This is a genomic window from Xenophilus azovorans DSM 13620 (assembly GCF_000745855.1).
GTDB classification, from domain to species: Bacteria; Pseudomonadota; Gammaproteobacteria; order Burkholderiales; family Burkholderiaceae_C; genus Xenophilus; species Xenophilus azovorans.
Map to the genome: position 1 here is coordinate 1 of NZ_JQKD01000021.1, position 55,844 is coordinate 55,844.

Sequence of the window (55,844 nt, forward strand, 5' to 3'; positions counted from 1 at the left end):
TGCCACCAAAAGCAGCAGGTTAGGGTTCTTACGTGGGTCAGATTTGGATGGAAATTACCGGGCCAAGTGGGTCAGTTCTGGATGGAAATCAACAAGCTATCACCTTCGACAGTTGAGAGGGCGGATTTCTCATGGTCAATGAAGGCGCCATCAAGAGCAAGCAATCCAGGAAGGAGCGGACAGTCGACGATGGTAGCTATGACCTTCACACCCCTGTAGCGGAATGGGCGGCGCTCAAGCCCTGGCTGCCGTTTTTCCTGTAAGAAGAAGCCAGTCCTTATAGATGGCTGGGTTCCACTACGGACGCTCCGGCGCTCAGGGTCATGCCGTGCGAGGACGAAGTCCCAAGTATAAGGAAACAGCCCGAATTGAGGGCTTGGAGCAGTCAAAAACATTGTTCTTTCACCGCAGGTGTAAGGTGTCCCGCGTCGGCAATTTGTCAGGCTATGTGCATGGTTGCTCAGGCAACTTCTGCGACCCGCCTACTTGATCATCATTGCCGCCAGCACCGCCTGAATCCGCTCAAGCGGCACCCGGATGGACTACCATCTGCGCCCCGCACTGGAGGGCGTTGAAAATGTCGAAGACTTGGATGATTCGAGGGGAGCGTGGCCGTCTCTATGACACCTTTCGCGATCGCTCTATCGTCGCCATTGGGTGGGGCGAGATCGCAGGTGAGGTTTCGCCCGGGATGACGAAGGCTGAAATCAAGACTCTGTATGCGCAAAGACACCCGGAGCTAAAGCGGGGCACCGTAATTGCAGGTGCTGCGCAAATCTGGCGCTTCTTGAATGAAATTCAGGTCGGCGATGAAGTCGTCACCTACTCGCCAGATAATCGCACCTATCTTTTGGGGACAGTGCAAAGTGGCGCGACATACCAACAGGCCACAGCCGTTGATGGTCTGGCGCTGGTTCGGACAGTTCAGTGGCTGCCCGTCGAGATCGAGCGGGATCGCCTACCGACAAAGACCAAGAATTCCCTCGGCTCCACCTTGACCGTCTTCGTCGTCCCGGAAGAGGCGGCCGCAGAAATCCGGGTGGCAGCTCAATCCTCCGAGGGCGCTTCGGGGGGGATTCTTGTCTCGGACGATGACGATGCAGAGTTGGAAGAGGCCGCAGGTGCCGGCGCCCCTGCGGCGCTAGCTGTTGACCCCCTCTCGGGCATCGAGTCGGTCGCTCTAGAGCGCATCAAAGACATTGTGGCCAAGCTTGATTGGGATGACATGCAAGACCTTGTCGCCGGAATTCTCCGGGCGATGGGCTACAAGACCCTCGTCTCACCGCCGGGTCCTGATCGCGGTAAGGACATCGTCGCGTCACCAGATGGGTTCGGATTCGAGCACCCACGCATAGTTGTTGAGGTGAAGCATCGTAGTGGTCAGATGGATAGCAGGGCCATTCGTAGCTTTCTAGGGGGCAGGCACCAGGACGATCGCGGTCTCTATGTCAGCACTGGCGGTTTTAGCCGAGACGCGTTTTATGAAGCTGACCGTGCGGCGGTTCCGCTCACCTTGTGGACCATGGATACCGTAGTCAGGGCCCTGATAGAGCACTACGACAACACTGACGCCGAGACGAAGCGTCTAGTGCCGCTGAAGCGGATGTACATACCTGCGTAAGACAACGCTCCCCGGGAGCGGCCGCTGATGGATGATTCGTCGTCAGAGCGCAATTCACCTATTCCCGGTCGCGCTCAGCAAGCGCTGCAAATGGTCTTGAACGAGTTGCAGCTTCGGGCGCACGTCCTCGACGGTCAGCTCCACATAGTGTCGGTGCAGCACGTCGCCCTTGGGCGGGGTGTGATTCAGAATCCGACGCAGCACTGCATCGCCCACCCCCAGGCGCTCGCCCACAGTCGCCATCAGCTTCCGGAGGTCGTGCAGCATGAACGCTGGTGAGCCCACCCGAGCCATCATCTTCGACAGGTGCCCAGCCGCGACCCCGGCGAACAGTTCGCCGTCTGCTTCCAGTCCCCTGCAGCGCCGTTCCAGCACCTCGCGCATCGCCGGGGTGATGGGCAGGGTGTGCCCCTTCCCGTTCTTGGTTTCAGGGACGCTCAGAACGCCGCCAGCGAGGTCAATTTGAGCTCGACGTAGCCCCCTAGCTTCGTCGCGTCGGAGCCCCGTGTAGAGCACCAGGAGGAGAAAGTCGCGTTGACGCTCCCCGAGCTGGTCGAGGGCGCGCTTCCATGCGGGCAGATCGGCCTCCTGCAGCACCCGGGCGCGAGGCTGAGCCCGATCTGGCAGCAGCCCCACTGCTGCGAGCTTGACAAAGGGTGAGTGCAGCTCCAGGCCGTGCATTGCGCTCGCGTACTTCAGCACTGCGCCGAGGACGCCTCGGCCCATCTCGACCAACGCCGCGCCGCGGGTGCTGGCGAAGGCCTGGCAGTGCGCAGTGAACTCCGGCAGTGCAAGATCCGACACCGGGCGCTCCTGCCAATGTGCAAAGTGCGTGCGGAACAGCGAGTCATAGCGTTGCCGGCTGGATGCCTTGATCCCCTTGGCATCGCAGTAGGCTGCGACCACTTCACGCAGCGGCGGCAGCACCTTGGGCGCCATCGCACGTGCGGGTTGCTCCCCGCGCCGACACTGAGCCAGCACCTCCATTGCCCGCGCCCGTGCCTCGTCAGCACTCATCAAGGGCCAATACCCCAGGTTCATGCGGAACTGTTTGCCCGCGATGCTGGTGGCGACTCGGAAGGTGCGCTTCCTGGCATTCATGCGCACGCAGAAGCCGCTGAGCTGCCGGTCGCGCAGGATGGTGCCGTCCGAGAGAGCGCTGCGACGCAGCAGGGAATCGCTGATCAGTACAACAGGCATCGGCCTTCCTTGGTCAAGGGCCATCCTATGACGCCTCGTTCGACCAGGCGATTGTTCGGCGGTGAGCGCCGCTTCGTTTGGCTGCTACTTGGAGGCAGCTTGAATCGCGCTATGAATACGAAGCACCTCGTCGACAAAGGGTAGGCATCGATCCGAGAAGAACTCTCGAGCGCTGTGGATGCGGAACGGGTCGAGCAGATTGTGGAGTGCCTTCTCTAACTCAGAATAGTTTCCGGTTTCCTGCTGAAGAATTACGCGAAAAGGTAGGGCCGCGCTGGTGTTGAACAGCTGCTTGATGCGTTGCTCAACTGAGCCTGCCGTGATCCCGATCTTGACGATCTCGAACCCTTCATTGGTATATGTCTGGGTGCCCAGGACATACAGCGTTCCGACGCCCGCTTCGAGCTTTGCGATGGTCTCGGCGCTCATGAGTGGGACTTCTGCCTCTTCCTCTGCTATCAAAGCTGGAGCAGGGCCTGACGTAGGGCCCGGTGTGTCCGCTTTTGCCCAGAAGAGGCGCATTGGCTTCACCGTTTTGTCGGCCTCAACTCCCTCCACCCTCGGGTACAAGAAGTAGATATCCGCCTTCAAGGCGTGGTCCAAACTCGTGACGGTCTTCTTGGCCAGTGATTCGCGGTGCCGCGGCGTGTTGTAGAGGTGCGGCATCTCGCGCTTCATCACCTCCACCATCTGTGCTGGAGACAGGCCCGTGGGATGCTGCTGGAGCACACGTCGGATTGCTTCGGTCAAGGTCACTTGAAATCTCCTGGGGCGTCGCTACAGGCAGAGCCTGTGTCTGCGCGGGGCGGGATGGTGATAGGTTGCTCGACGAACGTCAACGCTCTGGGCGGCCCTGGTGGTCAATACAATCGGCATCAGTTTCCCCCAGGCAAAACGAGGACCAACGCCTCGCAGGATCGCCGGCACGAAGCGCTCAGGCTGGCAGATTTCGGCCAGCTGCGCCAGGCGCGGATCGGGCACCTCGACCACGCCCACGTTGGGCTCGATGGTGCATAAGGGGTTGTTTTCAAAGGAATTTCCATGAGCCTCAAGTGCGGCATCGTCGGCCTGCCCAACGTGGGCAAGTCCACCCTCTTCAACGCGCTGACCAAGGCCGGCATCGCGGCCGAGAACTACCCCTTCTGCACCATCGAGCCCAACGTGGGTGTGGTCGAGGTGCCCGATCCGCGCCTGGCGCAGCTGGCCGAGATCGTGAAGCCCGAGCGCATCCTGCCGGCCATCGTCGAGTTCGTCGACATCGCCGGCCTGGTGGCGGGCGCGAGCAAGGGCGAGGGGCTGGGCAACCAGTTCCTGGCGCACATCCGCGAGACCGACGCCATCGTCAACGTGGTGCGCTGCTTCGAGGACCCGAACGTCATCCACGTCGCCGGCAAGGTGGACCCGATCGCCGACATCGAGGTGATCCAGACCGAGCTGTGCCTGGCCGACCTGGGCACGGTCGAGAAGGCGCTGCAGCGCTACACCAAGGCGGCCAAGAGTGGCAACGACAAGGAGGCCGCGGCGATGGTCAAGCTGCTCGGCCCGGTGCAGGCGGCGCTCAACGAAGGCAAGCCCGCGCGCGCGCTGCAGCTGAGCAAGGATGAACAACTGCTGCTCAAGCCGCTGTGCCTGATCACCGCCAAGCCGGCGATGTTCGTCGGCAACGTGAGCGAGGACGGCTTCGAGAACAACCCGCTGCTCGACCGCCTGAAGGAGTACGCCGCCGGCCAGAACGCCCCGGTGGTCGCCATCTGCGCCAAGATCGAGGCCGAGATGGCCGACATGGACGACGAGGACAAGAAGATGTTCCTCGAGGAGATCGGCCAGGACGAGCCGGGCTTGAACCGCCTGATCCGCGCCGCCTTCCGGCTGCTGGGCCTGCAGACCTACTTCACCGCCGGCGTGAAGGAGGTGCGCGCCTGGACCATCCATGTCGGCGACACCGCGCCGCAGGCGGCCGGCGTGATCCACGGCGACTTCGAGCGCGGCTTCATCCGCGCGCAGACCATCGGCTTCGACGACTACATCGCCCACAAGGGCGAGCAGGGCGCCAAGGATGCCGGCCGGATGCGCAGCGAGGGCAAGGAGTACGTCGTCAAGGATGGCGACGTGATGAACTTCCTGTTCAACGTGTAGCTTCCGCCGCCCGGCGGGCGCATGTCGCTGCCGGCGCGGCTGCGGCGCCGCGGCCCGTCAGCGCAGCACGTGGTGCACGGCGTGATGCACCGCCAGCCCGCCGACCAGCAGCCAGCCGAACAGCAGCGACGCCAGCACCATCGGCCGCATGCCCGCGCGCCGCAGGGCCGACATGTGGGTCGTCAGCCCGAGCGCGGCCATGGCGGTCGCCAGCAGCAGGTCGTCCGCCGCGATGGCCGGGCCCTTCCAGGCCGGCGGCACGGGCAGGACGGAGTTCAGCGCGATGACGGCGATGAAGCCGAAGGCGAACCAGGGCACGGCGATGCGCGCGCGGCCTCCCGCCGGCGCGCCCGGCGACGGCCGGCTGCGGGCCAGCAGGAAGGCCACCAGCATCAGCACCGGCGCCAGCATCATCACGCGCACCATCTTCGTGATGACGGCCGCGTCCGCGGCCTCCGGCCCCAGCGCGCGGCCGGCGACCACCACCTGTGCCACCTCGTGCACGGTCGAGCCGACGAAGACGCCGTAGTCCTGCGCGCTCCACTGCAGCAGCCCGTGCTCGGCGCCGATGCGGTAGACCGCGGGCCACGCGAACATGGCGAGCGTGCCGAAGACCACGACCGTCGCCACCGCGATCGTCGCGTGCTCGGCGCGTGCCTTCACCAGCGGCTGCGCGGCCATCACGGCTGCCGCGCCGCAGATGGAACTGCCGGCGCCGATCAGCAGCGCGGCCTCCCGGTCGAGGCGCAGCACCCGCGTGCCGAGCCAGTAGGCGGCCAGGTAGGTGCTCCCCAGCATCAGCGCGTCGATGAGCAGTCCGGGCAGGCCGATCGAGGCCACGTCCGCGAACGTGAGGCGGATGCCATACAGCACGATTCCGGCGCGCAGCAGCGTCGTCTTGGAGAACGCGATGCCGTCGTCGACGCGGGCCTGCAGCCGCGGATAGACGGTGTTGCCGATCAGCATGCCGATCACGATGGCCAGGGTGAGCGCGCTCAGGCCCCTGTCCTGGAACCAGGGCAGCGCGCCGAGGCGCAGCGCCGCGAAAGCGATGGCGCCCGCGAGCGCCAGGCCGGGCAGCAGGGAGGGCGAGACCGGAAGGATCGCGCGGCGCAGCGAAGGGGCTGCGCTGCCGCCGGATGCAGGCATGAGGCTCTCTTTCTTCTTTTCCTGAAAGGAGCCCGATCTTGGCGGCGCGGCGCTCTAATGAAAAACGAGTTATATGAATATGATCAACTCATCTTATGAATAAAGCGACCCCATGAGGCTGACGCTCAGACAGCTTCAGATCTTTTCCGCGATCGCGGAGTCGGGCAGCACCACCGCGGCCGCCGCCAGCATCCCCCTGTCGCAGTCGGCCACCAGCGCCGCGCTGGCGGAACTGGAATCCCTGCTGGGCGCGCCGCTGTTCGACCGCGCAGGCAAGCGCCTGCTGCTCAACGAGACGGGGCGCGCGCTCCACTCGCGCGCACGCGCGGTGCTGAGCGCGGCGATGGAGATCGAGCGTGATTTCGGTGTGGACGGCGCCGCCGGCCGGCATGGCGCCCTGCCCGCGCACATCCGGCTGGGCGCGAGCACCACCATCGGCAACTACGTCATGCCGGCCCGCATCGCGCAGTTCCAGCGCGAGCGGCCGCGTGTGACGGTGGAGATGCGCATCGGCAACACGCAGGACATCGTCGCCGCCGTGCTGCGCACGGATGTCGACGTGGGCCTGATCGAAGGGCCCTGCCATTCCGACGAGCTGGATGTGCAGGCCTGGGGCACCGACGAGCTGGCCATCGTGTCCGCGGCCGGGCATCCGCTGGCGGTGCGTGCCGCGGCGGCGAGCTTGGACGAGCTTCGCGCAGAGCGCTGGCTGCTGCGCGAGGCCGGCTCCGGCACGCGCGAACTGCTCGACCAGCTGCTGCTGCCGCATCTGGGCGGGTTCGAGTCCACCACCCAACTGGGTGACACGGAGGCGATCAAGCAGGCGACGGCGGCGGGGCTCGGGATCACCTGCCTGTCGCTGCATGCCGTGCGGGATCAACTGGCGCTCGGGAGGCTGGCCGTCCTGCACACGGTGCTGCCGCCGCTGCACAGGCCGTTCTACCGGATCCGCCAGCGGTACAAGCGCGGCGTTGCGGCACTGGACGATCTGCTGGCCGGGCATGTGGGCGACGCGCTGGAGGCGGATGCGCCGGCCGTGTCGTGAGCGCAGGCCCTAGCTGTCGGGCCAGATGTACAGCAGCGCCACCGTCATCACCACGTAGCGCCCGAACTTGCCGATGGCCATGTAGAGCACGCAGGGCCAGAACGCCAGGCGCAGCCAGCCGGCCACGGCGCACAGCGGGTCGCCCACCAGCGGCAGCCAGCTCAGCAGGCAGGCCTTCGGGCCCATGCGCTCCAGCCACGCGAGTGCGCGCAGGTGATGGCTGGAGTGTGCGTACTTGTCGGCCATCTTGTGCGCGCCGTAGCCCATCCACCAGCTCAGGGCGCCGCCCAGCGTGTTGCCGGCGGTGGCGACCAGCACCGCCGGCCAGAACATCTCGGGGTTGAGCTTGAGCAGCCCGAACAGCGCCGGCTCCGAGCCCATGGGCAGCAGCGTGGCCGAGACGAAGGCGACGACGAACAGCGTCGTGAGGCCGTACTGCGGCAGCGAGAGCAGGGCGAGAAGGGAGTCGAGCCAGACTTGCATGGAGGACGATGGCGGCGCGGCAGTATAGGAAGCACTGCCCGGCCATCGCTGTCGGAAGCCGGGCCGAAAGCAGGGGAGACGAGCGCGCGGCAGGGTGCAAATCGTTTCAGTCGCTGAAATCGCCGCTGGCTAGAATCCTTGCCTCATTTTTCAGCAACCCGGGCGCGCCCGCCCGTTCCTTCCGCCACCATGCACATCGGCCCCATCGCGCTAGAGAACCGGCTGTTCGTCGCGCCCATGGCCGGTGTGACGGACCGGCCCTTCCGCAAGCTGTGCCGCTCGCTCGGCGCGGGCTACGCGGTCAGCGAGATGGTGACCTCGCGCAAGGACCTGTGGAATTCGCTGAAGACCTCGCGCCGCGCCGACCATGCCGGCGAGCCGGGCCCCATCTCGGTGCAGATCGCCGGCACCGACGCGGCCATGATGGCCGAGGCCGCGCAGTACAACATCGACCGCGGCGCGCAGATCATCGACATCAACATGGGCTGCCCGGCCAAGAAAGTGTGCAGCCGCTGGGCCGGTTCGGCGCTGATGCGCGACGAGCCGCTGGCGCTCGCCATCGCCGAGGCAGTGGTGGCCGCCGCGGCACCGCACGGCGTGCCGGTGACGCTGAAGATGCGCACCGGCTGGAGTGCCGAATGCCGCAACGCCGAAAAGCTGGCGCGCGACTTCGAGCGCGCCGGCGTGCAGATGCTGACCGTGCACGGCCGCACGCGCGAGCAGGGCTACAAGGGCCAGGCCGAATACGACACCGTCGCCGCGGTGAAGGCGGCCGTGCGCATCCCGGTGGTGGCCAACGGCGACATCGATTCGCCCGAGAAAGCGCGCGAGGTGCTGGCCGCCACCGGCGCCGACGCGGTCATGATCGGCCGCGCGGCACAGGGACGGCCCTGGATCTTCCGCGAGGTGGGCCACTTCCTCGCGACCGGCCAGCACCTGGCGCCGCCGCTGGTGGCCGAGGTGCAGCGGCTGCTGCTGGAGCACCTGCAGGAACACCATGCGCTGTACGGCGAGCGCAGCGGCGTGCGCACCGCGCGCAAGCACATCGGGTGGTACGTGCGGGCGCTGCCGGGCGGCGAGAATTTCCGCGACCGCATGAACCGCATCGAGGATGCGCGCGAGCAGCTTCAGGCGGTCGCCGACTTCTTCGATGCGCTCGGCCGGTGCATGGACCGGCTGCCTGCGGCAGCGCCGGTGCTGCCCGACGAGCAGGACGAGCACGAGGCGCACTGCGGCAGCCTGCACTGAAGCGAGCGCCGGCGGCCTGCGTGCCGCGACGCGGCCCAAGGACGACAACACGAGAACGAGATGAGCAAGAAGCAGATCGAGGAGTGCGTACGCAGCAGCCTGGAAGGCTACTTCAAGGACCTGCGCGGCACCGAGCCGGACGGCATGTACGACATGATCGTCAACGTGGTCGAGAAGCCGCTGCTGGAGGTGGTGATGTCGCGCGCCGAAGGCAACCAGTCGCGCGCCGCCCAGTGGCTCGGCCTGAACCGCAACACGCTGCGCAAGAAGCTCGTCGAGCACAGGATCTTGAAATAGCCCCCAGTCTCCGCGGACTTCGTCCGCTCCGCCAACCCCCTTGCAGGGGGCACACCCTGCGGCCCGGCAAAGCCGGCTCCGCGGGTGTCCCCGAAACGGCTTCGCTGCGCTCGCCCCGCTTCACGAGCGTCACTTCCCACTCACCCGCAATCCAACCTCATCATGGCGCTCACGGCCCTTCTCTCCGTCTCCGACAAGACCGGCATCCTTGACTTCGCGAAGGCGCTCGACGCGCTGGGCGTGAAGCTGCTGTCCACCGGCGGCACCGCCAAACTGCTGGCCGACGCCGGCCTGCCGGTGACCGAGGTGGCCGACCACACCGGCTTTCCCGAGATGCTCGACGGCCGCGTGAAGACGCTGCACCCGAAGATCCACGGCGGCCTGCTGGCGCGGCGCGACCTGCCGGCGCACGTGGCGGCGATCGAGCAGCACGGCATCGACACCATCGACCTGCTGGTGGTCAACCTCTATCCCTTCGAGGCGACGGTCGCCAAGCCGGGCTGCACGCTGGAGGACGCGATCGAGAACATCGACATCGGCGGCCCGGCGATGGTGCGCAGCGCGGCCAAGAACTGGAAGGACGTGGCGGTGCTGACCGACGCCTCGCAGTACGCGCAGGTGCTGGCCGAGCTGAAGGAAGGCGGCAAGGTGAGCGACCGCACGCGCTTCGCCCTCTCGGTGGCCGCCTTCAACCGCATCGCCGACTACGACGGCGCCATCAGCGACTACCTGTCCGCCATCGACTTCGAGGCCAGCACGGGCCAGGCCGCGCCGGTGCGCTCGCTGTTCCCGGCGCAGAGCAACGGCCGCTTCGTCAAGCTGCAGGACCTGCGCTACGGCGAGAACCCGCACCAGCAGGCGGCCTTCTACCGCGACCTGTACCCGGCGCCTGGCTCGCTGGTGACGGCGAAGCAGCTGCAGGGCAAGGAGCTGAGCTACAACAACATCGCCGACGCCGACGCCGCCTGGGAATGCGTCAAGAGCTTCGACGAGCCGGCCTGCGTGATCGTCAAGCACGCCAACCCCTGCGGCGTGGCCGTCGGCAAGGACGCGCTGGAGACCTACGCCAAGGCCTTCAAGACCGATCCGACCTCCGCCTTCGGCGGCATCATCGCCTTCAACCGGCCGGTGGATCTGGCCGCCGCGCAGGAGATCAACAAGCAGTTCGTCGAGGTGCTGATGGCGCCCGGCTACAGCCCGGAGGCGCTGGCCGTGTTCCAGGCCACCAAGGCCAAGCAGAACGTGCGCATCCTGCAGATCGACCTGCCGCCGGGCGGCGCCACCGACTGGGACAACGGCCGCAACGCGATGGACGTCAAGCGCGTCGGCTCGGGCCTCTTGATCCAGACCGCCGACAACCACGTGCTGAAGGCGGCCGACCTCAAGGTGGTGACGAAGAAGCAGCCGACGCCCGAACAGCTTCAGGACCTGCTCTTCGCCTGGCAGGTGGCGCAATACGTCAAGAGCAACGCCATCGTGTTCTGCGCCGGCGGCATGACGCTGGGCGTGGGCGCCGGCCAGATGAGCCGGCTCGACTCGGCGCGCATCGCCAGCATCAAGGCCGAGCATGCCGGCCTGTCGCTGGCGGGCTCCGCTGTGGCCAGCGACGCCTTCTTCCCCTTCCGCGACGGGCTGGACGTGGTGATCGACCACGGCGCCACCTGTGTCATCCAGCCGGGCGGCTCGATGCGCGATCAGGAGGTGATCGACGCGGCCGACGAGCGCGGCGTGGCGATGGTGTTCTCAGGCGTGCGCCACTTCCGCCACTGAAAAGTTCGCCGCTCGGCTACTGCGCGGCGCCATCTCGCGCCTGCGGTCCTCGCCGTACGTCAGTACGGCTGCGGTCCTCGGCGCGACCTGGCGCCGCTCGCTACGCCGCTCGGCGAACTTTTTTCGGCGTCGCGCGGCGCGTCAGGCCACGCGCGCCTTGCGCCGCGGCGCGGCCACCGCGGCCTGCGCGTCGTTGCTGGCATCGGGCGCCGCACCGGCCAGCGCCTCGGCCAGCGGCCGGTCGCACTGCGCGTCCTGGATGCGCGTGGGCAGGCCCATGCGGTCCATCAGCGCCAGCAGGGGCTGCGGCGGCAGCTCCTCGACGTTCGCCATGCGGTGCACGTCCCAGGTGCCGTCGGCGATGAGCAGCGCCGCCGCCACGGCCGGCACGCCGGCGGTGTACGAGATGGCCTGGCTGCCCACCTCGCGCCAGCAGGCCGCGTGGTCGCACACGTTGTAGATGAAGACCTCGCGCGACTGGCCGTCCTTGGTGCCGCGCACCTTGTCGCCGATGCACGTCAGGCCCTGGTAGGTGGGCGCCAGCGAGGCCGGGTCCGGCAGCACGGCCTTGACCACCTGCAGCGGCACCACCTCGCCGCCGCCGGGGAGCGCGACCGGCTTCTCCGACAGCAGGCCGAGCTTGTTCAGCACGGTGAAGACGTTGATGTAGTGGTCGGAGAAGCCCATCCAGAAGCGGATGCTCGGCACGTCGAGCAGGCTGGACAGCGAGTGCAGCTCGTCATGGCCCGTGAGGTAGGTGGTCTGCGTGCCGACGGCCGGCAGCGTCCATTCGCGGCGCACCTCGAACATCCTGTTGGCGGTCCACTGCCGGTCCTGCCACGACCAGACCGTGCCGGTGAACTCGCGGAAGTTGATCTCGGGGTCGAAGTTGGTGGCGAACCAGCGGCCGTGCGAGCCGGCGTTGGTGTCGATGATGTCGATCGACTCGATGCGGTCGAAGAACGCGTCCTGCGCCAGCCGGGCGTAGGCGTTGACCACGCCGGGGTCGAAGCCGATGCCCAGCACGGCCGTGACGCCGGCGGCCGCGCAGGCCTCGCGGCGCTTCCATTCATGGTTGGCGTACCAGGGCGGCGTCTCGCAGACCTTGTCCGGGTCCTCGTGGATGGCGGTGTCGATGTAGGCCGCGCCGGTGGCGATGCAGGCCGACAGCACCGCCATGTTGAGGAAGGACGAGCCGGCCTGGATCACGATGCGCGCCTTGGTCGCGCGGATCAGCGCCGCCGTGGCCTGCACGTCGAGCGCGTCCAGCGCGTGGGCCTGCAGCACGCCGGGCTGCTGCAGGCTGCGCCTGTCGAGCACCGACGCCACGATGGCCTGGCACTTGGCCACCGTGCGCGAGGCGATGTGGATGTCGCCCAGCGCGCGGTTGTTCTGCGCGCACTTGTGCGCCACCACGTGGGCCACGCCGCCGGCACCGATGATGAGGACGTTCTTTTTCATGGCTTGCTCTCCGTTCTCCTGCAAGGGGTAGGGGACGTGGGCGATCAGCCCAGGCTGTCCACGTAGTCCTGGTAGCCGAACTCGCGCACGACGCGCGTCCGGCCGTCCAGTTCCTTCACGGCGATCGCCGGCATGGCGACGCCGTTGAACCAGTTCTTCTTGACCATCGTGTAGCCGGCCGCATCGCGCAGCGAGATGCGCGAGCCCGGCACCAGCGGCTCGGGGAAGTCGTACTCGCCGAACACGTCGCCGGCCAGGCAGGTGCGGCCGCAGACCATGTAGCGGTGCGGTCCGGCATCGGGCTCCACGCGCGCGCTGAGACGGTAGATCAGCAGGTCCAGCATGTGCGCCTCGGTGGCGGCGTCGACCACGGCCAGCTGCTTGCCGTTGAGGAGCGTGTCCAGCACCGTCACCTCCAGCGAGGCGCTGTCCTGCACCAGCGCCTCGCCGGGCTCCAGGTAGACCTGCACGCCGTGGCGCTGCGCGAAGGTGCGCAGCCGCTCGCCCAGCGCCTCGAGCGGGTAGCCCGGCGCGGTGAAGTGGATGCCGCCGCCCAGGCTGACCCAGTTCGCGCGCGCCAGCAGCGGCGCGAAGCGCGCCTCCGTCTCGCCCAGCAGCTGGTTGAAGCGCGCGAAGTCGCGGTTCTCGCAGTTGTTGTGGATCATGAAGCCGTCGATGCGGTCCATGACCGCCTCGACCCGCGCCGCGTCCGACTCGCCCAGCCGGCTGAAGGGCCGGGCCGGATCGGCCAGGTCGTAGCCGGCGGCGCTGACCTGCGGGTTCAGCCGCAGCCCGCGCGGGATGGCGGCGGCGCGATCGCCCAGCCGCTGCAGCTGCGAGACGGAGTTGAAGATGATCTTGTCGGCGTGCGCCACGGCCTCGTCGATCTCGTGGTCCGACCAGGCCACGCTGTAGGCGTGCGTTTCCCCGCCGAACTTCTCGCGGCCCAGCTTCAGCTCGAACAGCGAGGAGGAGGTGCTGCCGTCCAGGTGCTCGCGCATCAGGTCGAACACCGGCCAGGTGGCGAAGCACTTGAGCGCCAGCAGGATCTTCGCGCCCGACAGTTCGCGCAGCCGGGCGGCCTGCCGCAGGTTCTCCTGCAGGGCGGCCTTGTCGATGAGGTAGTAGGGCGTCTGGATCATGAAGGGAAGCAGGCCGTGCGGCGCCCCGCGCACCCTGGCGCGGGAAACCGACGGACGAAGCAGTGATGGAAAGCGCAGCGGCCGATGCCGCGGGGAACAAGGGGCGCGTGCGGCGCCCCGGCGAACGAGCGAGCGCCCGGCGCGCCGCAGGGGGCGCGCCGCGGCGCTCAGGCCGGCGTTCGGCTATGACAGACCTGATCCTGCATCGGGTGCAGCCGCGCGGGCATGCGCTGCCGCGATGCATTCGATGACGACGATCGGATCGATGCGCAGCGCGGGGCCGCGTGCGCGCGTCGCCGTGGGCGACGGAAGTGTTCTTCCTCTTGGGAGGTGTTCAGGTCAACTGGAACGATCCCCAATTGGAAGAGGGCGTCGATGGGCATGGCGTCCTCCCCAACCAGCAGATGAAACCCCCGCGGGCGCGGGCGAACGGAGCATTTTAGCGGCGGATGCCGACGGCCAGGGTCAAAGCCCGCGAAATGCCTCGCGCGCCGCCTCCAGCGTCGCTGCGATGTCGGCATCGCCGTGCGCGGCACTGACGAAGCCGGCCTCGTACAGCGCCGGCGCGATGTACACGCCGCGCGCCAGCAGGCCGTGGAACAGGCGGTTGAAGCGGGCGCCGTCGCTTTGCATCACCTGGCCGTAGTTGACCGGCAGCGCCGGCAGCAGGAAGAAGCCGAACATGCCGCCCTCGCAGTCGGCGCTGAAGGGCACGCCTTCCGCGGCCGCGGCGGCTGCGAGGCCGTCGACCAGCGTGCGCGTCTTCGCCGCCAGCGATTCGTAGAAGCCCGGCCTGGCGATCTCCCGCAGCGTCGCCAGCCCGCAGGCGGTGGCCACCGGGTTGCCCGAGAGCGTACCGGCCTGGTAGACCGGCCCCAGCGGCGCCAGCTGCTCCATGATGGCGCGCGGCCCGCCGAAGGCGGCCAGCGGCATGCCGCCGCCGATCACCTTGCCCAGCACGGTGAGGTCGGGCGTGATGCCGAGCACGCCCTGCGCGCCGCGCGGCCCGACGCGAAAGCCCGTCATCACCTCGTCCACCACCAGCAGCGCGCCGTACTGCGTGCACAGCTCGCGGCAGCGGCGGGCGAACGCGGGCGTCGTGCGCACGAAGTTCATGTTGCCGGCGATGGCCTCGATGATCAGGCAGGCGATGTCCCTGCCGTGCAGCGCGAAGGCTTCCTCCAATTGCGCGACGTTGTTGTACTCGAGCACCAGCGTGTGCTGCACGACCTCCTCCGGCACGCCGGCCGAGGTGGTCTGCCCGAAGGTCGCCAGCCCGGAGCCGGCCTTGACCAGCAGCGCGTCGGCATGGCCGTGGTAGCAGCCCTCGAACTTGATGATGCGCTTGCGGCCGGTGGCGCCGCGCGCCAGGCGCAGCGCGCTCATCGCCGCCTCGGTGCCGGAGCTGACCAGGCGCACCATCTCCATCGAGGGCATCAGCGCCAGGATCGCCTCGGCCAGTTCGATCTCGCGCTCGGTCGGCGCGCCGAAGGACAGGCCCTCGGCCACCGCGCGCTGCACCGCCTCGATCACGGCCGGGTGGCCATGGCCCAGGATCATCGGCCCCCAGGAGCCGATGTAGTCGATGTACCGGGTGCCGGCGGCATCCCACATGTAGGGCCCCTCGGCGCGGGCGATGAAGCGCGGCGTGCCGCCCACCGCGCGGAAGGCGCGCACGGGCGAGTTCACGCCGCCGGGGATGACGGCGCGGGCGCGCTCGAAGAGCTGGTCGTTGATGTCGGTGGTCATGCGGTCAATGTCGGGTCTCGTGGGGCGGCAGGGCGAAGTCGGACGGCGCGGCCTCGTCATCGTCGCCCTCGGTATCGGGTTGCGCCCAGAACAGGCGGTCGGGCAGCACGTGGCCCATGCCGGGGCGGAAGCCCGCGTCCAGGCAGCGGTCCATGTAGGCCAGCGCCTCGGCGGTGGCGGCGGCCAGGTCGGCGCCGGTGGACAGCAGCGCCGCCAGCGCGGCCGACAGCGTCTCGCCGGCGCCGGAGAACACCGCCTCCAGCCGCTCGTACTTCTCGCTGGCGACGACGGCCTGGGGCGACGCCAGCGTGTTCTCGATGGCGCCGTCGGGGCGCACCTGGCCCGTCACCAGGGTGTAGGAGACGCCGTGCTCCCCGGCCGCCCGGGCGATGTCGCGCGCCAGCGGCGGCCGGTCGCCGCTCCAGTCGGGCAGCAGCCAGCGCCACAGCGTGCTGTGGTTGCCCACCAGCACGGCGGTCTGCGGCAGCACCAGCTCGGCGAAGGCGTCCAGGTAGCTCTCGATCTCCTCGTCGCTCCACCAGGACAGGTGCGGCATGTAGGCCACCACCGGCACGTCCGGGTGGTCCGAGGCGGCTTCCGCGATGCGGCCCAGGTTGTCCGGGCTGCCGGCGAAGCCGACCTTGATCACCTGCACCTGCACGTCCTCCAGGATGGCGCGCGCCTGTTCGGCCACCTGCTCCTCGTCCAGGGGGAAGTGATCGAACACCTCGGCCGTGTCGCGGGCGAACACACCCGTCACCACGCCCAGCATGTGAGCGCCAACCGACGCGATCGCCAGGGCGTCGCCGCTCAGGCCGCCGGCGCCGCTCGGGTCGCTGGCGTTGAACACCAGCACGCAGGGCGGGCGGCCGTCGTCGTCCGCCGCTGCGTCAAGGTCGGCCGTATCCGGCTCGTTACCATTGCCGGGTTCCGGCGGGCCTTCCGGTGGTAGTAAGTACGTATTCATTGGCTTCGGAAGGGCGCCGCCGGGTGGCGTATGTGAGACGTCTTGCACAGCTTTGCTTGAGACGTCTAGATACAATCGTTGCATTCTATGTACAAGGCTCGTAAGCTGCGATGAACACGAAAACCTGGATGTGCCTGATCTGCGGGTGGATCTACGACGAAGCGGCGGGCTGGCCGGAGGATGGTATTGCGCCTGGCACGCCGTGGGAGCAAGTGCCCATGAACTGGACCTGCCCCGAGTGCGGTGCCCGCAAGGAAGACTTCGAAATGGTCGAGATCTGATCCGCCGAGGATCGCACATCGCCAGGCGTGAGGTGCGCCCGCTGGCGCACAGGGCCCAGGGGGTACGTTCAACGAGGATGAGGTGCCGATGAGCACGAGTGGATCCGGTTACAAGGTGCTGGTCATCGACGACAGCAACACGATTCGGCGCAGCGCCGAGATCTTCCTCAAGCAGGGCGGCCACGAGGTGCTGCTGGCCGAGGACGGCTACGACGCGCTGTCCAAGGTCAACGACCACAAGCCGCAGCTGATCTTCTGCGACATCCTGATGCCCCGCCTGGATGGCTACCAGACCTGCGCCATCATCAAGCGCAACGCGCATTTCGCCAACGTCCCCGTGGTGATGCTCTCGTCCAAGGACGGCGTGTTCGACAAGGCGCGCGGCCGCATGGTCGGCTCGCAGGAATACCTCACCAAACCCTTCACCAAGGAACAGCTGCTGCAGGCCGTGCAGCAGTTCGGCGCTGCGCAACAGGAAGCCTAAATGCCCATTCGCAAAGTCCTCGTCGTCGACGACTCCAAGACGGAACTGATGTTCCTGTCCGACCTGCTCCAGAAGAACGGCTTCGCGGTCCAGACCGCCGAGAACGCCGACGATGCCATGCGCCGCCTGGAGGCCGACAAGCCCGACCTGATCCTGATGGACGTGGTCATGCCCGGGCAGAACGGCTTCCAGCTCACCCGGGCGCTGGCGCGCAATCCGCAGTTCGCCGAGGTGCCGATCATCCTGTGCACCAGCAAGAACCAGGAGACCGACCGCGTGTGGGGCATGCGCCAGGGCGCGCGCGACTACATCGTGAAGCCGGTCGAGCCCGCCGAGCTGCTGGCGAAGATCCGCGCCCTGAACTGAGCGCACGCCGTTCCCTAGCGCATGGCCGCCCGCGAAGCCCTCCGCGAATTCCAGGCCCGCCTCGCCGACCGTCTGCAGACGGCCCGCACGGCGGGCGTGTCCGCGTCCTGGCTGGCCGTCGAGGCCGGCGACGCGGGCTACCTGCTGCCCCTGGGGCAGGCAGGAGAGATCTTCCCGTGGACGCCGCCGCAGGCGGTGCCCTACACGCTGCCCTGGTTCCTGGGCGTGGCCAACCTGCGCGGCGGGCTGTATGGCGTGGTGCAGCTGTCGGCTTTCGCCGGCGGCCAGGCTGCCGCGCCGGCCGGCGAGGCCGCGCGCGGGCAGTCGCGCCTGGTGGCGCTCAACGAGGCGCTGGAGGTGAACTGCGCCCTGCTGGTCGACCGCCTGGCCGGCCTGCGCGGCGTGGAGGCCTTCGTCACCTCCGAGGCACCCGCCGGCGGGTCGCCGCCGTGGCAGGGCGATACCTACATCGACAGCGCCGGGCGGCGCTGGCAGGAGATCCAGCTCGCCGCCCTGGCACAGTTGCCTGAATTCCTGAGCATTGGCGCCTGAGCCTGGCGGCGCCGCTTTCACTCCATCGAAGGACCGACCGTGAACTCGATCGCTGACAAGTTCAAGAAGTTGTTGCCCACCCGTGAGGACGGCGTGCCCGCGAACGGCGATGCCGCGGCGCTGGCGTTCGACAACCTCGAGACGCTGCAGCCACCGGAGGACAAGACCGTCTACATCCCGCGCGAGGCCGCCGCGCCTGCACCGGCCCCCACGCCGGTGGTCGAGGCGCCGGTGGAGCTGCGGCCCAGCCGCGACGAGGCCGAGGCTGCCGCCGCGTCCGCGGAGGGCGGCTCCCCGGTCGCGCCGGTGCCGGTGCCGCCGGTGACCCGCTCCGCGCGCCAGCAGCGCCTGCTGTCGATCGTGCTGGCGGTGCTGGTGCTGCTGCTGCTGCTGACGGCCGGCTCGGCCATCCTGCACGCCGACCGCGTCGCGCAGCAGGTGGCGGCCACCGGCCAGTCGCTGATGCAGTCGCAGCGCCTGGCCAAGTCCGTGTCGCAGGCGCTGGTGGGCACGCCCGCCGCCTTCGACGAGGTCAAGGACAGCGCGGACGACCTGCTGCGCCAGGTGCGCGGCCTGGCCGGCGGCGACGAATCGCTCGGCCTGGCGCGCGTCGGCGCGCAGTACGACGGCGAGATGCAGAAGATCGAGCCGCTGGTCAACCGCGCCGAGAGCAGCGCCAAGGTGGTGCTGGACCAGAAGCAGATCCTGACCCAGGTGGGCACCGCCCTGCGCACCATCAACCGCCAGTCCTCCGACCTGCTGGAGATGGCCGAGACCGTCGCCTCGCTCAAGATGCAGCAGAACGCCACGGTGCCCGAGATCTCGGCCGCCGGCCAGCTGGTGATGCTGACGCAGCGCATCGGCAAGTCGGCCAACGAATTCCTGACGGTGGAAGGCGTGAGCCCCGATGCCGTGTTCCTGCTGGGCAAGGACCTCAACAGCTTCCAGGACATCGCCCGCGGCCTGCTCGACGGCAACGCGCAGCAGCGCCTGCCCGGCACGCGCGACGCGCAGACGCGCGAGCAGCTCGACGCCATCCTCAAGACCTACGAACAGACCCGCACGCAGGCCAGCGCCATCCTGGGCAACCTGCAGGGCTTGGTGGCCGCGCGCGAGGCGCAGTCCACCATCCTGGCCGACAGCGAGCCGCTGCGGACCTCGCTGGGCACGCTGCAGACCGAGCTGTCGGACCAGAGCGGCCTGGGCGCCGGCACGCTGCTGATGCTGGTGGTGCTGGCGGTGGCCGCGCTGGCGGTGGCGGCCGCCATCGGCTACGTGCAGGTGCGCGAGGGGCGCGAGCGCGCCGCCGAGGCCGAGCGCGAGCGGCTGGAGGCCGAGCGCGCCAGCGAGGAGGCCAACCGCATCAACGCGGCCAACCAGGCGGCCATTCTTCGCCTGATGAACGAATTGCAGACGGTGGCCGAGGGCGACCTGACGCACGAGGCGACGGTGACGGAGGACATCACCGGCGCCATCGCCGACTCGGTGAACTACACGGTGGAAGAACTGCGCCTGCTGGTGGGCAACGTGCAGAACACGGCCACCCGCGTGGCGCAGACGACGTCGCAGGTGGAAAGCACCTCTACCGAGCTGCTGGCCGCCTCCACCGAGCAGCTGCGCGAGATCCGCGAGACCGGCCAGTCGGTGCTGACGATGGCCGAGCGCATCAACGGCGTGTCCTCGCAGGCGCAGGAATCCGCCTCGGTGGCGCGCCAGTCGCTGCAGGCCGCTTCCTCGGGCCTGCAGGCGGTGCAGAACGCGATCGGCGGCATGAACTCGATCCGCGACCAGATCCAGGAGACCTCCAAGCGGATCAAGCGCCTGGGCGAATCCTCGCAGGAGATCGGCGAAATCACCGAGCTGATCTCGGACATCACGGAACAGACCAACGTGCTGGCCCTGAACGCGGCCATCCAGGCAGCGTCCGCCGGCGAAGCGGGCCGCGGCTTCTCGGTGGTGGCCGAGGAAGTGCAGCGGCTGGCCGAGCGCTCCGCCGACGCCACGCGCCAGATCTCGGCGCTGGTGAAGGCCATTCAGACCGACACGCAGGACGCGGTGGGCGCCATGGAGCGTTCGACGCAGGGCGTGGTGGAAGGGGCCAAGCTGTCCGACAACGCCGGCACGGCCCTGTCGGAGATCGACCGCGTGTCGCGCCGCCTGGCCGAGCTGATCGAGCAGATCTCGCAGTCCGCCTCGCGCGAAGCCGAATCGGCCAACGTGGTGGCCGCCAACATCCAGCACATCTTCGCCGTGACGGAGCAGACCGGCGAGGGCACGCGCGAGACGGCCAAGCAGGTGCGCGAACTCTCGCACATGGCCGAGGAGCTGCGCCAGTCGGTGGCCCGCTTCAAGATCGCCTGACGACAGACATCCTCTTATCGCGAGCAGCCACGTGTCGAATCGCCCGTCCGCCAACGCCCCGGTCGCGGGCAACGCCCCCGCTTCCGAAGACCTCGGGCCGCTGGCCTGGGTGATCGGCGAAGTCCAGAAATCGATCGAGACCGCCGGCAAGTCGCTGCGGCGCCAGGCGCGCGAAGGCGCGTCCGAGCAGGACAGCGGCCCGCTGCGCATGGCGCGCCAGCAGCTGCACCAGGCCGTCGGCGCGCTGCAGATGGTGGGCCACGCGGCGCCGGCGATGGTGCTCGGCGCCATGGAGTTCGCCGTCCAGAGCTTCGTGCTGGAGCCGGCCCGGTGCACCGACGCCGCCGTGCAGAAGGTGGAGCAGGCCGGTTTCGCGGTGGGCGACTTCCTCGCCGCCGTGCTGGCCGGCAAGGCCGTCTCGGCGGTGGCGCTGTTCCCGCAGTACCGCGAGGTGCTGGAGCTGGTGGGCAACGAGCGCGTGCACCCGGCCAACCTGTGGACCTATCCCTGGGTCTGGGCCGAGGTGCCGAAGCCGACCGGCTTCCGCACCATGATTTACGACCCGGCGGTGCGCACCCAGCTCGACCGGGACGTGCTGAAGGTGGTCAAGGGCGGCGACGAGGCGGCGGCCCGGCGCCTGTCGGTGGTATGCGCCGGCCTCGGCCGCGGCGCGGCGCAGCCGCGGGTGGCCAGCTTCTGGATGCTGGCCGGCGGCTTCTTCGAGGCGCTGTCGCTGTCGCTGCTGCCGCCGGACATCTACGTCAAGCGCGCCGCCTCGCGCGTGCTGCTGCAGTACACGACGCTGGCCCGCGGCGACACCACCGTGTCCGACCGGCTGGGCCAGGACCTGCTGTTCTTCTGCGCCCAGGCCGTGCCCACGCCGCGCGACGAGGCGCCGCTGCTGCGCGCCGTGCGCGTGGGCTGGGGCGTGTCCAACCACGAGCAGGTCGACTACGCCACGGTGCAGTTCGGCCGCTTCGATCCGAACGTGCTGGCCCAGGCCCGCAAGCGCATCGAGACCGCCAAGGAGATGTGGTCGGCCCTCTCGGGCGGCGATCTCTCGCGGCTGCGCCAGGTGGCCGACACCTTCGCGCAGCTCGGCGAGTCACTGCTGAAGGTGCATCCGGCCAGCGCGCCGATGGTGCAGGCGCTGCACAACGCGGTAGACGCCTCGCTGCGCTCGGGCCGCGCGCCCTCGACCGAACTGGCGATGGAGGTGGCGACCTCGGTGCTGTACCTGGAGGCGGCCTTCGAGGACCTCGACCCGCAGGACCGGCAGCTCACCGCCCGCACCGTGCAACTGGCCGGGCGCATCGAGCGCGCCCGCGAGGGTGGCCGCCCCGAGCCGCTGGAACCCTGGATGGAGGAGCTGTACCGCCGCGTCAGCGACCGCCAGACCATGGGCACCGTGGTCGACGAGCTGCGCGCGCACCTGTCCGAGCTGGAGAAGTCGCTCGACCAGTTCTTCCGCCGCCCCACCGAGATGGGGCTGCTGCGCACCGTGCCCAACCAGCTTCTGCAGATGCGCGGCGTGTTCTCCGTGCTCGGGCTGGAGCAGGCCGCGCGCACCGTGCAGCGCATGCGCGACAACGTCGACCACCTGATGGCCGGCGGCAGCGCGGCGGGCGGGCAGCACGTCGAGTCGCTGGGCAACAACCTCGGCGCGCTGGGCTTCCTGATCGACATGCTCGGCTACCAGCCGGCGCTGGCCAAGCGCCTGTTCGTGTTCGACGACGAGGCCGGCGAGCTCAAGCCGCTGATGGGCCGGCAGGTCGATGCCAGCGCGCCCATCCACGGCATCGGCGCCGACCTGGTGGCCGCGCCCTCGGGCACCGTGGTGCAGGCCGACACCGTGCTCAGCGTGGACGAGGTGGACGCGCAGATCGCGGCCCGCCTGGCGGCGCTGGCGGTGCCGAAGCCCGGCGCCTCGGCCGCGCCCGCGCTGGAGGAGTTCAGCCGTGCCGCCGAGAGCTGGACCGCCAAGATCACCGGCCCGGCGCCGCTGGAGGTGCTGCCCGACACCGAGGTCACCGAGCTGGAGGAGGACGACCTCCAGAACATCTTCCTGGAAGAGGCCACCGAGGTGATCCAGGGCGGCCAGGCCGCCATCGGCAACCTGCGCGACAGCGCCACCGACATGGGCGAGCTGACCGTGCTGCGCCGCGCCTTCCACACCCTCAAGGGCAGCTCGCGCATGGTCGGGCTGATGGAGTTCGGCGAAGCCGCCTGGGCCTTCGAGCAGGTGCTCAACACCTGGCTGGCCGACCAGCGCCCCGCCACGCCGGCGCTGCTGGACGGCACGGCCGCTGCGCTGGGCCAGTTCTCGCAGTGGGTGGAGGCCATCGCTTCCGGCCAGCCGCACGCCTGGCAGGCCGCGCCGATGCGCGCCGCCGCCGAGGCGCTGGCCAACGGGGACGAGGTGCCCGCGCCTGCGGCCCCGGCCCTGCCGGACGCCGAGGCGCTCGCCGTCGCGGCGCGGCAGATCGCCGCCGAGCCGCCCGTCGTGGAGCCGCCCGCCGTCGACCGCGCGGATGCGCCGACCGACCTCGCGCCGCTGCACGAGCTGCCGCCGCTCGACCTGGACTTCGACATCGAACCCCTGCCGGGCGAGCGGGAACCGGCCGCCGCGACCGAAGGCACGCCGCCCGACACCGATTGGGGGCACGACGACTTCGCCGTCACGGACATCCTGCCGTCGCGCAAGGGCCCCGCAGCGCCGGCGGCGCCGGCCGCGCTGGCGGGCGGCGAGGACATCGACTTCCTGGCTGCCGCCCCGGTGCCGGTGCCGTCCGCGGACGCGCCGCTGGACTTCGAGCTGCCGCTGGAGCCGGCCGCCGAAGCTGCCGACGAGGCCGTGCACGACGCGCCGCCGCCTGCGGAGCAGCCCGGCGTGTCGGCCGAGGCCGAAGAGGACGCCGCCGTGCCCGCGCAGCCCGAGCCGGCACAGGCCGAGGCCGAGCCGGCCGAGCCGGCCCCCGCGGAGGACCTGGCGATCGCCGAGGCCGAAGCCGCCGAGGAGCAGGTCAAGGTCATCGGCCCGCTGCGCATCGGCATTCCGCTGTACAACGTCTACCTGAACGAGGCGGACGAATGGTCCCGCCAGCTGGCCATCGACGTCGGCGAGTGGGCCGCCCAGCCGGGCCAGCCCATCGGTGAATCCAGCATCGGGCTGGCGCACTCGCTGGCCGGCAGCTCGGCCACGGTCGGCTTCCATGGCCTGTCGAACATGGCGCGCCTGGTCGAGACGGCGCTGGACCACCTGCACACGATGGGCCGCGGCACCGAGGCCCAGGGCCAGGTGCTGGTGGCCGCCGCCGAAGAGGTGCGCCGGCTGCTGCACCAGTTCGCCGCCGGCTTCCTGAAGGAGCCGCAGGCGTCCGTGCTGGACGATCTGCGCGAACTGGCGTCCTCGCCCCTGTCCGCCGCGCCTGCTGCGGAAACGGCCGAGGCGCCTGCGCCGGTCCTCGCGCCCGCTGCGCCCGCCACCCTGGCGCAGGCCATCGCGGCACCGGCAGAGCTGGACGAGGACGGCGACGACACCATCGACCTCGCCGACGCGGTCGATCCCGACCTCTTCCCCGTCTTCGAGGAAGAGGCGACCGAGCTGCTGCCGCGGCTGGGCGCCTCGCTGCGCGCCTGGAGCCACCATCCCGACGATGGCCAGCACCGCGCCGCGGCGCTGCGGGCCCTGCACACGCTCAAGGGCAGCGCGCGGCTGGCCGGCGCCATGCGCCTGGGCGAACGCGCGCACCGCATGGAGTCGGCGATCGAGGGGATCGCCGTCGACGCCGGCGAGCGCGCCGCCATCGAGGCCCTGCTGGGCCGCTTCGACATCCTGCAGAACACCTTCGACCGCCTGCGCGCGGCCGATTCCGCCGGCCAGGCCGAGCTGGTGCAGCGGGCCGCCGCCGCGGTGGCGGCCGCGCCCGCGGTGCCGGCCATCGTGGTCGAGAAGGCCGAGGCCGCCGAGCCGGCTGCCGCGGCGTCCGCGCCCGCCCGGCCCCTGCCGCGCCCGGCCCAGCCGGTGGCGCTGCCGGCCCGCGCCGGCTCGGGCCAGACCGTGCGCATCCGCGCCCAGTTGCTCGACCGCCTGGTGGCCCAGGCCGGCGAGGTGATCATCACCCGCTCGCGCCTGGAGGCCGAGCTGGCCCAGTTGCGCAGCTCGCTGGGCGACCTGACCGGCAACCTGGACCGCCTGCGCCAGCAACTGCGCGACATCGAGGTGCAGGCCGAGAGCCAGATGCAGTCGCGTCTGGCGCAGGCCAAGGACACGCAGCAGTCCTTCGACCCGCTGGAGTTCGACCGCTTCACCCGCGTGCAGGAACTCACCCGCATGATGGCCGAGTCGGTCAACGACGTGGCCACCGTGCAGCGCACGCTGCAGAAGGCGGTGCAGGCGACGGAAGACGACCTGTCGGCCCAGGCGCGCCAGACGCGCGAGCTGCAGCGCGGCCTGCTGCGCACCCGCATGGTGGAGTTCGAGGGCCTGTCCGACCGCCTCTACCGCGTGGTGCGCCAGGCGTCGAAGGACACCGGCAAGCAGGTGCGCCTGGACATCACCGGCGGCACCATCGAGATGGACCGCGGCGTGCTCGATCGCATGACGCCCGCCTTCGAGCACCTGCTGCGCAACTGCGTGGCCCACGGCATCGAGGACGCGGCCGCGCGCGAGCGCGCCGGCAAGGAGCCGGCCGGCCTGATCACCATCGACCTGCGGCAGGAAGGCAACGACGTGTCGGTCGGCTTCCGCGACGACGGCGCCGGCCTGCCGCGCGAGCGCATCCTGGCGCGCGCCCGGGCGCAGGGCCTGGTGGCGGCGGGGCAGGAGCCGAGCGACGAGGAAGTCGCCGAACTGATCTTCCGGCCCGGCTTCTCCACCGCCGCCGAGGTGTCGGAACTGGCGGGCCGCGGCATCGGCATGGACGTGGTGCGCTCCGAGGTGGCCGCGCTGGGCGGCCGCATCGAGACCCGCAGCGCCGAGGGCAAGGGCACCGAGTTCAAGCTGGTGCTGCCGCTGACCACCGCCGTCACGCACGTGGTGATGCTGCGCGCGGGCGAGGTCTCGGTGGGCGTGCCGGCCAACCTGGTCGAACTGGTGCAGCGCGCCGGCGCCGACGACCTGGCGCGCGCCTACGCGAGCGGCCACCACGTCTTCGGCGGCGAGGAGGTGCCCTTCTTCTGGGCCGGCGCGCTGCTGCAGTCCTCCGCGCGCAGCGAGCGCCCGGCAGGCCGGACCAACACCATCGTCGTGGTGCGAAGCGCCGCGCAGCGCGTCGCGCTGCACGTGGACGAAGTGCTGGGCAACCAGGAAGTGGTGGTCAAGAACCTGGGGCCGCAGCTGGTGCGCGTGCCGGGCCTGGCGGGCATCTCGGTGCTGGCCTCCGGCGCCGTGGCGCTGATCTACAACCCGGTGGCGCTGGCCGCGCTGCACGGCGACGCGGCGCGGCAACTGCAGGCCGGCGCGCTCGTGCCCCGGCCCGCTGCGGCGGAAACGGTGGCGCCCACGGCCGCGGCCGACCAGCCCCAGGGGCCGGCGGCGGCGCTGGCCCTGCCGGCGCACGCCGAGGTGCCGCTGGTGCTGGTGGTGGACGACTCCATCACCGTGCGGCGCGTCACCCAGCGCCTGCTGCAGCGCGAGGGCTACCGCGTGACGCTGGCCGCCGATGGCCTGCAGGCGCTGGAGCGGCTGCAGCAGGAACGCCCGGCCGTGGTGCTGTCCGACATCGAGATGCCGCGCATGGACGGCTTCGACCTGGCGCGCAACATCCGCGCCGACGAGAAGCTGGCCGGCCTGCCGATCGTGATGATCACCTCGCGCATCGCCGAGAAGCATCGCGAGCATGCCAAGCAGCTCGGCGTGGACCACTACCTGGGCAAGCCCTACTCGGAAGAGGAGCTGCTGCGCCTGGTGCGCCTCTTCGCGGTGGCGCAGCCGGCCGAGGTGGCCTGAGCCGAAGGCGGCGCCTTTCGAGCCGAACCGCTCCCGACGCCCGCCACTGCCGTGGCGGGCGTTATTTCTTGGGCCGCCTGCGCCGGGCGGCGGGCGCGCCGCCGTCCTGCCGGCCGCGCACGGCCGCGTAGCGCGCCAGCGTCTGCTCGCGCGCCTGCGCATGGTCGACCAGCGGGCGCGGGTAGGTCTCGCCCAGCTGCACGCCGGCCGCCTCCAGCTCCAGCGGCGAGGCCAGCCAGGGCGCATGGATCGCCGCGTCGGGCAGCCGCGCCAGCTCGGGCACGTAGCGGCGGATGAAGCGGCCCTGCGGGTCGAAGCGCTCGCTCTGCGTCACCGGGTTGAAGATGCGGAACCAGGGCTGCGCGTCGCAGCCGGTGGAGGCGGCCCACTGCCAGCCGCCGTTGTTCGACGCCAGCTCGAAGTCGTTGAGGTGGTTGGCGAAGTACGCCTCGCCGCGCCGCCAGTCCAGCCCCAGGTCCTTGCTGAGGAAGCTGGCCGCCACCATGCGCAGCCGGTTGTGCATGTAGCCCGTCTCGTTGATCTGGCGCATCGCCGCGTCGACCAGCGGGTAGCCGGTGCGCCCCTCGCACCAGGCGGCGAAGAGGCCGTCGGCGTGCTTGCCGTGGTGCCAGGCGATGCGGTCGTATTCGGGGCGGAAGCTCCTGCCCTCGGCGAGGTCGGGCCGGTGCGCCAGCACCTGCATGTAGAACTCGCGCCAGATCAGCTCCGACAGCCAGGCGGCGGCGCCCTGGTTGCCCTCCAGGCTCAGCCGGTGCGCCAGGCCCGCCGCCTCGCGGATCGACAGCGTGCCGAAGCGCAGGTGCACGCCCAGGTAGCTGGGGCCGCGCACGGCCGGGTAGTCGCGCGCCACGTGGTAGCGGTCGATGCGCTCGAAGAAGTCGGCCAGCATGCGCTGCGCGCCCTCGGTGCCGGGCGGCAGGTCCAGCGCGCCCAGGTTGGTCGGCGCGAAGCCCAGCGCGGCCAGCGAGGGCAGCGGTGTCCTGTGCGCGGCGGGCAGCGGCGCGAGCGTGTCGGCATGGTGCGCGATCGGGTAGGGCCGCAGGTAGAAGTCGTTCAGCTTCGCCAGCCAGGCCCGCTTGTAGGGCGTGAAGACCGAGAAGGGCAGGCCGGTCTGGGTCTGCACCTCGTCCTGCTCGAACACGGCCTGGTCCTTGTGCAGGTGCAGGCGGACGCCGGCGTCGGCCAGCGTGCCGAGCGCCTGCGCGTCGCGGGCCAGGGCGGCCGGCTCGTCGTCCCGGTTGGCGAACACGGCCTGCACCTCCAGCGCCCGGGCCAGCGCGGCGATCTCGTGGCCGGCCGCGCCGTGCCGCACGGCCAGGCCGCCGCCCATCGCCTCCAGCTGCTCGCCCAGCAGGCGCACCGACGCGTGGATGAACTCCACACGCCGGTCCGAGCGCAGGCCGTCGGCACGCGGCACACGGTCCTGCCCGGGCAGGGCGTCGAGGATGTCCGTGTCGAAGACGAAGGCACAGAACACCTCGCGGCAACTGCGCAGCGCGTGGTACAGCGCCGCATGGTCGTGCGCCCGCAGATCCCGCCGGAACCACACCAGCCCGCGGGGGTAGACCTTGTCCGCGGCCAGTAAAATCGGCGGCATGGCCAGCGATTCTGCCCGGATCAACCTCACGCATCACTTCCTGATCGCGATGCCGGGCCTGCAGGACCAGTCCTTCAGCCGCAGCGTCGTCTACCTGTGCGAGCACAGCGAGCGCGGCGCGCTGGGCCTGATCATCAACAAGCCGGCCGACATCAAGCTCAGCGGCCTGTTCGAGAAGGTCGAGCTGCACCTGGACCGGCCCGACCTGAGCGACGCCCCCGTCTTCCACGGCGGCCCGGTGCAGACCGAGCGCGGCTTCGTGCTGCACGAGCCGGTGCGCCCCACCCCCGTGGCAGGGGGCGACGACGTGAAGAAGAGCGATGGCGAGGACGAGCCCACGGTCTACGCCTCCACCCTCACGATCCCCGGCGGGCTGGAGATGACCACCTCCAAGGACGTGCTGGAGGCCATGGCCACCGGCGCCGGCCCGCGCAAGGTGCTGGTCACGCTGGGCTACTCGGCCTGGGACGAGGGCCAGCTCGAATCCGAGATCGCCGAGAACAGCTGGCTCACCGTGATGGCCGATCCGGCCGTCATCTTCGACACGCCGGTGGAGCAGCGCTACGACAAGGCGCTGTCGCTGCTGGGGCTGGAGGCATGGAAGCTCTCGCCGGAGGCGGGGCACGCATGAGCGGTCCGGCAGCCTCCATCGTCGACGTCCCCGCGCGCTTCCAGTCCTTTCTCGCTTTCGACTTCGGTACCAGGCGCGTCGGCACGGCCACCGGCAACCGCCTGCTCAGGAGTGCCACGCCGCAGCCCACCATCGCCGCGCAGGGTGACGCGCGCTTCGCGCAGATCGAGGCGCGCATCCGCGAATGGCAGCCCGACGCGCTGGTCGTCGGCGTGCCCTTCCACCCCGATGGCGCCGAACACGAGAACACCCGCGCCGCGCGCCGCTTCGCGCGGCAACTGCACGGCCGCTTCGGCCTGCCGGTGTACGAGGTGGACGAGCGCTACAGCACCACCGAGGCGCTGGCCGGCGGCGCGAAGGACGCCGACGCCGCCTCCGCCTGCATCATCCTTGAACAGTTCCTGAGGACCCTGCCGTGAGCAATGAAACCCCCACGCTTCCCGCTTCGCGTGGTGCGCTGCCCCCCGAGGGGGCGCTTTTTCATCTCGGGGCGGCCCGGCGATGAAAACGACCACCCTGCCCGACGCCCAGGCGCTCTATGCGGCGCTGCTCGACGGCGTGAAGGGGCTGCTGCGCCCCGCCACCCGCCTGGTGGGCATCACCTCCGGCGGCGCCTGGCTGGCCGAGCGCCTGCAGCGCGACCTGGGCCTGCCCGGCGAGGCCGGCGTCGTCTCCTCGGCCATGCACCGCGACGACTTCGCGCGGCGCGGCATGGCCGCCAGCGCGCAGACCGTGCTGCCCTTCGAGGTCGAGGGCGCCGACGTGCTGCTGCTGGACGACGTGCTCTACACCGGCCGCACCATCCGCGCCGTGCTCAACGAGCTGTTCGACTTCGGCCGCCCGGCCTGCGTGCGCCTGGCGGTGCTGGTGGACCGCGGCGGGCGCGAGCTGCCCGTGGCCGCCGACTTCGCCGCCGCGCACCTGGCGCTGCCCGAGACGCAACTGCTCGCCCTGGCGCGGGGCGACGACGGCAGCCTGCGCTTCACCCTGGAGGACCAACGCTGATGCTCGCCCGGCGCAATCCGCAGCTCAACCGCAACGGCGAGCTGATCCACCTGCTGTCCATCGAGGGCCTGCCCAAGGACATCCTCACCCACATCCTCGACACCGCCGCCAACTTCGTCAGCGTGAGCGACCGCGAGGTCAAGAAGGTGCCGCTCTTGCGCGGCAAGAGCGTGTTCAATCTCTTCTTCGAGAACAGCACGCGCACCCGCACCACCTTCGAGATCGCGGCCAAGCGCCTGTCGGCCGACGTCATCAACCTCGACATCGCGCGCTCCTCGGCCAGCAAGGGCGAGTCGCTGCTCGACACCATCGCCAACCTGAGCGCGATGGCGGCCGACCTGTTCGTGGTGCGGCACAGCGAGTCGGGCGCGCCCTACCTGATCGCGCAGCACGTGGCGCCGCACGTGCACGTCATCAACGCCGGCGACGGGCGGCATGCGCACCCCACGCAGGGGATGCTCGACATGTACACCATCCGCCACTACAAGAAGGACTTCTCCAACCTCACGGTGGCGATCGTGGGCGACGTGCTGCACTCGCGCGTCGCCCGCTCCGACATCCACGCGCTGACCACGCTCGGCGCCGCCGAGGTGCGCGTGGTGGGGCCCCGCACGCTGGTGCCGGGCGACATGGCGCCGATGGGGGTGAAGGTCTTCCACTCGCTGGAAGAGGGCATCGAGGGCTGCGACGTGGTCATCATGCTGCGCCTGCAGAACGAGCGCATGAGCGGCGCGCTGCTGCCCTCCAGCCAGGAATACTTCAAGACCTACGGCCTCACGCCCGAGAAGCTGCGGCGCGCCAAGCCGGACGCGATCGTGATGCACCCGGGCCCCATCAACCGCGGCGTGGAGATCGCCTCCGAGGTGGTCGATGGCGAGCAGAGCGTGATCCTGCCGCAGGTCACCTTCGGCATCGCCGTGCGCATGGCGGTGATGAGCATCGTGGCGGGTAACGAAGCATGAAATGGCGCCCGCTCGGCTACTGCGCGCACCGATCTCGCACCTGCGCTGCTCGGCGCAACCTCGGCGCGCTCGCTGCGCCGCTCGGCCGCCATTTGCCTGAACTGAGAAGAACATGAACCTCCTCATCTCCAACGGCCGCGTGATCGACCCGGCTTCGGGCTTCGACGGCATCGCCGCCGTCGCCGTGGCCGACGGCAAGATCGCCGCGCTCGGCGAGGCGCCCGCCGGCTTCAAGGCCGAGCGCACCCTCGACGCCACCGGCTGCCTGGTGCTGCCCGGCCTGGTGGACCTGGCCGCGCGCCTGCGCGAGCCCGGCTACGAGCACGAAGGCATGCTCGAGAGCGAGACGGCCGCCGCGGTGGCCGGCGGCGTGACCAGCCTGGTGTGCCCGCCCGACACCGACCCCGTGCTCGACGAGCCCGGCCTGGTGGAGATGCTGGCCTTCCGCACCGGCAAGCTGCAGCGCTGCCGGCTGTTCCCGCAGGGCGCGCTCACCCGCGGCCTGGCCGGCGAGGTGCTGACCGAGATGGCGGCGCTGACCGAGGCCGGCTGCATCGGCTTCGGCCAGGCCGACGTGCCGCTGCCGAGCACCGTCGTGCTGCAGCGCGCGCTGCAGTACGCCAGCACCTTCGGCCACACCGTCTGGCTGCGCCCGCAGGACCGCGACCTGGGCCGCGGCGTGGCCGCCAGCGGCCCGCTGGCCACGCGCATGGGCCTGGCCGGCGTGCCCGTGGCGGCCGAGACCATCGCCCTGTTCACCATCTTCGAGATGGTGAAGTCCACCGGCGCGCGCGTGCACCTGTGCCGCCTGTCCAGCGCCGCCGGCGTGCAGCTGGTGCGCGAGGCCAAGGCCGCCGGCCTGCCGGTGAGCTGCGACGTCAGCATCAACTCGCTGCACCTGGTCGACACCGACATCGGCTACTTCGACAGCCGCGCGCGCCTGTCGCCGCCGCTGCGCCAGCAGCGCGACCGCGACGCGCTCTCGGCCGGGCTGGCCGACGGCACCATCGACGCGCTGGTGTCCGACCACACGCCCGTCGACGCCGACGAGAAGACGCTGCCCTTCGCCGAGAGCGTGCCCGGCGCCTCCGGACTGGAACTGCTGCTGCCGCTGGCGCTGCAGTGGGGCGAGGACAGCGGCGCCGGCCTGCGGCGCGCCGTCGAGGTGGTGACCGCGGTGCCGGCGCGCCTGATCGGCCGCGCGGCCATCGGCCGCATCGAGGCCGGCGGCGAGGCCGACCTGGTGGTGGTCGACCCCACGCACGCGTGGCAGGTGCTGCCCGAGACGCTGAAGAGCCAGGGCAAGCACACGCCCTTCGGCGGCCATGCGCTGCGCGGCCGCGCGCGCGCCACGCTGGTGGGCGGGCGCCTCGTGCACGAAGCGCTGGCCGAAGAAGCGGCCTGACGCCCCGCCCGTGCGCACCCTGCGCGCCATCGCCCGGCTGCTCCACGCCATCGCGCACGCGCTGCGCGGCTGGTGGATCATCCGCACGAAGTTCCAGTGGATGGACGACGCGGCGCGCGGCCGCGAGGTCGAGCGCTGGGCCCGCCGCATGCTGCAGGTGCTGGGCATCCGCCTGGTCGTGCAGGGCACGCCGCCGGGCGAGGGGCCGCTGCTGCTGGTGTCCAACCACATCTCTTGGCTGGACATCCTGACCCTGCACGCGGCGCGGCACGTGCGCTTCGTCTCCAAGGCGGCCGTGAGGCACTGGCCGCTGATCGGCACGCTCTCCACCGGCGCCGGCACGCTGTACATCGAGCGCGAGAAGCGCCGCGACGCGATGCGCGTGGTGCACCACATGACGGAGGCGCTGCGGGGCGGCGACCGCATCGCCGTCTTCCCCGAGGGCACCACCAGCGACGGCCGCGTGCTGCTGCCCTTCCACGCCAACCTGCTGCAGGCCGCGATCTCCGCCGGCGTGCCGGTGCAGCCGGCGGCGCTGCATTTCGTCGACGCGGCCAGCGGCCAGGCCAGCCTCGCGCCCCGCTACATCGACGAGGACACGCTCGTCAGCTCGCTCTGGCGCGTGCTGCGCGCGCCGCCGCTGGCGGCCATCGTGCGCTTCGGCGAGCCGCAGGACCCGCACGGCCGCGAGCGCCGCGGCTGGGCCCTGAGCCTGCACGCCGACGTGATGGCGCTGCGCGACGCGGCGCAGTTGGAAGAAGACGCGCCGCTCAGCGGTCCAGCCCGCCCAGGCACAGGTACTTGATCTCGAGGAACTCCTCGATCCCGTACTTCGAGCCCTCGCGCCCCAGCCCCGACTGCTTGACGCCGCCGAAGGGCGCCTCGGCGGTGGAGATCAGGCCGGTGTTCGCGCCGACGATGCCCGACTCCAGCTGCTCGGCCACGCGCCAGATGCGGCCCACGTGGCGGGCGTAGAAGTAGGCGGCCAGGCCGAACTCGGTGTCGTTGGCCATCGCGATGCCCTCGGCCTCGGTGTCGAAGGCGAAGACGGGCGCCAGCGGGCCGAAGCTCTCCTCGCGCGCGAACAGCATGTCCTGCGTCGCGCCGGCCACCACCGTCGGCTCGTAGAACAGGCCGCCCAGCGCATGGCGCCTGCCGCCGGTGAGCACCCGGCCGCCCTTGGCCACCGCGTCGGCCACGTGCTCCTCGATCTTGGCCACCGCCTTGTCGTCGATCAGCGGGCCCTGCGTCACGCCGGCCTCCAGCCCGTTGCCGACCTTCAGCGCGCGCACCTTCTCGACCAGCTTCGCGGTGAAGGCCTCCAGCACGCCGCGCTGCACGTAGATGCGGTTGGCGCACACGCAGGTCTGCCCGGTGTTGCGGTACTTGGAGATCATCGCGCCCTCGACCGCCGCATCCAGGTCCGCGTCGTCGAACACCAGGAAGGGCGCGTTGCCGCCCAGCTCCAGCGAGAGCTTCTTGACCGTGTCGGCCGACTGCTTCATCAGCGTACGGCCCACCTCGGTGGAGCCGGTGAAGGTGAGCTTGCGCACGATTGGGCTGGCCGTCATCTCGCCGCCGATGGCGCTGGCCGAGCCGGTGAGCACCGACAGCAGCCCGTCGGGCAGGCCGGCGCGCTGCGCCAGCTCGGCGAAGGCCAGGGCGGAGAAGGGCGTCTGCGTGGCCGGCTTGACCACCATCGCGCAGCCGGCGGCCAGCGCCGGGCCGGCCTTGCGCGTGAGCATGGCGGTGGGGAAGTTCCAGGGCGTGATGGCGGCGGTGACGCCGATCGGCTGCTTGAGCGCCAGGATGCGCTTGTCGGCGCCGGGCGCGGGGATGGTGTCGCCGTACACCCGGCGCGCCTCCTCCGCGAACCATTCGATGAAGGAAGCCGCGTAGGCGATCTCGCCCTTGGCCTCGGCCAGCGGCTTGCCCTGCTCGCTGGTCATGATCAGCGCCAGGTCGTCGGTGTTCGCCAGCATCAGGTCGTTGAGCCTGCGCAGGATGGCGCTGCGCTCCTTGGCCGGGCGCGCGGCCCAGGCGCGCCAGGCGCCCTCGGCCGCCTCGATGGCGCGCCGCGTCTCGGCCGCGCCGCACACCGGCACGGTGCCGATGGTCTCGCCGGTGGCGGGGTTGGTCACCGCGATCGTCTTGCCTTCGTCGGCGTCGATCCATGCGCCGGCCAGGAAGGCCTGCTGGCGGAAGAGGGAAGGGTCCTTCAGGGGGAGTGCGCTCACGAGGGGTCTCCGTTGTCGTATGCGAGGGGGCGGCCGGGCCGGTGCGTCGGCGAGGCTTCCAGCTTAGCGGGACCGGCGCGAAGCCGCTGTCGGTTAAAGTCGCACCCCTCCCGTCTCCGTAGTTCAATGGATAGAACGGCCCCCTCCTAAGGGGCAGATGCAGGTTCGATTCCTGCCGGGTGCGCCAGTGACAAACCCAGATCAGTCCAAAGACGTCTGGGTTTTTTCATTTCTCCCTCTGTGGGAGAGGCTTTTCAATCCAGAGGCGTCCAGCGAAGTCTATCTCAATCAAAAATATTTGGGGGTAGTTTTCTTCCGGCTGGTTCGCAAATCTGGGGTATCGGCCCATCAGCCCCCCACCGCCTTGCACATCAGCACCAGTTCGGCGTCGCCCGAGCGCGGGTTGATGATGCTCTGGATGTCGTACAGCGTGCCCTCGTGGTCGATGCGGTCGGCGCTGGTGATGTCGTCGCGGTAGCGCATGCGGATGCGCGTGGTGACTTCGGATTGGGCGGCATCGGCGGCGAAGAACTCCCGGCCGTTCAGCGGCTCCACGGCGGCCCAGACGGTGGCCAGCGTCACCCACTCATTGATCGGCTGCCCGATAGGCCCCTGGCCTTGCACCAGGCGCTCGATGACCACGCGCTGGCCCAGCTTGCCGGCCTGCATCACGCCTCCATCGCCCGGTAGGGGTCCAGCAGCCGCGTGAACAGGCGGTTCTCGATGATGGGCCGGTCGGACTGGCTCTCGCGGTTCATGTACAGGCTGCCCACCAGCATCAGCGCAGCGGCATGCACCGGGGCCGCCTCGGGCAGCTCCTCCAGGTTCAGGTAGTCCAGCACTGCCGCCTCGGCCGCATTGATCATGGCCTGGATGGCGGCGTCCTCTTCGTCTTGGTCCACGCGAAGATGCAGCTTGGCTTCTTCAAGGTCGATGATGCTCATGTCGTTCTCCGAATAGGGGCCAGTCGCGCGGGGTGGAAAGGGTCGCCCACTGCGGTACGTGTGCCCCTGTCGCGGGGAGCACCACAGCCGCGCCGGTAGTCCCGCCACTGGCATCTCGGTGTTTTGCTGAAACGCGGCACGGCCCGAGTAATCCGCGTCCTGGTTATCGCTTTCGCGGCCCCCAGGCCAGGCACGTCAAACAAAGGTGAAGGCATCGGCGCTGTGCTCCTGGCCTTCCTCGGCGCGGGCAGCAACACCCATCGCCATCGCAAGGGCCTGCATCCCGTCGATGCGCCCGGTGGCCCGGCTCTTGTCCAGCTTCCTGGCGCCGGTCGGGTCTTTCGTGACCACGGCATTCGCGGCGCACATCGACAGCACCGGGTGCATGCCGTGGGCGATCCGCCCATTCAGCAGCTCGGCCTCCAGCGCATCCAGGGCAGGGGCCATGTCCTTGTAGCCCTGGCCCCACTCCACCAGCGGCAGGTCGGCGCCGAGCTTGTCCAGCTCCTTGCGCAGCAGATCGAGGCGCCAGCGGTCGAACGCGATGGCCTGCACGTCCAGGTCGGCCAGGATGGCGAGCATGTCCTGCGCGACGATCTCATAGTCCACCGTGGCGCCTGCGGTCGTGTGCAGCAGCCCTTGCCGTGCCCACACGTCATAGGGGGCGCGGTCCCGCTTGGCGCGATCCGTCAGCCCCTGCTCGGGCGTCCAGAAATGCGGCACCACATGCCACACCCCATCCACCTTGCCGACGATCACCAGCGCCGTGAGGTCGGTGCGCATGGACAGGTCCAGGCCGGCGAACACCGGGCCGTCACTATCCAAATTGGAAAGTGAGCCGCACGCCTTCCACACATCCGGAGACACGAACGGTGATTCGGTCGATACCCGCTGGTTCAGCAGCAGGTTGCGCGCCGTGTTCTCCATGCTGGGCATGCGCTGGGCCTGCTTCATCTGCTCGCGCAGATCGTCCTCCGAGCGGAAGATGCCCAGGGCCGGGTTTGCTGCCCGCCATGCCGCTTCGTCCAGCAGGTCGCAGCCCTCGGGCGCGGCGTACAGGTGGCACACGATGCGCGGGTCATCGCTGGCCTTGGCGTCATCGATCCAGGTGGACAGCAGATCCGCGTCCGATGCCGCCTGCGTGCTGATGGCGATCAGCAGCGGCTCGGCGTGGGCGCCCTGGCTGGTGGTGATGGCGTCGATGAAGTCCGACTGCGGCCCGCGCACCTGGCCCACTTCGTCCAGGATGGCGAGGACGGGGGACAGCCCGTGTGCCGTGCGGCCATCCGCCGCCAGCGCCCGGAACTCGGTGTTCAGCGGCAGGCCGATCAGGCGCTTGCCGGACGGGATGATGCGCACCAGCTTCGTGAGCTTGGGCGACTGCTGCACCATCTTGCTGGCAAGGTTGAACACGAGCCCCGCCTGATCCCGGCTCATCGCACCCGACACCAGTTGCGCATTGAGCTTCGCCTCGGGGCCGATCAGATGCGCCAGCAGCAGCCCGGCGATCAGGCCCGACTTCCCGTTCTTGCGCGACACCGACAGGATGGCCCGGCGCGTGCCGGCCGGGTTGTCGTACACCTCGCGGATGAACTTCTTCTGGAACTCGGCCAGCACCAGCGGCTTGCCCACATCCGCGCCCTCGGGCGTCACACAGTAACGCTCGATGAACTGGATGATGGCCTCGGCGCGGGTCATGATCGTGGGCGCAAAAGTCAGCCGACGACGCGCAGGGTAGGAATGAGCGGGTCGTGCTCTTGCCGGGCCTCGCGCTCCAGGGTTGCAGCGTTCACCATGTCGGCGGCGCGGCCCACCGTGGCGGTGGCATGCACGCTGATGGAACGAGACAGAGCCATCGCCAGCCGGGTGAGCTTGGCGTGTTCATCGCTGCCCACGTCGGCGGACTCGATGGCATGCTGCGTGCGGGCGAGATTGGCGGCCAGCACCAGATCGGCATCGGTCCAGGTGTCACGCGGGCGGCTGGTCACAATCGCGTCCCAGAACGGTTTGCACTGCTCGGGCAGGGTGACGTATGCAGGCGGTGCAATCGGGCCTTGTGCGGCGTTCTGCGCGGCCTGCACGGCAGCCTTGGCGCTGTCGCTGCGATGGCGCTTGGGCGTGGTCTTCATGGTTGCCTATTTATTGAGCAGGTTGCGGTAATTCGAGAGGAACCGGGCGGTCTAGCGGCCCCGGTTGCCCGTGATTTCTGGCTTGCGCAGCAGGGCGGCGACGGGCTTGTCGGCGTTCCACGGGTGGCGCAGGTCGATGGGCCAGCCGTCCAGCCCGCAGCCCAGGCTCACCCTCTTGCCCTTGTCCATCGCCGTCTTGATCGAGTGGCACGAGTGGCACAGGGGAGCGAGGTTCTCCATCGTGTTGTCGCTCGGATCACCGCTGATGTGGTCCACGTCCGTTGCAGGCTCATGCACACCACGCTGGATGCATGCCCTGCACAGGGGCTCACCCGCCAGCACAGATGCGCGCAGGCGCTGCCATGCGGCCGAGTTGAGGGGCAGGGTGCGGCGAGGGTCTGCATCGCGTCCCGACCGCTTGGCGCGAGGCGTCTTGAGCGTGGGGAGGCGATCAGGCAGCGTCTGCAAGCGTGGCTGCAGCATCTTGAGCTTCGGGCGCGTCATGCGGCCTCCTTCTGCTTGCTGGGGTAGGGCTGCGGCGCAGGGGTCGGATTTGGCGTCTGACCCTCGACCGATGCGTCATCAATGCCCTCGATGCTCGGCAGGTTCTCCAGCTTGCGGGCCTCGGACTTGAGCATCCATCCCGAGGTGATGCCCGATGCGTAGAAGGCGGAACGGTTGGCACTGTCGCCGCGCAGCATCCCTTCCACGTTGTGCTCGGGGTAGTAGATCCGTCGCCCTGCATCGGTCAGGCACTTGGCGCTGATGGCCGATTCCCACATGGTCAGGTGCCGGCGCATGGTCAGCGTGACGAACTGGCGGGCCAGCTCCACGCTGTTGCTGTAGTTGGCGCTCTCCATGCTCTGCACGATCACTGGAGGCACACGGAACAGGCGGCACACCTCGATCACCGACAGCTTGCGCGCCTCGATCCATTCGGCATCCTCCAGCGTCATGCTGACGGTCTGGTAGTCGACGCCTTCCTCCAGGATCGCGGTCTTGCCGGCATTGCTGCCACCGGCATGCTGACTGGCCCACGATTCGCGGATGGCCGTGCGCTGCTCGGGCTTGAGCTTGCCGGGGAACTTGAGCACGCCCAGCAGGCGGGCACCGTTGCGGAAGGTGTTCACACCATGCTCGCCCTCGGCAATCGCCAGCTCCACCACACCACGCGCGGCCTGAATCGGGCTGATGCCCATCACGCCGTCGTCGGCGAGGCGGTGACGCAGATGCAGCACTTCCTCGGGCAGCAGGCGATGCATCCGGCCCATCGTGTCGGCGTACTCGTAGGCCAGCCGGCCGGAGTCCAGGCGCAGCACCGTCATGCGGTCGGGGCTGATGGGCCACAGCTCGCGCACCTGGCCGTCGTAGCCGCGCACGATCTTGGCGAAGGCATTGCCGCGCAGCAGCACGCAGGCAGTGAGATATTCCCGGCCCTCCATCGCGGTCTGCTCGGGGTTGAACTGGTCGTTCAGCACGCGGTACAGCGGATGGTCGGTGGCCTTCTCGCGGTCGTCGCCCTTGTTGCGGTACAGCGGCAGGGGCAGCGTGGCAGCCGTCTCGCTGATGGCCTGCACGCAGGCATAGACGGCGCTGACGCCTTGCGCGGTCTGGTCGTTCACGGGACCCGTGCGCAGGGCCTGGAAGGCGCCCCAGGTGTCGTTCGGGTTGGTGGCCCGGCGCTCCAGGCCGACAAGGTGCAGGGCGCGGTCGAGGATGTTCATTCGCAGGTTTCCAGCCACAGGCGCCGGGTGTCGGTCAGCACCAGCGCAGGACGGTTGCGCAGGGCCACAGTTGTGTCGGCATAGGCCGGGTCACTGGTCAGGGTGATTTCGGCCAGGTCCACGCTCAGCAGTTCGCGCACGAGCTGCGCGCCGCGCTGCTCCCATCGGTCGCCGCCATCGGCCACGCGAAACCCGAATGAACACCCAGCCACATCACCACGATCCACCAGCACAGCCAGGTCACGGCCGTGGGTGGTGTCCGGCAAAGCCAGTGTGAAAGCCAGTCCATGCGTGTCCTCCCGAAGTTGCAGCGTGCCGCCGCGCGTCGTGCCCAGCAGCGCATCGCCCTGGTGGTGGTACAGGGCGCGAATGTTGGAGCCGCTTTCCAGGGTCTTGCGGAAGGCACCATTGCGGATCACCTCAACGAAGCCCCCCAGGTCGGCCTCGCTGTTGAACACCGCCGCATACCCGCGCAGGGTCTTGCCCTCGCTGCGCAGGCTGCCGGTCGAGCGGATCTCCAACATTCGCAGCTCCTTATTCCTCTTCGGGGAACTCCAGGGCCACGTCCGCCACCGACAGGAACGCGGTGGGGTGGCGCACCACGGCATCCATCGTGTGCAGGATGCGCAGTTGCACGTCGCCCTTCTCGTAGTAGCCGGCGGCATAGGGGTTCGCCAGCACTTCCGTGGCGCCCCATTCGCCGATTACCAGTTGCGAGAAGTCGCCCATGACCAGGCGGCCCGTGGTGGCGTCCACGTCCGTCAACTGGTTGGTCGTGTGCGTGGTCAGCCCGTTGATTCGCCCGCCTTCCAGCAGGTACGACGAGCCGGCCGTCGCGTCCTTGAGCGTGGCTTGCAGACGGGTGGCGGTCTTGGGCGTGATGAGCGCGGCATTCGGGGCCGTGTTCGCGGTGGCGAACTTCTCGAACAGGCCCAGGATGGACAGCCAGTCCACCGTCGCCAGCGAGCCGGTCAGGATGCCCGACACGTTCAGGATGCCGACGGGTTGCTTGGCAACCGCAGTGCCCGACAGCAGCGCCTTGTCCACGGCCAGCGACACCACGGCCGAGAAGTCGTCGCGGATCAACTGCTCGATGGCCGGGTTGCTCTGCTGGATGAGCTGGCGGCTGATGCTCGACAGCGCGCCGACGTGCTTGGGCTCCAGCTTCACGCTGGAATAGGTCGTGTTGCTCTCGGTCAGCGAATCGCCCTCGGCGAGCCAGTACGCGGTCGCGGCGGTGGCTTGCTTCGGGATCACGGTATCGCCGCGCAGACCCGTCAGCACGCGGGCGCCGAGTTGCTTCACGATCAGCGAGTTGCGCAGCAGGCCGATGAACTGGTCCGCCTTGAAGTCGTCGGGGACGATGGCAGCGGCGCCGCCGGTGGTCAGGGTCGTGCGCTTCTCGAAGATGGACGTGGGCAGCAGGATGCCGCCCTTCTTGGGCTCGATGCCCTGGCGCTTGGCTTCCTGCTGGAACTCGGCCAGCGCGCCGGTGACAGCGCGGTTCTCCACCTGAGCGGCGATGGCGTCCAGCACGTTCACGCGCGACTCCATGTCCTTGCGGGACTTGTCCACGGGCGTGCCGGTGGCGCGGCGCTCCATGTCCTCGATGAACTGCGCCCGGGCCTCGTCGGCTTCCAGGGCGGTGATTTCGGCTTTGAGGGCGTCGAACTTGGCCTTGGCCTCGGGCGTGAGGGTCTCGGCAGACAGCAGGGTGCGGGCTTCGGCCACCTTGGCGGTGCGGGCTTCGCGGATCGCGGCGAGTTGCATAGCGGGGTCTTTCATGAATTGGCCCACGCTATCGGCGGGCAGATTGAGATAGTAGAAACACTATCACAATTCAGAATCGATAGCAAATATCTATCGAACTGGCGAAAAAAAAGCGCCGGAAGGCGCCGAGTTGCAAAAGTTGCGCAGTTGCGTTGCCTAAGGGGCGCAACTGCGCAACTTCTCTACTGCACCCACGGCGGCGGCTCGAATGCGGGCTGGATGGTCAGCACCCGGCCCGGCGGCACGCTGGACTTGATCCGCTTCTGCGGCATCGCCCAATAGGTCCTGCCGTCGCTTTTCATCACGCGCACCAGCATGTCCTCGGCGGCGAGAACAATGTCATTCCAGAGCAACCCGGCATCCTTCGCGGCGGCCAGGATCGACGGCACCGGCACGATGTGGTCGGCGAGGAACTCGCGCAGCCATTGGCGGGGATCGGGCGTGGGGTCGTTCGCGGCATCTTCGGAAGTTGCGCAGTTGCGCTCCCTAGGCAACGCAACAACGCAACTTTCCTCGATGGCATCCAGCAGGGCATCACGCAGGCTCATTGCGGAATCTCCTCGATGTCGTCCTCGGTCTGGTCGGAGTTGCGCAGTTGCGTTGCCCTAGGGAACGCAACAACGCAACTTTTCTGGCCGGCGGCCTTGACGGGGGGCTTTTCGGGCTGGATCAGGCCCAGCTCGCGCGCCTTCTTCAGCGCGCGGCTGATGCTGGACTTATTGAGACCCAGTTCCACGGCAATGTCACCTTGTCGCAACCCGTCGTTCGCCAGCCGCACGATTCGGTCGAAGTTGCTGCCCTCGGCGGTGTTCCAGGCCCATGTCGCGCGCCGCGAGGCGTCATCCACCACCAGCTTCAATTCCAGGCTTTCCGCGTCCTCGCCGATCAGGTTGCGGCCCTTGGTGAACTCCATGACGAACACGGAGCCTTCGCGCGGGTCATAGTCGGCGGGGCGGGCCAGCTTGACGACGGTGTCCAGCAGATCCTCCTTCTTGCTGGTGCCGCGCTGGTCGCCACCCTTGCCGGCGTGGTGGACCAACAGCACGGCGATGCCTCTGCGGCGCAACGCCAGCAGCCATGCCGCAATAGGGGTCCACGAGTCGGCGTCGTTCTCCTTGCCGCCGCCGCGCGCCCAGGCGCTCAGGTTGTCCAACACCACCAGAGCGGTGTCGTCGTCGATCATGCTGTTGATGATGTCCTGGCCGTCGGCGCGGGCCAGGTCGGGCAGCGTCTGACCGTCGCCGAGAAGGTCCGGGGTGAACACCCGAAAGAAGCCGGGTGCAGGTTCCACGTCCGGCAGGTGCATGGCAAGGCGCTTCTGCATGACCTGGCCGGGCAGTTCGCCGTCGAGATACAGCACCTTGCGCGGCTCGCGCGCCGTCCAGCGCAGGAATGTCCCGCCCGTGGCCGTCGCAAACCCAGCGGACAGCGCCCAATGCGTCTTGCCGATGCCGCGCCCGGCGTAGACCATCATCAAGTCTTGCGAGTGGATCAGGTTGCCCAGCAGCGGAGTGCGGGGCTTGAACTTATGGCGTGCAAGATCGTGAAGGTCCAGGGCATGCACGGGGGGCGCAGCGGGCAAGCCGGCCTCCACGTCCAGCACGGCGGCCATCGCTTCGTAGTCGTCCCGCTTCATGCGAATGCCTCCGCGATGCGGTTGATGCGTCCGACGGCCACCATCAGCCGGGCGCGGTCGGCGTCGGTCAGGGCCAGGCCCTTGGCGATGTTGCCGGCCGCCACCGCCGTCAGGGTGGACTCGAAGTTCAGCACCTGGATGGCCTGGCGGGCGGGCAAGGGGGTGGCCTTGTGCCGGGTCTCGGGCTTGCCGTCCTCGATCCACGCGCCCAGGGCCTTGGCCGCGCTGATGAAGTCGGCGCCCGTGGTCGCCATCTCGTAGGCCAGCACGTCGCCGCCCTTGGCCGCGCAGGACATGCACACCCACGCGCCGGTCGCGGTGTTGATGCGCATGCTGTCGCTGCCGTCGTGGAACACGCAACGCGCCGAGCGCCATTTGCCCTTGGGGGTCAGCTTCAAGTCCTGGTGTTCGAAGTAGCTCAGCGGGTCCGGGAGCCGGTTGCGGTCGAAGCTCATGGCCGGCCCTCCAGGTGGTGGGCCAGTTCGGCGTTCAGGTAGTCGGCCACCCACTCGCGGTTCTCGCGCCAGTGCGGGCCGTGCTTGGCCTCGCACATCGCCATTTGCCTGGCGAACCAGGCGCGGGCCTTCGGACGCAGCTCAACGGGGATTGCGTCCTCGTTCAGCAGGCAGGTGTCGTCGGGTGCGGTCGGGCTGACCGCCTCGTGTTGGACGATCTCGTGCATGACGGCCTCCCGCTCACAGGGATGCGATCAGGCGGTCGATGTCGCTGCGGCGCCAGCAGGTCGTCTTCGGCCCCAGCTTGATGCCGGGCGGGAAGCGGCCTTCCTTGACGCCTGCCCACCAGCCTGCGCGGCTGACAGGCACACGGGCCAGGACTTGAGGGAGACGCAGCAGGGCGTCGTCGAGTGGTTGGGCTTTTGCCTCGGTGGTCATCGCTATCCTTTTCATAGTGCGATATGTAAAAACCACCAGAGCCGTGGAGCGGGTCACACCCCAAGTCAACTACGGTTGACCGGGGTATGTGCCGACCCATAAACTGCGAGTCCTCTCCATGCTAAGAAGAGTGGGCTCTAGGTTTCGGCCTGGTGTCCAAGAAGGCCCCTTGAGCTTGCCGGCTCTCGGGGCCTTCGCCTTTTTGGACCACTGGATGTCCAAAAAGCGCAACGAACTATATCTAGGGGGGAATGAGGGTTCAAGGCACTAGATGTAGTGTTTTTCACGAACGTCACAGTACAGGCGGTGCGCATCGCTAGCGCCTCTCCCAACACAACCGTCCGCCAGGCCAATAGCCATGCGGGTGTCTATTCAGAAACCCAGCATCCATGCGGGCTAGCGGGCGGTTTTGGTCCAGAGGGTGCATAGCCGTTTCCTCTCTGGTCGCCGAATTCATAGTGAAATTCAGTTGACAAATGCAGTGAGCGGAATCCTTTCCCGATAGAAAAAATTCAGCGCGCGTTACCTTTTTGAGCATGATCTGCACCTTGTCGACGCGGAAGTCGTCGTGCATGTCGTCGAACGCGGGGTGTACATGTCACACGGCATGTCGTAGCCCATCCAGGTAGTCGGCCCACCACTGCATGAGCTTCTGGCGTTCTTGCAGGCGAATGCCCCGGTCGTAGGCGGCGCGCACCTCGTTGCGTTCGGCGTGGGCCAGGGCGCGCTCGATGGCATCAGCGTTGTGGCCCGCCTCGTTGGCGATGGTGCTGAAGAGGGACCGGAACCCGTGGACCGTGGCCTCGCCGAAGCCCATCCGCGCCAGCATGCTGTTGAAGGTGTTCTCCGACAGTGACTTGCTGGGGTAGTACGGGCTGGGGAAGATCAGCTCACGGTCGCCCGTCAGAGGCTTCATCGCGTCGAGCACTTCCAGGGCCTGGCGGGACAGGGGGATGACATGATCCCGGTCCATCTTCATCCGTGCGGCCGGGATGCGCCATATCTTCGCGTCGATCTCGGCCCAGCGCGCACCCCTTGCCTCGCCGCTTCTGGTCGCGGTCAGGATCAAGAACCACATCGCGTTCTTCGTGTGCGGGTCACCGCCGTAGCTGCCCAGCTTGCGCAGGAAGTCGGGCAACTCCTCCAGGGCGATGGCGGCGCGGTGCTTGACCTTGTACGGCTTCAGGATCTCCGACTGCACCAGATCCAGCATGGGGTTGTGCTTGATCTTGTCGTGCGTGACGGCGAAGCGGAATACAGCCTTGATCCGCTGGAGCACCCGGCCGGCCATGTCGCGGGCGCCGGTGCTTTCCACACCCTTGACCACCGCCATCACGTCACGGGCGGCAAGGTTTGCAATGGGGCGTGAGCCCAGGGTGGGGTAGGCGTGCGTCTCCAGGGATGCCTTGATGGCGGCGGCGGTGTCCTCGCTCCAGCGGCTGCGCTGGTGGTCCATCCACTCGATGGAAACCGACTTGAAGGTGTTCTCGGCGTTGAAGGCGATCAGGGCCTTGGCCTGCTTTTTCAGTTCACCAGGGTCCACGCCCTCGGCGAGCGCGCGGCGGGCGTCGGTGCGCTTGTCCCTGGCCTGCGCCAGCGTCACCTCGGGATAGGTGCCCAGCGCCAGCAGCTTCTCCTTACCGCCGTAGCGATATTTCAGCCGCCAGTACTTCGCGCCCGTCGCAGCGACAAGCAGGTACAGCCCTTTGCCGTCGGCGTGCTTGCCGACTGCCTTGAGATTCTTGACCTTTACGTCCGATAGCTTCACGGGTCGTCACCTTGGGGGTATGAACGGGGGTAAATTCTCCCGCCATTTCGGTGACGCCTAGGATTGATGCCGCTTCCCGGCTAGTCTTTGGTTACTGCCGGGGCACCACCTCCGCCGCCGCTGCCCGCACGTCGTACGTTCCGTAAAGGAGGGTACGCCTTCCGGCGCATGTCGCGCCGGCGACCTCGCTCCCTAGAATCGCCGCTCTTCAACGTGGAGCCGGGTCATGAGCTGGGAACTGACGATCGAACTGTTCTGCGCCGTGGGCATCGTGTGGATGAGTTTCGCGATGCCGTTCTATCGCGGCTGGCGGCCGCTGAACGAGCGCATGGAGGATTGCATCAGGCAGACCGTGCGCGCGCTGGAGCGGCCGCTCTGCTGAGCCTTCGGCCTTGAAAAAAAGACGGCCCGCCGAAGAGGCGGGCCAAGAGACCGTCGGCCAGACGGGACAGACGTGGCGCAAGGCCATGCCGGCGGTCGGCATCCACTGTCGCGCCATCCGCCTGAACGGCACCTGACCGCTGAGGCCGTGCAGTCGGTCAGTCGTACTTGACCGTGTAGATCAGGTCCACGCCGCTGTGCAGGCCGGCCTGGCCGCGCAGCGTCAGGTTGCGCGTGAGGTCGTAGAAGATGAACAGCGTGCCCAGCGTGCCGGCCAGGCTGCGTTCGTAGGTGACGTAGAAGTCGTCCGACAGCCGCTTGCCCAGCGTGACCGCAGCGTCGCCGATACCGCCGTTGCTGCCCGGCCCCTTGAAGCCGATCTCGTCCAGGCCGAAGCGGCTGGCCAGCCCGCCGCCGCCGGCACCCTTGCCCAGGCCGCCCAGCAGGGCCAGCGCCGCCTGCTGCATCAGCAGCGCCTCGCCGCCGCTGGTGGCCGAGGCCCGGCCCAGCACCACCCACGACAGCGTCTGCGCATCGGGCAGCGCCGGGTCGGAATAGAGCTTGACGCGCGGCGCCTGCGCGGTGCCGGTGACCTGCACGCCGGCGCGCTGCGTGATGTTGGGGCGCAGCGCCAGGATGTCGAGCTGCGGGTTGTCCACGGGGCCGTTGAAGCGGGCGATGCCGCTTTCCACGTCCAGCGCCTGCCCGTAGGCGCGGTACTGGCCCTGCACGGTGCGCACCTCGCCGGTGATGCGCGGCAGCGCGGCGAGCTGCCGACTGGTGACGTTGAGCGTGCCTTCCAGCCGCGTGGTGATGCCGCGGCCCTGCACGGCGAAGTCGCGGCCGAGGTCGAAGTCGACGGCGATGTCCGGCGGGCGCGACAGCAGCGGCTGGTTGGGCCGCGCCTCGGCCTCCTGCCGGCGCTCGCGCGCGCGCGCCTCGCGCTCGGCCTGCTCGCGCTGCTCCGCCGCCCGAGCGGCGGAATGGACCACCACGTCGCTGCCCAGGCCGGGCGCGGTCTCGTCGGGCAGGATGATGACGGCGCGGTCGGTGGTGATCTTGCCGCGCACCGTGAGCTGCCCGGCCGCCAGCCGGGCCTGCACGTCGCCCGAGACGGTGACCTGGCGGTCCGAGCGCACCAGCGCGCGCAGGCGCTGCACCTCGCCGCGCATGTCCATCGACAGGCCGGACTGCCCGGCCTGCGCCGCGCCCCAGCCGGCCTCGCCGCGGAAGCTGACGCGGCCGCCGTCGGCCGCCGCCTCGCTGGCCGCGGTGCTCAGGTTGCCGCTGCGCCCCGGGATGCGCACGCTGCTGCCCGGCCCGCCGTGCAGCACGAACTCCTGCAGCACCAGACGGTTGCCGGCGAGCTGCGCGCGCAGCCGGCCGTCGCGCAGGTCCAGCCCTTCGACCGCCGCCTTGAGCGACAGCCGGTCGGCCGCGAGCGTGCCGTTCCAGCGCGGGTCGCCGCGCGTGCCGGCCAGGGTGGCGTTGGCCTCCAGCGTGCCGGAGACGCGCCAGCCCGGCGGCGCCAGCATCGACCACACGCCGAGCTGCGGCAGGCTGGCCTTCACCCGGCCGCCCAGCGGCGCGTCGGGCGCCCACTGCCAGCCGCCCGCGCGCTGCGCCAGACGGGTGTCGGCCTGCACGTCGATGCGGCCGGCGCGCTCGCTGTCCCAGGCCAGGCTGGCGCGCACTGCCTCGCCCTGCGCGTCCAGGCGCAGCTCGGCCTGGCGCAGCCCGGCCGGGGTGGAGGGCGCGTTGTCGGTGGAGTCGGTGGTGATCTCTTTCTTCGTGCCGGTGCCGCGGCTGTCGATGCGCCGCACCAGCGCCGCTTCGCCCGCCTGCAGGCGCAGGTCGCCGCCGGCGCGGGCCACGCGCACCTGGGCGCGCAGCTGGTCGGCGGCGTCGATGTCCCAGTCGCCGTCGAACACCAGGTCGCCGCTGATGCCCATCTCGCGCAGGCTGGTGTCGCCGCCGAAGGCGCGGCTCCAGGCCATCGGCAGGCCCCGCATGCGGCCCTTGGTCTGCAGCCGGAAGACGGCGCCGCCCGCGCTGGCGCTCTGGCGCAGGCGCAGCGGCTCCCAGTCCAGCCGCACGGTGCCGGGCACCGGGCCTTCGAGCGTGGCGCCGCCGGCCGTGGTCTCCAGTTCGAGGCTGCCGCCGCCGGCGCGCAGGGTGCCGCTGAACTCGCGGGCCAGGGCCAGCGTCCACGGCGCTTCCTGTCCGCGCGCGGTGTCGTGCATCTGCGCGCGCAGGTGGGCCAGGGACAGCCGCCAGCGCTGCTCGCCCGCCAGGCCGCCGCCGGCGCGGGTGTCGAGCGTGATCTGCCGCGTGCCCTGGCGCGCCTCGCCGCGCAGCGCCAGCGTGGCGTTCGCCAGGCTGCCGTCCAGCGTGGCCCGCAGGCCGCGCAATTCGACCTCCTGCGCCTCGGGCCGGCGCAGGACCAGCCGCGGCGTTTCGAGCGTCGCGTTCAGCGTCGGCTCGGCGCTGCCGCGCAGCGGCGCGGCGGGCGACGCGATGCGCTGCTGGATCGTGCGCCAGCCGCCCTGCCAGCGCGCCTGGAGCCGCGCGCTGCCCTGTGCGGAGGCGCCGCCGAAGGCCTGTCCCAGCCCCGGCAGTCCTTCCAGCCACTGCTGCAGCGCCGCGGCGTCGTCCACGCGCGCCGACAGTTCGCCGCCGCCCTGCGTCGGCGCGATGCGGCCCTGGAACTGCGCCGAGCCGCCGGGCAGCGTGGCGCGCAGGTCGCCGCGGCCGGCCTGGTCGGCCACGTGCAGTTCCAGTTTGCCCTGGAGGCTGGCGCGTTCGGCGTCGATGCGAAGCTGCGCCAGGTCCAGCACCTGGTCTGCCCATCGGCCCTGGGCCAGCGCGCGTTCCAGCTTCAGCCCGTTCAGCGCGCGCGTGCCGCCGCCGCCCTGGGCCTGCAGCGCCACGTCGAAGTCGATGCCCTCGCCGCGCTGCTGCGCCTTGGCACGGCCGCTGATGGGCGCACCCGCCAGCCCGGTGTGCAGCTCGCCCGGCCGCACGTTCTGCAGGGTGGCGTCGATGCGCCACGGATCGGGCGCCGGGCTCCAGGCTCCGTGGGCCTCGATGCGGCCGTGGCCGGCATGCACGGTGGCCTGCTCGACCTGCACGCTGCGGCCGTCGTAGCCGATGCCGGCCTGCAGTGCCTGCACCGGCAGGCGGCCTTCGTCCCAGGGCCCGGGCTCGGCGTTGACGATGTCGGCGCGCAGCTTCCACGCCTGCGCGCCGGTGGCTGGATCGGGTTCGACCGCCGCCTCGCCGGTGAGCAGCGTGCGAGGCCCCTGCGGCCACAGCAGCGCGACGTCGAGGCGGCGCATCTTCGCCAGCGCATCGATCACGGGCTGCGGCGCCCAGGGCGCGATGCGGGCCTCGACCTGCACGTCCATCGGCTGGGTGCCGTCGGCCTGCTCCGTCGGCGCCGCCTGCGCCTGCACCGCCAGGCGCGCGTCAGCGCCGGCGAGGGTGCCGTCGGCGGTGGCGTGCACGGCCAGTTCCATGCTGCGGCCTTCCTCCAGCGGCGCGGGCAGGCGGCCGTCCAGGGCCAGCTTCAGCGCCATCGGCGCGGCGCCCTGCAACTGCGCCTCGGCGCTGTAGTGGCCCTGCACGGGGGTCGCCAGGTCCACGCCGTCGATCTTCAGCCGGTGGTCCTGCCCGTCGAAGACGTAGCGGCCGGCCAGGCCGGTGGCCTGCACGGGGGGCGGGCCCTTCCACTGCAGGTCGTCGACGCGGAAGGGCAGCTCGATCTGCACCGGCAGCGCCAGGCCCGTCAGCGGCTCGGGCGGCGGGCTGGGTTCTTCCTTCGGCCCGCGCGGCTCGATGACGATGCGCGCCGCGTGCACCTCGCCCAGTTGCACGCGCCGCTGCAGCAGCGGCCCCAGGCTCCAGCCGATGCGTGCGCCCTCGACCTCCACCGCCATCGTCGGGCTCTGCCAGCGCAGGTGGCCGATGGCGCCGCCGCGGCGCAGCGAGCCGCTGACCTCGCGCGCCTCCAGCGTCTGGCCGGCCGGCAGGTAGCGTGCGGCGCGATGGAGCACGGCGGCCAGCGAGCTGTCGGTGCCGATCCACCACCAGCCGAGGGCGAGCACGGCCGCCAGCAGCACCAGCAGCGCGGCCATGCTCCAGGCCGCGGCACGCAGCACGCGCCGCGGCCACGGGCGGCGCGGCGGCGTTCGGGCGGTGTCTGGGGCGTTCCCTTCCATCAGCAGTCTGCGCTCGTGTCCATTCCAAAGGCCGCGGAGCAGGCCATGCCAGTGCACCCGTGGAACCGGCTTTGCCGGGCCACCGGGTGCGCCCCCTCGAGGGGCTGAAGGCCGCGGCTCCAAGCCTGCCTGCGCAGGCTTGGACGGCCTGAAGGGCAGCCGCATCCGGCGGTTGCTCGGATGAGACCTGCGAAGTCCGGGAGAAACGGGGGTGGGCTCATCTACCTCTAGAAGTTGTAGCCCAGCCGCAGGTGCAGCCGGAACTTGCGCACGTCCACGCCGTAGGCCAGGTCGGCCTGCACCGGCCCCACCGGGCTGCGCCAGCGCACGCCCGCGCCGACGCCGACCTTCCACTTGTTCAGCTCGCTGGCCTTGTCGGCCACCGTGCCGGCATCGATGAAGACCGTGCTCTCCCAGTCGGTGAGTTTGCCGTCGCGCACGATCGGCTTCTGCCACTCCACGCTGGCCACGCCCATGAAGCGCCCGGCCACCGTGGCGCCGTTCGCATCGAGGGTGCCGATCTCGCGGTAGGCATAGCCGCGCACGGTGGTGTCGCCGCCGGTCAGGAAGCGCAGCGTGGCGGGAATCAGCGCTTTCTCCCTGGCGGTGATGGCGCCCAGCTCGGCGCGCAGCGCCAGGCGCGAGCGGCGCGCATTGGCCGGCTCGTCGCCCGGCTGCTCGCGCCCCAGCGGCACGATGCCCAGCCAGCGGCCGTAGGCGCGGGTGAAGGGCAGGCGCTCGCCGGTGAGCGTGTAGCCGGCGCCCAGCTCCAGCGCCAGGCCCCAGCCGCGGCGCGGGTTGGCGGCGTCGTCGAAGTAGCGCGCCGTCCAGGTCCAGTTGGCGCTCAGCGCCGAGGCGGAGGGGTAGGGGGCCTCGCTGCCCACGTACTCGGCGTAGTCGTACTGGAGGAACCAGGCGCGGGCGATGTGGCCGTCGTCCTTGCTCAGGCCGTAGCGCAGCCGGCCGCTGTTGACGTCGTAGGTACCGGCCTTCTCCTGCTTGAGTTCGCCCAGGGTGCCCCAGCGCCAGCCGTTGTCGCCGGGCACCGAGGTCCACTCGGTGTTGAGCACGCGGGTGTCGCGGTCGACCGAGAGCTTGGAGACCGCGCGCCAGCCCAGGAGCGGCATGCGGTTGTGGACATGATCGACCGACAGGCGCGGACCGCTGTCGGTGGTGAAGCCCACGCCCAGCACGACCTTCTGCAGCGGCGCCTCGCGCACCTGCGCGACGACGGGGGCGAAGGGCGGCGGCTGCTCGGTGTCGAGCGTGAGGAAGACCGAGTCGTAGTAGCCGCTGCCGGCCAGGCGCTGCTGCGCATCCAGCAGCTTCTGCTGGTCGTAGTCTTCGCCGATGGGCACGCGTGCGATGCGGCGCGCGGCGTCCACGTCGTAGCGCTCGGCGCCGCGCACCTGCAGCGGGCCGAAGCGGTACGCCGGGCCGGACTGGTACGTGACCGCCAAGCGCGCCGTGGCGGCGTCGGCGTCGATGTCGGCGCGGCTGGTCTGCACGCTGCCGGTGGGGAAGCGCTGCGCCGTCAGCGCGCGCAGGCCCTGGGTCTTGGCGCCGTCCCAGACCTGCTGGCCGAAGGGCTTGCCGGGGCCCAGCGTCCAGCCGCTGCGGATGGCCTCGCGCTGCTGCTGCACGGCGGCGTCGGCGCCCGGCTCGGCGATCGCTCCGGCGAAGTCGATGTCCACGTCGCGCACCGTGGTGCGGGGCCCCGGCTCCACGGTGATGCGCACCGCGTGCGGCGCCTTGGCCTCGGGCGTGTCGACCAGCTCCAGCGTGAGGTGCGGCGTGAAGTAGCCGAGGGTGCCCAGCAGTTCGCGCGCATTGGCCTCGGCCGCCACCATCAGGCGCGAGATCTCCGCCACGCCCAGGTCGTCGAGCTGGCGGTAGCGCTGGATCTCCAGGTGCTTGTCGAGCAGCTCGCGCGCCTCGTCGGGCCCGCGCACCTCGACGCTGAAGCCGTGCCGTTCGTCCGCGCTGTCACTGCTGCCGCTGCCGCCCTGGACCGCGCTGGGCGCGTCGTCGGCCGGCTTGTCGCGCTTCCAGGGCACCAGGCTGCAGCCCTGCAGCAGCAGGCACATCAGTGCCAGAACAAGTATGGCCCCTCGGTCAATCGCTGCGCGCTTGCCCGATCCCCCGAGGGGATGCCTTTTGTCTTGGGGCGGCCCGGCGACAAAAAACGACGCCGGCCCGCGCGCCGGCGTCGACGAGGAGGGCTCCACCCTGAACATGCGGGCATTCTGACATCGGCCGCGCGCGGGCCGTGTCGGAGGCCGCCGACCGCGAGGGCCTATTTGGACAGCAGGCGCATCGCGTCCTCCAGCCCCTTGAGCGTGAGCGGGAACATGCGCTGGCTCATGAGCTGCTGGATCACGGAGATGCTCTGGCGGTACTGCCACACGCCCTGCGGTTCGGGGTTGATCCAGGCGAACTTGGGGAAGGCGTGCGTCAGGCGCTGCAGCCACTCGGCGCCCGGCTCCTCGTTGTTGTATTCCACGCTGCCGCCGGGCTGCAGGATCTCGTAGGGGCTCATGGTCGCGTCGCCCACGAAGACCAGCTTGTAGTCCTTGTTGTACTTGCGGATGATGTCCCAGGTGGCGAACTTCTCGGAGAAGCGCCGGCGGTTGTTCTTCCACATGAAGTCGTAGACGCAGTTGTGGAAGTAGTAGAACTCCAAGTGCTTGAACTCGGTCTTGACGGCCGAGAAGAGTTCCTCCACCCGCTGCACGTGCTCGTCCATGGTGCCGCCCACGTCCATCAGCAGCAGCACCTTCACGTTGTTGTGCCGCTCCGGGCGCATCTTGATGTCGAGGTAGCCGGCGTTGGCGGCGGTGCGGCTGATGGTCTCGTCCAGGTCCAGCTCGTCCTCGTGGCCCTCGCGCGCGAAGCGGCGCAGGCGCCTGAGCGCCATCTTGATGTTGCGCGTGCCCAGTTCCTGGCTGTCGTCGTAGTCCTTGTAGGCGCGCTGCTCCCACACCTTCACGGCGCTGCGGTTCTTGCCCTGGCCGCCGATGCGGATGCCCTGCGGGTTGTAGCCGCCGTGGCCGAAGGGCGAGGTGCCGCCGGTGCCGATCCACTTGCTGCCGCCCTCGTGGCGCTCCTTCTGCTCCTCGAGGCGCTTCTTCAGCGTCTCCATCAGCTCGTCCCAGCCCATCTTCTCGATGGCGGCCTTTTCCTCGGGCGTGAGCTCCTTCTCCAGCACCTTGCGCAGCCAGTCCAGCGGCACTTCCTTGGTGAAGTCGGTCAGCATCTCCACGCCCTTGAAGTAGGCGGCGAAGGCGCGGTCGAACTTGTCGAAGTGCTTCTCGTCCTTCACCAGCGCGGTGCGGCTGAGGTAGTAGAAGTCGTCCATGCCGAAGGCGCCGTCCGAGTTCGGCCCGACCACGTCGGCCTGCAGGGCCTCCAGCAGCGTCAGGTATTCCTTCACCGACACCGGCAGCTTGGCGGCGCGCAGGGTGTAGAAGAAGTCGATCAGCATGGCGGATCTCCTTGGTTGCGCGCTCAGCCGCGCGGCTTGTCCAGCAGGTACAGCAGCTGCGCCTTCACCTCCGGCCACTCGCCGCTGCGCAGGCTGTACATCACGGTGTCGCGGATGGTGCCGTCGCGCCGCAGCGCGTGGCCGCGGATCACGCCGTCCTTCCTCGCACCCAGGCGCTCGATGGCGGCCTGCGATGCGAAGTTGAAGTTGTCGGTGCGCCAGCCCACCACATGGCAGCCGAGCGTCTCGAAGGCATGCTGCAGCATGAGCAGCTTGCAGGTGGTGTTGACGTGGGTGCGCTGCACGCGCCGGGCGTACCAGGTGTAGCCGATTTCCACGCGCTTCACGGCCGGCACGATGTCGTGGTAGCTGGTGCTGCCCAGCACCGTGCCGCCGGCCTCGTCGGTCACGGCGAAGGCGAAGCGGTGGCCTTCCTCGCGCATCCTCAGCGCGGCCTCGACGTAGGCGCGCGTCTCCTCCGGCGCGGGCACCGAGGTCACGCGCAGCCGCCACAGCTCGCCGTCGGCCGCGGCCGCGGCCAGGCCGGCCTCGTGTGCCAGGGCGAGCGGCACCAGCCGGACGCCGCGCAGGGAGAGTTCAACGGGTTCGACGAAAGCCATGGTGCGTGTTCAGCAAGGCGGACTCAGGGAGGCGGTGCGCCGTACCTGCGGCGGTGCCATGCGCGGGCCAGCTGCGCGCCGGCTCCGCCGCCCAGCCCCAGGAGCAGGATGCCCAGCATCGCCGGCGTGTCGTAGCCGTTGGGGCCGAAGGCGTCCCAGCCCAGGGCCAGGCCCAGCCAGCGGCCCAGCAGCGCACCCACGAAGAAACCCGCTGCCTGGGCGATGCCCAGCACGAGCAGCTGGCCGGTGGGAGGGGCCTGGCGGGCCATGTCGGCAGCCTCAGCGGTTGTGCCGCTGCATGAAGACCAGCTTCTCGAACAGGGTCACGTCCTGCTCGTTCTTGAGCAACGCCCCCACCAGCGGCGGCACCGCGACCTTCTCGTCCTTGGCCTGCAGCGCCTCCAGCGGGATGTCCTCGGCCACCAGCAGCTTGAGCCAGTCCAGCAGCTCGCTGGTCGAGGGCTTCTTCTTCAGGCCCGGCAGCCCGCGCACGTCGTAGAAGGTCTTCATCGCCGCGCCGAGCAGTTCCTGCTTCAGGCCGGGGAAGTGCACCTCGACGATCTTCTTCATCGTCTCGGCGTCGGGGAACTTGATGTAGTGGAAGAAGCAGCGGCGCAGGAAGGCGTCGGGCAGCTCCTTCTCGTTGTTGGAGGTGATGAACACCACCGGCCGGTGCTTCGCCTTGACCAGCTCGCGCGTCTCGTAGCAGTAGAACTCCATGCGGTCGAGCTCGCGCAGCAGGTCGTTCGGGAATTCGATGTCGGCCTTGTCGATCTCGTCGATCAGCAGCGCCACCGGCTCGTCGGCGGTGAAGGCCTGCCACAGCACGCCCTTGACGATGTAGTTGTGGATGTCCTTGACGCGCTCGTCACCCAGTTGCGAGTCGCGCAGGCGGCTCACCGCGTCGTACTCGTACAAGCCCTGCTGCGCCTTGGTGGTGGACTTGATGTGCCACTGCAGCAGCGGCAGCCCCAGCGCCGAGGCGACCTCCTCGGCCAGCATCGTCTTGCCGGTGCCGGGCTCGCCCTTGACCAGCAGCGGACGCTTGAGCGTGATGGAGGCGTTGACTGCCAGCATCAGGTCCTGCGTGGCGACGTAGTTCTGCGAGCCTTGGAATTTCATGGGAAGGACGGAAAGGGGAAGGATGGGGAAGCGGCGCCCGGGGCCGGCGCGGCGGAGCGTGGCCCGGGACCCACCGCTTATACTCAGCAGTTGACCCCAAGACTCGCATCCTCGGTGGATTGTGCGCGGAAAATGAACAAGCTGTTGACCACGATGATTAGCCTCGCCGGCCTCGCTGTCGCTTGTGCGACGGCCCCGGCCCTGGCCCAGAATGTGACGCCGAATGCCGAGGCGGGCGGCAGGAAGGTGCAGATGTGCGTGGGCTGTCACGGCATCGTCGGCTACCAGGCCAGCTTCCCCGAGATCCACAAGGTGCCGATGATCGCGGGCCAGAGCGCGTCGTACATCACCGCCGCGCTCAACGCCTACAAGGGCGGCGACCGCAAGCACCCGACGATGCGCGCCATCGCCGACTCGCTGAGCGAGCAGGACATCGCCGACGTGGCGGCCTACTACAGCACCCTGGGTCTGGCCGAGGGCGACGCTCCGCCCGAAGCGGCGGCCAGGCAGCCCAGCGAGAAGGTGCAGGCCCTGATCGCGCGCAACGCCGACAACAACTGCACCAAGTGCCACGGCGCCAACTTCAACACGCCCAACGACGGCACCGTGCCCAAGCTGGCCGGCCAGCACGCCGACTATCTCTTCGTGGCGCTGAAGTCGTACCGCGCGAACCACGTCTACCTGGGCCGCTCCAACGCGGTGATGGGCGGGCAGGTCAAGCCCTTCAGCAACGCCGAGCTGAAGGAACTGGCGAACTACATCAGTTCGCTGCCGGGCGAACTCAAGACGGTGCCCGAGTCGCGCATCCACCACGCCAAGTGAAGTGACGCGGCGGCGGCCCCACCGCCTCCGCCGGGCAAAGAACGAGATGCCTGCCGGCCACCCCGGCAGGCATTCTTCTTTCAGGCCGCGAATTCCTCGGTGTCCACTTCCTGCGTGGCCTGCGGCGCGTAGCGCGGGCCGGTGACGGTGTGCTGGTTGATCAGTTCGCCGGCCCGGCGCACGGTTTCCGGCGGGAGCGCGACGCCGGCCG

51 protein-coding genes (1 of these 51 running past the window's edge) are annotated in these 55,844 nt (G+C 69.6%); 20 read left to right on the top strand and 31 right to left on the bottom strand.

What is annotated here, in order from left to right:
- Positions 1-577 precede the first annotated feature (577 nt).
- Positions 578-1,621: a restriction endonuclease gene (locus Q392_RS13000; protein ID WP_038207799.1), complete on the top strand. Its 1,044-nt coding sequence runs from the start codon at positions 578-580 to the stop codon at positions 1,619-1,621.
- A gap of 54 nt (positions 1,622-1,675) precedes the next feature.
- On the opposite strand, the gene Q392_RS13005 is transcribed toward Q392_RS13000, so the two are convergent.
- Positions 1,676-2,821: a tyrosine-type recombinase/integrase gene (locus Q392_RS13005; protein ID WP_038207808.1), complete on the bottom strand. Its 1,146-nt coding sequence runs from the start codon at positions 2,819-2,821 to the stop codon at positions 1,676-1,678.
- An 84-nt stretch (positions 2,822-2,905) separates the two neighbouring features.
- A complete protein-coding gene (locus tag Q392_RS33645) occupies positions 2,906-3,577 on the bottom strand; it encodes a GIY-YIG nuclease family protein (RefSeq protein WP_038207811.1) in 672 nt (223 codons plus the stop codon).
- Between the two features lie 285 nt (positions 3,578-3,862).
- Here Q392_RS33645 and ychF point away from each other — a divergent pair, with 285 nt between their 5' ends.
- The gene (gene ychF, locus Q392_RS13015; protein ID WP_038207814.1) at positions 3,863-4,957 is read left to right on the top strand and encodes a redox-regulated ATPase YchF; all 1,095 of its coding nucleotides are present in this window, start codon (positions 3,863-3,865) and stop codon (positions 4,955-4,957) included.
- A 57-nt stretch (positions 4,958-5,014) separates the two neighbouring features.
- On the opposite strand, the gene Q392_RS13020 is transcribed toward ychF, so the two are convergent.
- Positions 5,015-6,106, bottom strand: a complete 1,092-nt coding sequence (locus tag Q392_RS13020; RefSeq protein ID WP_038207817.1) for a YeiH family protein — start codon at positions 6,104-6,106, stop codon at positions 5,015-5,017.
- A gap of 112 nt (positions 6,107-6,218) precedes the next feature.
- Between Q392_RS13020 and Q392_RS13025 the strand changes: the two genes are divergently transcribed.
- A complete protein-coding gene (locus Q392_RS13025) occupies positions 6,219-7,151 on the top strand; it encodes a LysR family transcriptional regulator (protein WP_038207819.1) in 933 nt (310 codons plus the stop codon).
- 9 nt (positions 7,152-7,160) lie between these two features.
- Here Q392_RS13025 and Q392_RS13030 read toward each other — a convergent pair whose 3' ends face one another.
- On the bottom strand, positions 7,161-7,634 hold the full coding sequence (locus Q392_RS13030; RefSeq protein ID WP_038207834.1) for a YqaA family protein: 474 nt from the start codon (positions 7,632-7,634) through the stop codon (positions 7,161-7,163).
- A 189-nt stretch (positions 7,635-7,823) separates the two neighbouring features.
- Between Q392_RS13030 and dusB the strand changes: the two genes are divergently transcribed.
- From dusB to purH, 3 genes are all read left to right on the top strand, one after another.
- Positions 7,824-8,882 (top strand): tRNA dihydrouridine synthase DusB, encoded by a 1,059-nt coding sequence (gene dusB, locus Q392_RS13035; RefSeq protein ID WP_038207837.1) that lies wholly within the window; start codon positions 7,824-7,826, stop codon positions 8,880-8,882.
- Positions 8,883-8,942: 60 nt separating this feature from the next.
- A complete protein-coding gene (locus Q392_RS13040; RefSeq protein WP_038207840.1) occupies positions 8,943-9,179 on the top strand; it encodes a Fis family transcriptional regulator in 237 nt (78 codons plus the stop codon).
- 162 nt (positions 9,180-9,341) lie between these two features.
- Positions 9,342-10,949 carry a bifunctional phosphoribosylaminoimidazolecarboxamide formyltransferase/IMP cyclohydrolase gene (purH, locus tag Q392_RS13045; protein WP_038207843.1) on the top strand — a complete coding sequence of 536 codons (1,608 nt, stop codon included), beginning with the start codon at positions 9,342-9,344 and terminating at the stop codon, positions 10,947-10,949.
- Between the two features lie 141 nt (positions 10,950-11,090).
- On the opposite strand, the gene Q392_RS13050 is transcribed toward purH, so the two are convergent.
- From Q392_RS13050 to thiD, 4 genes are all read right to left on the bottom strand, one after another.
- A complete protein-coding gene (locus Q392_RS13050; RefSeq protein ID WP_051953412.1) occupies positions 11,091-12,410 on the bottom strand; it encodes a saccharopine dehydrogenase family protein in 1,320 nt (439 codons plus the stop codon).
- Between the two features lie 44 nt (positions 12,411-12,454).
- A complete protein-coding gene (locus Q392_RS13055) occupies positions 12,455-13,552 on the bottom strand; it encodes a carboxynorspermidine decarboxylase (RefSeq protein WP_038208137.1) in 1,098 nt (365 codons plus the stop codon).
- Positions 13,553-14,017: 465 nt separating this feature from the next.
- Positions 14,018-15,301 (bottom strand): glutamate-1-semialdehyde 2,1-aminomutase, encoded by a 1,284-nt coding sequence (gene hemL, locus Q392_RS13060; RefSeq protein WP_038207846.1) that lies wholly within the window; start codon positions 15,299-15,301, stop codon positions 14,018-14,020.
- A 4-nt stretch (positions 15,302-15,305) separates the two neighbouring features.
- Positions 15,306-16,268, bottom strand: a complete 963-nt coding sequence (thiD, locus tag Q392_RS13065; protein WP_038207848.1) for a bifunctional hydroxymethylpyrimidine kinase/phosphomethylpyrimidine kinase — start codon at positions 16,266-16,268, stop codon at positions 15,306-15,308.
- A gap of 110 nt (positions 16,269-16,378) precedes the next feature.
- On the opposite strand from thiD, the gene Q392_RS13070 reads away from it, so the two are divergent.
- From Q392_RS13070 to Q392_RS13095, 6 genes are all read left to right on the top strand, one after another.
- A complete protein-coding gene (locus Q392_RS13070) occupies positions 16,379-16,549 on the top strand; it encodes a rubredoxin (RefSeq protein ID WP_038207850.1) in 171 nt (56 codons plus the stop codon).
- Between the two features lie 88 nt (positions 16,550-16,637).
- Positions 16,638-17,033 carry a response regulator gene (locus Q392_RS13075; protein WP_038207852.1) on the top strand — a complete coding sequence of 132 codons (396 nt, stop codon included), beginning with the start codon at positions 16,638-16,640 and terminating at the stop codon, positions 17,031-17,033.
- A complete protein-coding gene (locus tag Q392_RS13080) occupies positions 17,034-17,399 on the top strand; it encodes a response regulator transcription factor (protein ID WP_038207854.1) in 366 nt (121 codons plus the stop codon).
- Between the two features lie 21 nt (positions 17,400-17,420).
- The gene (locus Q392_RS13085; protein WP_038207857.1) at positions 17,421-17,951 is read left to right on the top strand and encodes a chemotaxis protein CheW; all 531 of its coding nucleotides are present in this window, start codon (positions 17,421-17,423) and stop codon (positions 17,949-17,951) included.
- A 306-nt stretch (positions 17,952-18,257) separates the two neighbouring features.
- Positions 18,258-20,312, top strand: coding sequence for a methyl-accepting chemotaxis protein (locus tag Q392_RS13090; RefSeq protein ID WP_425425182.1), 2,055 nt, complete (start codon positions 18,258-18,260; stop codon positions 20,310-20,312).
- A 31-nt stretch (positions 20,313-20,343) separates the two neighbouring features.
- Positions 20,344-26,262: a hybrid sensor histidine kinase/response regulator gene (locus tag Q392_RS13095; protein WP_038207864.1), complete on the top strand. Its 5,919-nt coding sequence runs from the start codon at positions 20,344-20,346 to the stop codon at positions 26,260-26,262.
- Between the two features lie 61 nt (positions 26,263-26,323).
- Here the strand turns inward: Q392_RS13095 and Q392_RS13100 are convergent, their stop codons facing one another.
- Complete coding sequence (locus Q392_RS13100) at positions 26,324-27,880, bottom strand: cryptochrome/photolyase family protein (RefSeq protein WP_051953432.1); 1,557 nt, start codon at positions 27,878-27,880, stop codon at positions 26,324-26,326.
- Between Q392_RS13100 and Q392_RS13105 the strand changes: the two genes are divergently transcribed.
- From Q392_RS13105 to Q392_RS13130, 6 genes are all read left to right on the top strand, one after another.
- Positions 27,879-28,511, top strand: coding sequence for a YqgE/AlgH family protein (locus tag Q392_RS13105; RefSeq protein ID WP_038207868.1), 633 nt, complete (start codon positions 27,879-27,881; stop codon positions 28,509-28,511). The two genes, Q392_RS13100 and Q392_RS13105, sit on opposite strands and share 2 nt — an antisense overlap.
- On the top strand, positions 28,508-28,930 hold the full coding sequence (gene ruvX / locus Q392_RS13110) for a Holliday junction resolvase RuvX (RefSeq protein ID WP_038207871.1): 423 nt from the start codon (positions 28,508-28,510) through the stop codon (positions 28,928-28,930). Before Q392_RS13105 ends, ruvX begins: the two co-directional genes overlap by 4 nt.
- An 82-nt stretch (positions 28,931-29,012) precedes the next feature.
- Positions 29,013-29,516: a bifunctional pyr operon transcriptional regulator/uracil phosphoribosyltransferase PyrR gene (gene pyrR, locus Q392_RS13115; protein ID WP_038207874.1), complete on the top strand. Its 504-nt coding sequence runs from the start codon at positions 29,013-29,015 to the stop codon at positions 29,514-29,516.
- On the top strand, positions 29,516-30,478 hold the full coding sequence (locus Q392_RS13120; RefSeq protein ID WP_038207877.1) for an aspartate carbamoyltransferase catalytic subunit: 963 nt from the start codon (positions 29,516-29,518) through the stop codon (positions 30,476-30,478). The genes pyrR and Q392_RS13120 overlap by 1 nt, the downstream gene beginning before the upstream one ends.
- Positions 30,479-30,590: 112 nt before the next feature.
- Positions 30,591-31,883 (top strand): dihydroorotase, encoded by a 1,293-nt coding sequence (locus Q392_RS13125; protein ID WP_038207880.1) that lies wholly within the window; start codon positions 30,591-30,593, stop codon positions 31,881-31,883.
- A gap of 10 nt (positions 31,884-31,893) precedes the next feature.
- The gene (locus Q392_RS13130) at positions 31,894-32,688 is read left to right on the top strand and encodes a lysophospholipid acyltransferase family protein (protein ID WP_051953433.1); all 795 of its coding nucleotides are present in this window, start codon (positions 31,894-31,896) and stop codon (positions 32,686-32,688) included.
- Here Q392_RS13130 and Q392_RS13135 read toward each other — a convergent pair.
- The 15 genes from Q392_RS13135 to Q392_RS13210 form a co-directional block, all read right to left on the bottom strand.
- Positions 32,654-34,120 (bottom strand): NAD-dependent succinate-semialdehyde dehydrogenase, encoded by a 1,467-nt coding sequence (locus Q392_RS13135; RefSeq protein WP_038207885.1) that lies wholly within the window; start codon positions 34,118-34,120, stop codon positions 32,654-32,656. The two genes, Q392_RS13130 and Q392_RS13135, sit on opposite strands and share 35 nt — an antisense overlap.
- 348 nt (positions 34,121-34,468) lie before the next feature.
- On the bottom strand, positions 34,469-34,789 hold the full coding sequence (locus Q392_RS13145) for a phage head closure protein (RefSeq protein ID WP_038207890.1): 321 nt from the start codon (positions 34,787-34,789) through the stop codon (positions 34,469-34,471).
- Positions 34,789-35,064 (bottom strand): head-tail connector protein, encoded by a 276-nt coding sequence (locus tag Q392_RS13150; RefSeq protein WP_342665601.1) that lies wholly within the window; start codon positions 35,062-35,064, stop codon positions 34,789-34,791. The genes Q392_RS13145 and Q392_RS13150 overlap by 1 nt, the downstream gene beginning before the upstream one ends.
- A 195-nt stretch (positions 35,065-35,259) precedes the next feature.
- Complete coding sequence (locus tag Q392_RS13155) at positions 35,260-36,762, bottom strand: terminase large subunit (RefSeq protein WP_038207896.1); 1,503 nt, start codon at positions 36,760-36,762, stop codon at positions 35,260-35,262.
- A 17-nt stretch (positions 36,763-36,779) separates the two neighbouring features.
- A complete protein-coding gene (locus Q392_RS13160) occupies positions 36,780-37,193 on the bottom strand; it encodes a hypothetical protein (protein WP_038207902.1) in 414 nt (137 codons plus the stop codon).
- 51 nt (positions 37,194-37,244) lie between these two features.
- The gene (locus Q392_RS31320; RefSeq protein WP_245610709.1) at positions 37,245-37,697 is read right to left on the bottom strand and encodes an HNH endonuclease signature motif containing protein; all 453 of its coding nucleotides are present in this window, start codon (positions 37,695-37,697) and stop codon (positions 37,245-37,247) included.
- On the bottom strand, positions 37,694-38,917 hold the full coding sequence (locus tag Q392_RS13170) for a phage portal protein (RefSeq protein WP_038207907.1): 1,224 nt from the start codon (positions 38,915-38,917) through the stop codon (positions 37,694-37,696). Before Q392_RS13170 ends, Q392_RS31320 begins: the two co-directional genes overlap by 4 nt.
- Entirely contained in the window at positions 38,914-39,441 is a 528-nt protein-coding gene (locus tag Q392_RS13175; protein WP_038207912.1) for an HK97 family phage prohead protease, read from the bottom strand. Before Q392_RS13175 ends, Q392_RS13170 begins: the two co-directional genes overlap by 4 nt.
- 10 nt (positions 39,442-39,451) lie before the next feature.
- On the bottom strand, positions 39,452-40,702 hold the full coding sequence (locus Q392_RS13180) for a phage major capsid protein (RefSeq protein WP_245610710.1): 1,251 nt from the start codon (positions 40,700-40,702) through the stop codon (positions 39,452-39,454).
- Positions 40,703-40,869: 167 nt separating this feature from the next.
- Positions 40,870-41,235, bottom strand: coding sequence for a hypothetical protein (locus Q392_RS13185; protein ID WP_038207920.1), 366 nt, complete (start codon positions 41,233-41,235; stop codon positions 40,870-40,872).
- Complete coding sequence (locus Q392_RS13190; RefSeq protein WP_051953413.1) at positions 41,232-42,323, bottom strand: AAA family ATPase; 1,092 nt, start codon at positions 42,321-42,323, stop codon at positions 41,232-41,234. The genes Q392_RS13185 and Q392_RS13190 overlap by 4 nt, the downstream gene beginning before the upstream one ends.
- Positions 42,320-42,778: a CHC2 zinc finger domain-containing protein gene (locus tag Q392_RS13195; RefSeq protein ID WP_038207925.1), complete on the bottom strand. Its 459-nt coding sequence runs from the start codon at positions 42,776-42,778 to the stop codon at positions 42,320-42,322. Before Q392_RS13195 ends, Q392_RS13190 begins: the two co-directional genes overlap by 4 nt.
- Complete coding sequence (locus Q392_RS13200; RefSeq protein WP_038207930.1) at positions 42,775-43,005, bottom strand: hypothetical protein; 231 nt, start codon at positions 43,003-43,005, stop codon at positions 42,775-42,777. The genes Q392_RS13195 and Q392_RS13200 overlap by 4 nt, the downstream gene beginning before the upstream one ends.
- Positions 43,006-43,018: 13 nt before the next feature.
- Complete coding sequence (locus tag Q392_RS13205; protein ID WP_038207936.1) at positions 43,019-43,216, bottom strand: helix-turn-helix transcriptional regulator; 198 nt, start codon at positions 43,214-43,216, stop codon at positions 43,019-43,021.
- Positions 43,217-43,814: 598 nt separating this feature from the next.
- Positions 43,815-44,984 carry a tyrosine-type recombinase/integrase gene (locus Q392_RS13210; RefSeq protein ID WP_038207942.1) on the bottom strand — a complete coding sequence of 390 codons (1,170 nt, stop codon included), beginning with the start codon at positions 44,982-44,984 and terminating at the stop codon, positions 43,815-43,817.
- A 226-nt stretch (positions 44,985-45,210) separates the two neighbouring features.
- Here Q392_RS13210 and Q392_RS32815 point away from each other — a divergent pair, with 226 nt between their 5' ends.
- Positions 45,211-45,366 (top strand): hypothetical protein, encoded by a 156-nt coding sequence (locus tag Q392_RS32815; protein ID WP_157007987.1) that lies wholly within the window; start codon positions 45,211-45,213, stop codon positions 45,364-45,366.
- Positions 45,367-45,523: 157 nt separating this feature from the next.
- Here the strand turns inward: Q392_RS32815 and Q392_RS13215 are convergent, their stop codons facing one another.
- From Q392_RS13215 to Q392_RS13240, 6 genes are all read right to left on the bottom strand, one after another.
- Positions 45,524-49,585, bottom strand: coding sequence for a translocation/assembly module TamB domain-containing protein (locus Q392_RS13215; RefSeq protein ID WP_038207946.1), 4,062 nt, complete (start codon positions 49,583-49,585; stop codon positions 45,524-45,526).
- A gap of 227 nt (positions 49,586-49,812) precedes the next feature.
- A complete protein-coding gene (locus Q392_RS13220) occupies positions 49,813-51,672 on the bottom strand; it encodes an autotransporter assembly complex protein TamA (protein ID WP_051953415.1) in 1,860 nt (619 codons plus the stop codon).
- Positions 51,673-51,881: 209 nt separating this feature from the next.
- Positions 51,882-53,069, bottom strand: a complete 1,188-nt coding sequence (locus Q392_RS13225; RefSeq protein ID WP_038207950.1) for a vWA domain-containing protein — start codon at positions 53,067-53,069, stop codon at positions 51,882-51,884.
- 23 nt (positions 53,070-53,092) lie between these two features.
- On the bottom strand, positions 53,093-53,689 hold the full coding sequence (locus Q392_RS13230) for a GNAT family N-acetyltransferase (RefSeq protein ID WP_038207953.1): 597 nt from the start codon (positions 53,687-53,689) through the stop codon (positions 53,093-53,095).
- A 23-nt stretch (positions 53,690-53,712) separates the two neighbouring features.
- Positions 53,713-53,958: a hypothetical protein gene (locus Q392_RS13235; protein WP_038207956.1), complete on the bottom strand. Its 246-nt coding sequence runs from the start codon at positions 53,956-53,958 to the stop codon at positions 53,713-53,715.
- Between the two features lie 10 nt (positions 53,959-53,968).
- Complete coding sequence (locus Q392_RS13240; protein ID WP_038207958.1) at positions 53,969-54,811, bottom strand: AAA family ATPase; 843 nt, start codon at positions 54,809-54,811, stop codon at positions 53,969-53,971.
- Between the two features lie 132 nt (positions 54,812-54,943).
- Between Q392_RS13240 and Q392_RS13245 the strand changes: the two genes are divergently transcribed.
- Entirely contained in the window at positions 54,944-55,633 is a 690-nt protein-coding gene (locus Q392_RS13245) for a c-type cytochrome (RefSeq protein ID WP_038207961.1), read from the top strand.
- Between the two features lie 80 nt (positions 55,634-55,713).
- On the opposite strand, the gene Q392_RS13250 is transcribed toward Q392_RS13245, so the two are convergent.
- A protein-coding gene (locus Q392_RS13250) for an aldo/keto reductase (protein ID WP_038208159.1) crosses the window boundary here: on the bottom strand, positions 55,714-55,844 show its end. 880 nt of this gene lie beyond the right edge of the window; only the last 131 of its 1,011 coding nucleotides appear in the window; its start codon lies off the right edge, out of view; it ends in the stop codon at positions 55,714-55,716.

What these genes read in the sequence shown, in the direction of transcription:
- Q392_RS13000 (WP_038207799.1), top strand. Translation starts at nt 578, where the DNA reads ATGTCGAAGACTTGGATGATTCGAGGGGAGCGTGGCCGTCTCTATGAC.
- Q392_RS13005 (WP_038207808.1), bottom strand. Translation starts at nt 2,821, where the DNA reads ATGCCTGTTGTACTGATCAGCGATTCCCTGCTGCGTCGCAGCGCTCTC.
- ychF (WP_038207814.1), top strand. Translation starts at nt 3,863, where the DNA reads ATGAGCCTCAAGTGCGGCATCGTCGGCCTGCCCAACGTGGGCAAGTCC.
- Q392_RS13020 (WP_038207817.1), bottom strand. Translation starts at nt 6,106, where the DNA reads ATGCCTGCATCCGGCGGCAGCGCAGCCCCTTCGCTGCGCCGCGCGATC.
- Q392_RS13025 (WP_038207819.1), top strand. Translation starts at nt 6,219, where the DNA reads ATGAGGCTGACGCTCAGACAGCTTCAGATCTTTTCCGCGATCGCGGAG.
- Q392_RS13030 (WP_038207834.1), bottom strand. Translation starts at nt 7,634, where the DNA reads ATGCAAGTCTGGCTCGACTCCCTTCTCGCCCTGCTCTCGCTGCCGCAG.
- dusB (WP_038207837.1), top strand. Translation starts at nt 7,824, where the DNA reads ATGCACATCGGCCCCATCGCGCTAGAGAACCGGCTGTTCGTCGCGCCC.
- Q392_RS13040 (WP_038207840.1), top strand. Translation starts at nt 8,943, where the DNA reads ATGAGCAAGAAGCAGATCGAGGAGTGCGTACGCAGCAGCCTGGAAGGC.
- purH (WP_038207843.1), top strand. Translation starts at nt 9,342, where the DNA reads ATGGCGCTCACGGCCCTTCTCTCCGTCTCCGACAAGACCGGCATCCTT.
- Q392_RS13050 (WP_051953412.1), bottom strand. Translation starts at nt 12,410, where the DNA reads ATGAAAAAGAACGTCCTCATCATCGGTGCCGGCGGCGTGGCCCACGTG.
- Q392_RS13055 (WP_038208137.1), bottom strand. Translation starts at nt 13,552, where the DNA reads ATGATCCAGACGCCCTACTACCTCATCGACAAGGCCGCCCTGCAGGAG.
- hemL (WP_038207846.1), bottom strand. Translation starts at nt 15,301, where the DNA reads ATGACCACCGACATCAACGACCAGCTCTTCGAGCGCGCCCGCGCCGTC.
- thiD (WP_038207848.1), bottom strand. Translation starts at nt 16,268, where the DNA reads ATGAATACGTACTTACTACCACCGGAAGGCCCGCCGGAACCCGGCAAT.
- Q392_RS13070 (WP_038207850.1), top strand. Translation starts at nt 16,379, where the DNA reads ATGAACACGAAAACCTGGATGTGCCTGATCTGCGGGTGGATCTACGAC.
- Q392_RS13075 (WP_038207852.1), top strand. Translation starts at nt 16,638, where the DNA reads ATGAGCACGAGTGGATCCGGTTACAAGGTGCTGGTCATCGACGACAGC.
- Q392_RS13080 (WP_038207854.1), top strand. Translation starts at nt 17,034, where the DNA reads ATGCCCATTCGCAAAGTCCTCGTCGTCGACGACTCCAAGACGGAACTG.
- Q392_RS13085 (WP_038207857.1), top strand. Translation starts at nt 17,421, where the DNA reads ATGGCCGCCCGCGAAGCCCTCCGCGAATTCCAGGCCCGCCTCGCCGAC.
- Q392_RS13105 (WP_038207868.1), top strand. Translation starts at nt 27,879, where the DNA reads ATGGCCAGCGATTCTGCCCGGATCAACCTCACGCATCACTTCCTGATC.
- Q392_RS13100 (WP_051953432.1), bottom strand. Translation starts at nt 27,880, where the DNA reads ATGCCGCCGATTTTACTGGCCGCGGACAAGGTCTACCCCCGCGGGCTG.
- ruvX (WP_038207871.1), top strand. Translation starts at nt 28,508, where the DNA reads ATGAGCGGTCCGGCAGCCTCCATCGTCGACGTCCCCGCGCGCTTCCAG.
- pyrR (WP_038207874.1), top strand. Translation starts at nt 29,013, where the DNA reads ATGAAAACGACCACCCTGCCCGACGCCCAGGCGCTCTATGCGGCGCTG.
- Q392_RS13120 (WP_038207877.1), top strand. Translation starts at nt 29,516, where the DNA reads ATGCTCGCCCGGCGCAATCCGCAGCTCAACCGCAACGGCGAGCTGATC.
- Q392_RS13125 (WP_038207880.1), top strand. Translation starts at nt 30,591, where the DNA reads ATGAACCTCCTCATCTCCAACGGCCGCGTGATCGACCCGGCTTCGGGC.
- Q392_RS13145 (WP_038207890.1), bottom strand. Translation starts at nt 34,789, where the DNA reads ATGCAGGCCGGCAAGCTGGGCCAGCGCGTGGTCATCGAGCGCCTGGTG.
- Q392_RS13150 (WP_342665601.1), bottom strand. Translation starts at nt 35,064, where the DNA reads ATGAGCATCATCGACCTTGAAGAAGCCAAGCTGCATCTTCGCGTGGAC.
- Q392_RS13155 (WP_038207896.1), bottom strand. Translation starts at nt 36,762, where the DNA reads ATGACCCGCGCCGAGGCCATCATCCAGTTCATCGAGCGTTACTGTGTG.
- Q392_RS13160 (WP_038207902.1), bottom strand. Translation starts at nt 37,193, where the DNA reads ATGAAGACCACGCCCAAGCGCCATCGCAGCGACAGCGCCAAGGCTGCC.
- Q392_RS31320 (WP_245610709.1), bottom strand. Translation starts at nt 37,697, where the DNA reads ATGACGCGCCCGAAGCTCAAGATGCTGCAGCCACGCTTGCAGACGCTG.
- Q392_RS13170 (WP_038207907.1), bottom strand. Translation starts at nt 38,917, where the DNA reads ATGAACATCCTCGACCGCGCCCTGCACCTTGTCGGCCTGGAGCGCCGG.
- Q392_RS13175 (WP_038207912.1), bottom strand. Translation starts at nt 39,441, where the DNA reads ATGTTGGAGATCCGCTCGACCGGCAGCCTGCGCAGCGAGGGCAAGACC.
- Q392_RS13180 (WP_245610710.1), bottom strand. Translation starts at nt 40,702, where the DNA reads ATGAAAGACCCCGCTATGCAACTCGCCGCGATCCGCGAAGCCCGCACC.
- Q392_RS13185 (WP_038207920.1), bottom strand. Translation starts at nt 41,235, where the DNA reads ATGAGCCTGCGTGATGCCCTGCTGGATGCCATCGAGGAAAGTTGCGTT.
- Q392_RS13190 (WP_051953413.1), bottom strand. Translation starts at nt 42,323, where the DNA reads ATGAAGCGGGACGACTACGAAGCGATGGCCGCCGTGCTGGACGTGGAG.
- Q392_RS13195 (WP_038207925.1), bottom strand. Translation starts at nt 42,778, where the DNA reads ATGAGCTTCGACCGCAACCGGCTCCCGGACCCGCTGAGCTACTTCGAA.
- Q392_RS13200 (WP_038207930.1), bottom strand. Translation starts at nt 43,005, where the DNA reads ATGCACGAGATCGTCCAACACGAGGCGGTCAGCCCGACCGCACCCGAC.
- Q392_RS13205 (WP_038207936.1), bottom strand. Translation starts at nt 43,216, where the DNA reads ATGACCACCGAGGCAAAAGCCCAACCACTCGACGACGCCCTGCTGCGT.
- Q392_RS32815 (WP_157007987.1), top strand. Translation starts at nt 45,211, where the DNA reads ATGAGCTGGGAACTGACGATCGAACTGTTCTGCGCCGTGGGCATCGTG.
- Q392_RS13215 (WP_038207946.1), bottom strand. Translation starts at nt 49,585, where the DNA reads ATGGAAGGGAACGCCCCAGACACCGCCCGAACGCCGCCGCGCCGCCCG.
- Q392_RS13220 (WP_051953415.1), bottom strand. Translation starts at nt 51,672, where the DNA reads ATGTGCCTGCTGCTGCAGGGCTGCAGCCTGGTGCCCTGGAAGCGCGAC.
- Q392_RS13225 (WP_038207950.1), bottom strand. Translation starts at nt 53,069, where the DNA reads ATGCTGATCGACTTCTTCTACACCCTGCGCGCCGCCAAGCTGCCGGTG.
- Q392_RS13230 (WP_038207953.1), bottom strand. Translation starts at nt 53,689, where the DNA reads ATGGCTTTCGTCGAACCCGTTGAACTCTCCCTGCGCGGCGTCCGGCTG.
- Q392_RS13235 (WP_038207956.1), bottom strand. Translation starts at nt 53,958, where the DNA reads ATGGCCCGCCAGGCCCCTCCCACCGGCCAGCTGCTCGTGCTGGGCATC.
- Q392_RS13240 (WP_038207958.1), bottom strand. Translation starts at nt 54,811, where the DNA reads ATGAAATTCCAAGGCTCGCAGAACTACGTCGCCACGCAGGACCTGATG.
- Q392_RS13245 (WP_038207961.1), top strand. Translation starts at nt 54,944, where the DNA reads ATGAACAAGCTGTTGACCACGATGATTAGCCTCGCCGGCCTCGCTGTC.